Origin of the sequence: Deminuibacter soli, from assembly GCF_003412455.1 — a bacterium.
Lineage (GTDB): Bacteria > Bacteroidota > Bacteroidia > Chitinophagales > Chitinophagaceae > Deminuibacter > Deminuibacter soli.
In genome coordinates, this window is sequence record NZ_QTJU01000006.1 from 1 (window position 1) to 57,671 (window position 57,671).

Consider the following 57,671-nt stretch of genomic DNA (forward strand, 5'->3'; position numbering starts at 1 on the left):
AGCAGTTACAACGGCTTGTGCCTAAAGCAATCAGGCACTATAATGAAAAAAGAATCCATCAAAGCCTGGGCTGGCGTTCTCCGGCAGACTATGAACGCTGGCTGAAAGGGCTGAAGAAAGCACAAAGGCCCAAATGGAAAATCTATAAAAAAGAAGCCTCGTTGCAAAGCAATGTCTTTTGCAAATGAACCGCTTTAATCAGCTGTATCAGAAAAAACATTACTTTACAACGAGGTCTATTATCTACAAAAAAAGTCAACCTTATTCAGGCAAGTACATTTATTCACTATTGACTATTCACTATTCACCGGCTTTCACTCACCACTCACCTTATCCTTACCTCCAGCGTTACCCCATACGTTGCCGGATCGCCCAGTTTAGCGGCACCGAAATCGTAGGCATAGCTGATGTATTTTTTGTTCAGTACATTTCTTGTCCAGCCCCATAGGGCATATTTGCCGGCCTGTATGCCGGCGCGCAGGTTGAACAGGCTGTAAGCGGGCTGCTGAATGGTATTGGCAATGTCGAAATACGTATTACCGAGGTAACGCCACTCACCTCTTGCCATGACCTGCAAAGGTTGTTTGCCTTTAAACGTATGTGTGTATTGCAGGGCCAGCATCGAAGTAACAGCAGGGGTAAACACCTGTGCCCTGCCGCTTAAATCGACCGGCTCGCCGTTCTGCGTGGTTTTATACGCCTGGTAGCGTGCATGTGTGTAGCCTGCACTCCATTGCAGCTGCAGGCAAGGTAAGGGCAAGCCTGCTATTTCTGCTTCTGCGCCGCGTGTGTGCAGTGTGCCGGTGTTGCGGATAATGGTCACAGCTTCAGGCATCAGCAAAGTGGGCACCTGTGCATGACTGAGCGTGGTATAAAAAGCAGCCAGCCGTACCTGCCAGCTGCGGTTAAACAATTGCTGCCGCACACCGGCTTCATAGTTGTGGCTATGCTCCGGCTGATAGGCATACAACGGCGGTTGAGACGGATCGCCCGATAAGTCGGTGAGCCCGCCAGTACGGAAGCCCTGGCTGTAATTAAGATACCCAAACAATTGTTCACTGAATGTATAACCCAGCGATAGCCTGGGAGAAAAAGCGTGATAGGTAACCATTGCGGCTGTATCTGCAAAGCTGGTCATCCAGTCTGTTGGAGGATCGTGCCGGTATTCGCCCAGTACGCGTTTGTGCTGCCGGGCTGCATCATAACGCAGACCGCCGGTAACAGACAGGGCCGGTGTTAGCCGGTAAGTAACATCACCATACAGTGCTGCGCCTGCATTGTAGGTATTGGTGGTATTGCGCGTGGTAAACAAAGAATCACCCACACCCAGCAAAGCAGCGGCTGCGCCATAACGTGTAGCCTGTTTTACCGGTGCATCCTGGTAAAAACCATACGCCCCTGCACTCCATTGCAGTGCCGATGTATTGCCCGCAGGTGAACTGAAACGGAACTCCTGCGTGTACACGTTTACCTTATTCCAGTGTTTACCATAGTTGTTGATGACAGATACGGCATCGAGCGGGGAAAAGTCACCATCAACCGGGTTGGCATAATAGCGGTAATTCTTTTGCCAGGCAGTTTGCGAGGTAAACTGTATACCGCTGCTGCTGTGTTGTACCACCAATGAGGTGTTTATGGTATTGTCAACCATGGTGCCATTGGCATCCTGGCTTATCACAAACGGATGCGCTAAAGCCGATGTTGCATCAGGCGCCAGCGGAAACGCGCCCTTGTTGCGGCCGTTGCTGTGTTTTACATTTAACTGCACACGCCAGTTATTGCCTGGCTGGTAACGCAGGTAATAATTGCCGGTAATACGATGCTGCCGGTCGTATTTACTGTTGGTATAGGTATTGGTATAAAAGCCGCCGGATGCGCTGTATTGTGCGGCGGCTCCCAGGTACAGCTTGTGTTTAACCAATGGTATCCGGGCACCGATGGTATACCGTTGCAAACCGGCATTGCCTGCATCCAGGTCTGCAAAAGCCTCCGGCTGGTCTGTTGGTTGTTTGGTAATAATGTTCACCACACCGCCCATGGCATTGCGCCCGTACAAAGTGCCTTGCGCACCGCGCAGTATTTCTATACGCTCCACATCAACCAGTGAAGCGATATAGGTATCCAGTCCAAACTGGTTTACCCCATCGATATAAGTAGCAACCGCCTGATCATACGAAGTAGTAACGATACCGCGGATACCGGTAACATTGCGGTTATCCCCTGCATCGGCTGCATACGTGTTGGGGGCAATGGCCGTAACATCTTTTACATCCCACAAACGCCAGGCTTTTACCTGTTGCGCAGTAATACCGGTTACGGTAAAAGGCAGTTGCTGCAAAGCGGCTTCCTGTTTACCTGCAGTAACCACTACTGCATCCAGCTGCCGTGTAACAGTGCTGAGCTGAACCTGCACGGGTACATTTGCCACAACCGGGTATTGTGCAGCAGCATAACCCGTGGCCTGTACCTGTAACTGGTAAACGCCTGCAGCCGGCACATGCAGCGTAAAATTGCCTGTACTGCCGGTAACAGCAGAACGATCTGTATTCAGCAAATGAACTGATGCGCCTGCAATGGCCGCACCTGCAACAGTAGTAACCTTACCTGAAATAACCTGGGCAACGGCTGCGACCGAGCATAACATACAGCCGGCGAATAATAGCAGTGTTCTCATAACAATCGTCTTAAACCGGTTGGTAGCCGGCGCGGATGGCAAGGTACGGTTTTCGTTGTTTGAAGGTTTCACGTTTGAAGGTTTAACGTTTCACCCTGGGGTTTAGTAGTTTCATTGTTCAATAGTTTCATTGTTCAATGGCTCTTTCTTCTGTTAACCTTTTTATTTGTTTCCCGGTTACTTACCGGGTGAAAATGACTGTCTTCCATTTGGCTGAAATAGCGATCATTTGGTACAGCCGCAAATCTGCAGGTGTTTTGCTAAAATAGCTGGCTTATATAATCATTACCGATAATATAAATACCGCTAAAATATTAGCAAAACATAATAGTTTAATATATACAAATTGGTTTTCAATTACATTAATATATGCAGTATTTAAAATGCTGCAATAGGCGCAGTTTATTAACACAATATTTGCTTTTGAAGAAATATAGCTATATGTTTGTCATAATAACGATTTAGCCAAAACTTGCCATGGGAATAGAACTGATTATCCAATCGTTGGTTTTTAGTTTTCCTTCGCGCTACTCAGCAAAAACCAATGCTAATGCACTTCACCGGAATACTCCGGCGATAACTGTATGTACCGGAACGGGTATTATTGGCCGGTATAAATTATTTACTTTTTTACATAAGCGCAGCAGCACGATCATGCATACAGCTGTCATAACAGCGTATAGACAAACCATTGCACTGTTGCGATTAACGATGCCGGTTCATCAACCGGTACTGTGTATCCTATCACCGCACATCCGTATTAACCGTTATACTTATGCCAAACACACCCTATCACGTTGCCTTCACTACAGTGAAAGCAAGCGTTACCCGTAACAGTGCGATGAACGGTTAACCAATACTTCAGCTGAATTATCACTCCCTGCCCTTCATAACCTGTGTGCACCCTCTGCAACCGCACCTGACAGCCTTGTGCCATAAGCGCAAACGCAGTACCGGAGCAGGATTCAACATTGATTTGAACATACATACCCTACATTAAAGATTACTGCTGTTTACAGGCAACTGCAAACAGGCGGCTGTGCAGTTGTATGCATAACCGTACCGGTGAACAATCTGAATTCTCAAGTGCACGTAAAAAAACTTTATGCCACAACCCAACTTTATCACCACGCACAACCGCCCGCCCTAGTTGGCTTTATACCTGACAATACAAGGAATGCAATGCTATGGGATCACAACAATTCAATCTAACAAAATAACTTGCTATGAATAAAAAGCTTTACTACGTATTGCTGTGCCTGTTCCTCGCGGGGAATGCAGTGGCACAGGTACGCATAACAGGTACGGTGAAGAATGCCAAGGATGGAACGCCGGTATCACAGGCATCTGTTCAGATAAAAGGTACTTCAACCGGTACTGTAACAGACGACAGGGGTAGCTTCAGCATACAGGCCCCTAATGCAAACAGCGTACTCGTTATCTCTTTCACTGGCTTTACCAGCCAGGAAGTACGCGTAGGCAATCAAAATACCTTAAACCTGTTTCTGCAGGAACAGGTAAGCGCGCTCAACGATATTGTGGTGATTGGTTATGGTACAGCGCGCAGGTCAGACTTAACAGGCGCTGTTGCCACAATTAAAGGCGAACAGCTGATGGATAAACCGGTGCCTAACATCTCCCAGGCATTGGAAGGTAAAATTGCCGGTGTAGACGTAAACGTAAACAGTGCAGCCCCTGGCTTTGGCGCTAAAGTACGTATCCGTGGTATCGGTTCCATCAACTCTAACATCGATCCTATTTATGTAGTGGATGGTGTAATTGGTGTAGATGGCAACAGTATCAACCCCAACGATATCGCTTCTGTGGAAGTGCTGAAAGATGCGTCTTCTACAGCGATCTACGGTGCACGCGGCGCCAACGGCGTAATCATCGTAACCACCAAACGCGGCCGCCGTGGTGAAACACGTGTTACCTACGATGGTAACGTAAACGTGAGCGAACTGTACCGTCACCTGCCCACTTTAAACTCCGACGAGTTTATCAAGGTATACAACGAATCGTTTGCCAACGGTCAGAAATTCGACCCGCAGGGTGCAGTATGGACGCCACCTGCAGCACTTAACCACATCAATTTCCCCAAGCTGTTTGATGCAAATGACAAACCATTGTACAATACCAACTGGGAAAAAGAAACCTACAAACCCGCTGTATCCAACAGCCACCAGCTCAACTTCCAGGGTGGCAGCGAAAAAACGCTGTACAGCATTTCACTGGGTTTCCTCGATCAGAATGGTATTATGGCCACTTCTAACTTCAAACGTTACAGCGCAAGGATCACCCTCGACAACGATGTGAAAAGCTGGCTGCGTATTGGTGGTAACATCAATATCATCAACAGCAAACAACGCGTGGTATCTGATGGTAACGGCAGCTTGAACGTACCAAGGATGGTGTCGGAAGAAGTACCCATCCTGCCTGTTAAATATCCTGATGGCACATGGGCCGGCAACTTTGATATTGCAGGTCTCGAAGGTGGTCCAAACCCCGTGCATATTGCCAACAACCGTTATACACTCAACAATGTGTTCCAGGGCCTGGGTAATATCTATGCCTTGTTCCACATCACCAAAGAACTCGATTTCAAATCAGACTTCGGTTATAACCTCAACTGGCAAAAGAACAATTTCTACTCTGCACTTAACCTGCCCCACCTGTCACAAGACCAGGGTGGTGATGCACATATTTATAGCTTCACCAATGTTTACTGGCAGTCTGAGAACTACCTTACCTGGAACCACAAGTTCAAAAATGGCCACAGCATGACGGCCCTGTTGGGTATTTCTTTCCAGGAAACCAACAACCAGTCGTTCGATGCTGAAGCACAGAAATTCATCGACGACTTCTTCCAGTATCATAACCTGGGTGCAGGTTCTGTGCGCCAGGGTATCAGCTCAGGCGACAGCAAGTCTACACAGCAGTCTGAATATGCACGCATTACTTACAATATCAAAGACCGCTACCTGTTTACTGCTACAGGCAGGGTGGATGGTTCATCTAAATTTGGTGAAAACAACAAATACGGTTTCTTTCCCTCAGCAGGTGCAGCCTGGCGTATCTCTGAAGAAGATTTCATGAAACACCAGACCTTCTTCAGCAACCTGAAATTACGCGCCAGCTATGGTATTACCGGTAACCAGGAAATTGGTACCTACCGCTCCATACCACAGCAGAGTGCCAACCAGGTGGTATTGAACAATTCCAACCAAAGCGCCGTTAGCCCTGAGTACATTGGTAACCCCAACCTGAAATGGGAACGTACCGAACAGGCTGATGCGGGTTTGGAAGCGAGCATCCTGAAAGATCGCATCAACCTGTCGGTTGATTATTACCGCCGTACTACAAAAGACCTGTTGCTGCAGGCCCCTATTCCCTGGAGCGCTGGCATGTATACATCCAACGTATACCAGAACGTAGGTTCAGTACGTAACTCAGGTGTGGAAATTAACCTGAACACTGTTAACATCAAAACAAGAAACCTTACCTGGAGCACCAACTTCATTGTTGCTGCCAACAAAAACAAAGTGCTGAAACTGAACGCAGGCAATGCAGATATCTTCCCTGGCCCTAACTTCCTGGGTCAAACAAACGTAATCCGCGTAGGCGCTCCCATCGGTTCGTTCTATGGCATGACACGCCTGGGCACATACAGCGACAAGGAAGGCGATCTGGCTGCACAGCACAGCCTGCACACCGGCGACCGCAAATACATTTACAATGCAGACGGAAGCCCTTATTACAGCATCATTGGCCGTGCTTATCCTAAATGGACCGGTACATTCAGCAGCAGCCTTACTTACAAAGGATGGGACTTCTCTTTCGACATCCGTGTAGTAGAGGGTGTGAATACAGCCGCTACATTCAAACACTCTTCAGAAGACAGGCAAACCATTGCCAACAGCCTGAAAACAGTGCTGGATGCATGGACACCAGATCACCAGAATACCATGATCTCACAGGTGCGTAACTACAAGTTTGCACAGGATTCACACTTTGATACATGGTGGGTAGAAAACGGCTCATTTGTTCGTGGTCAGAACTTTACACTGGGTTACTCCCTGCCCGACGCAGCACTGCGCAGCATGAAGATTAACCGCCTGCGCATTTATGCCAGCGTGCAGAACCTGTTCCTCATTACCAAATACACCGGTTACGATCCTGAAGTGGATACGTATAACACCAGCTATGGCAACAACAGTAACTTCTCACAGAACCTGGACTTCTTCTCTTATCCACGTCCGCGCGTATGGAACCTCGGTGTAACCATGGGCTTTTAACTGAACCGTTCAATCACTTAAAAATTGCAAAATGAAAAATTCAAGAAATATACTGCTGGTTGCAACGGTGCTCATATTCACCTGCTCCTGCAAAAAATTCCTCGAAGAAAAGCCAACCGGGTTTATATCGCCTAGTTCTAACCTCACCAGCAGCCAGGTTGCACGTGCATACGCCAATGCAGGCTACCGCCAGATGCAGGGCTTGCTGAGCGGCCAGAACTCTTCTTACGGCGGTAACACTTACAACCTGCTGGAGTTTATGACCGGCAAAAGCAACAGCGACCTCGGTCAAACAGGCTTTATCAATTTCCAGAATCTCAGCTACAACAACACGTCGTTTTATGTTGATACCTGGTGGCAGCACCTGTACCTGGGCGTAGGCGATTGTAACAACGCCATTGAACAGATCCCGAAAGTGGCAGGCGTTAGCGATGCAGATAAAACCAACATGCTCGCCGAAGTATACACGCTGCGCGCGATGTATTACTTTTACCTGGTACGTATGTATGGTGCAGTGCCCAAGGTTACTTCAGTTCCCAAAGACCTGAACCTGCTGGCATCACGCACACCCGCCAAAAACATCTACGACAGCATTATCATTCCTGACCTGCTCACTGCCGAAAAATCAACCCTGGCATGGAAAAACCCCGCAGGCAATGTAACGATGGGTGCAATAGAATCGCTGCTGGCTGATGTGTACCTCACCTATGCCGGTTTGCCGATTAATGGTGGTGCACAGTACTATGCAGAAAGCGCCAAACGCTCTAAAGCGGTGATCGACAACGGCGGCTTTACGCTGTTTACCAACTACACCGACATGCTGAACCCCGGCAATAAAAATAACGGCGAGTTTATCTTCCAGGTGCAGTACTCAGCAGCAGTAAACTCCAACAACCCGCTGACTGCTTTAACCATTCCCAACTATTCAGGTATTTCACAGTATTCGGATGAATATGGTTCGGTGTTCCCGACCAAGCAGTTCCTGGCTTCTTTCCCTGCAGGCGACAAACGTGTGCAGGAAAGACAATTCTTCTATACCAAGTATGCGAAGAAGGGTTCTAACACAGATACTATTGTGTTCCCGAATACGTACATCTACAAATGGTTTGATTCTGTAGCTGTACGCAGCACTGCCAAATCTGATCTCAACTTTACCCTGTACCGCCTGGCCGATGTATACCTGATGTATGCGGAAGCCTCTAACCGCGCAGAAGGTGGTCCCAATGCAGCTGCCGTGGGTTATGTAAACGCTATCCGCGGAAGGGCCAACCTGGCACCGATCGGCGCTTTGTCACAGGATGATTTTGAACATGAAGTATGGCTGCAACGCTACTTTGAACTGTGTTTCGAAAACAAAATGTTCTTTGATATGCTGCGTACGCAGAAAGTACACAACGATGTTACAGGCGCGTGGGACAACTTCGTAGGCCACACCACCACATGGGGTGCAACCTTCGCTGCTAAAAATCTGCTTTTCCCTGTGCCTAAACAGGAAACAGACGTTAATCCAAACCTGCTGCCTAATAACCCGGGCTTTTAACCAAAGAATCTCTGGTTCATAGACAAGTATCCTAAAGAGGCCACGTTTCTACGTGGTCTTTCTTTTTTGGTGAATCGTCAGTGGGGAGTGATCTTAGCGAGTTTGACTTCGAGAATCGACACGTCGACACATCGGGACTATCTTAGCGAGCCCACTCATCGAAGCGAAGGATGCCGGTGGGGACACCGGCAACGGCATTAGCAAAAAAAGGAGCACGTCACGCTCCTTTTTTTATTCACTATTCACCATTCACCTTCACCATTCCCCGGCCTTTTGTAGCTTGCAGCTGTTCTTCAGTCGTGAGTGATCTTAGCGAGTTTGACTTCGAGAATCGACACGTCGACACATCGGGACTATCTTAGCGAGACCACTCATCGAAGCGAAGGATGCCGGTGAGGACACCGGCAACGGCATTAGCAAAAAAAGGAGCGCGTCGCGCTCCTTTTTTTATTCACTATTCACCATTCACCTTCACCATTTCACGGCCTTTTGTAGCTTGCAGCTGTTCTTCAGTCGTGAGTGATCTTAGCGAGTTTGACTTCGAGAATCGACAGTCGACACATCGAGACTATCTTAGCGAGACCACTCATCGAAGCGAAGGATGCCGGTGAGGACACCGGCAACGGCATTAGCAAAAAAAGGAGCGCGTCGCGCTCCTTTTTTTATTCACTATTCACCATTCACCTTCACCATTCCCCGGCCTTTTGTAGCTTGCAGCTGTTCTTCAGTGGGGAGTGATCTTAGCGAGTTTGACTTCGAGAATCGACACGTCGACACATCGAGACTATCTTAGCGAGCCCACTCATCGAAGCGAAGGATGCCGGTGGGGACACCGGCAACGGCATTAGCAAAAAAAGGAGCGCGTCACGCTCCTTTTTTTATTCACTATTGACTATTCACCATTCACCTTCACCATTCCCCGGCCTTTTGTAGCTTGCAGCTGTTCTTCAGTCGTGAGTGATCTTAGCGAGTTTGACTTCGAGAATCGACATGTCGACACATCGGGACTATCTTAGCGAGACCACTCATCGAAGCGAAGGATGCCGGTGAGGACACCGGCAAAGGCATTAGCAAAAAAAGGAGCGCGTCGCACTCCTTTTTTTATTCACTATTGACTATTCACTATTCACCTTCCAGCTGTTTCCTATCTTTACTGTTATCAAAACAAGCGCAGGCATATTGCTTTACCGGCAGCTGGGCCATGAGCCGGAAGTACTGCTGGTACATCCGGGCGGGCCATTTTTTGCCCGTAAGGATGCCGGCTGGTGGACTATCCCGAAGGGAGAATATACAGACGAAGAAACAGCACAGGATGCTGCGATACGCGAGTTTGAAGAAGAAACCGGCTACCGGCCCGCAGGCCCGTTCAGGGAACTGGGCAGTATACGCCAGAAAGGCGGCAAAACTGTTTATTGCTGGGCTGCAGCAGGAGACTTTGATACAAACCAGCTGCACAGCAACACCTTCACCATAGAATGGCCGCCACGCTCAGGCAAACAGGCCAGCTTCCCCGAAGTTGACCGGGCTGAATGGATGAGCGTGGATACCGCACGCGGCAAAATAAATGAACAACAGGCCGCTTTTCTCGACAGGCTTATGGCACTGCTTGCATCACAGTAACCGGCCTCCAACAATCGTTAGTCGGCCCAGGGCGAAGACAGGATAAGATCGCAGAAAACCAATGAAGTACCGCTGGAAAACAAAAAAGCATTCGCAGGCATTGGTCTTGGCGCTGTGCAGTAACAGCGGTTATTCATAATCAAAATCATCTCCCTGCAACGCGGGCCTGTCCCAGTTATCTTCTTCATCATATACATCTTCGTCCAGTTCGGGTTTGCGCTCGGGCAATGGCAATGGAGGGGTATTGTCTGGTGATTTGCCGGGGATAGCGGAAGTGAGGTGGCCAGACTGGCTATTGGCGTTTCCTCCTTCTTTACCGGCACCTCCGGGATGAATTGGTTCAACGGTAGCCATAATAGTATGTTTAAGAATTCTACCGGAAAAATAATGCCAGAATAGCACCCCATGAATGCACCCGCTTTTTATGCTCAAAATACAACCGTTTGAGCGCCACTCCAGCATCGTCCGGAGATCGTCCGACCTTCGTCCGGGCATCGTTCAGGGAAAACCGGGAAATTGCGTGGTTAACAGCCCTGTTTCCGGCCATCCCTCCCCTTCAGGTGGTATGGCTCCCTATTCATTATTTTCAGGCTTCTGCGGGCTTATTTTGCAGCGCCTTGCGCACTGCAGGGGCCACCACCGTACCAAACAGCCTGATGGAATGCAACAGGCGATCATGCGCCAGGTCTTTCCCGGTAATCAATTGTCCTAAAAAGCGGGTATTGTTAAACTGGCTGTGCAGGTGTAATAATTTGGCCGTTACCTCTTCCGGGTTGCCCACCAGCAAAGAGCCGCGTGGTGAACGCATGTACTCATACTGTTCTCTTGAAAGCGGCGACCAGCCTCTTTCGCGGCCAATGCGGTTCATCAATGCCTGGTATACGGGCCAGTATTCATCAGCTGCCTGCTGCGAATCGTCTGCAATATGCATGTGCATATTTAAAGCCAGCTGCAGTTGTTGAACATTGTGCCCTGCACGTTCGGCAGATTTGCGGTACAAATCCACCATCGGCAAAAACTGTTCGGGATTGCTGCCCAGTATAGCAATGGTTACGGGCAGGTTTAAACTGCCGGCCCTTACCATTGAAGCAGGGGTGCCGCCTACGGCTATCCAGATGGGCAACTGTTGCTGTAAAGGACGCGGGTAAATGCCTTTGTCCTGTATCGGTGCGCGTAAATGTCCGGTCCATGTAATGCGTTCGCGCTGGTTAATCTGTAGCAGCAGGTCGAGTTTTTCTGCAAACAGCTCGTCATAGTCTTCCAGCTTGTTACCAAACAGGGGAAACGATTCAATAAACGAGCCCCTGCCTGCCATAATCTCGGCACGGCCGCCGGAAAGCAGATCGAGTGTGGCAAAATGCTGAAAGGTTCTTACCGGGTCGGCAGAACTCAATACAGTGACAGCGCTTGACAGGCGCAGCTTTTTAGTAATGGTGGCAATACCTGCCAGCGCCACTTCAGGTGCAGCTATCACAAAATCGGGCCGGTGATGTTCACCTAAAGCAAACACATCCAGTCCCAGCTCATCCGCCAGTTTGGCTTCTTCCAGCAATTGGGCCATACGTTGTGCTGCCAGCACTGCCCCGCCTGCTACTCCCTCCGGTTGCATATCACCAAAAGTGCTTAATCCCAGTTCCATAGCTTGTCCTTTTTTTAGTACCTGTAAATTTACGCCGAATCAGCAGAGCAGGGCAGTATCCTGTGGGATACCGGTTGGATGGTTTGACTGTTTGATGGCTGAATGGTTCAGTATTTCCTGTTGCTTGTTCAATATTCGCCATTCCTTTATTTTTGCGGCACAAAATCAACTATTTCCATCTTGCACCAGCACCTGGTCAATGCTGACTGACACCATGAATTTGTAAATATGAAACGACGCAATCAGGCAACATGCTTCTTCCTCCTGTTCTTTTTTTCAGTTTGTGCAGTACGCGCACAATATGTGCAACCAGAACGTGACGATACCATCCGCATTTATGCTAAAACACCGTTCGACACCCTGGCAGCAAGGGCTGCACTTGCAGAAGGCAACGGCACCATTAAAGGCGTGGCGTTTACCCGCGCCAAAAACAATAAAATGGCCATCACCGGGCAAAAGCTGTATGCCAATAAAATGACCGTGATCCTGTTCCCGGTTACCCCTTACCTCGAAGAATACCTCGATCTCAAAAAGAAAGAGAATCCCAAAAAACTGAAATACGTATACATCGATCCCAATGCCTGGCGCTTCAGGCTTACTGCCGTTACCAACAGCACGGGCGAGTTTACCTTTCCTAAAATGAAACCCGGTAAATATTACCTCGAAGGCATTTTAAACTGGAACACATCCGGCTATTACAACCAGTATACCGGCAGCGGTTACGGTTACGGCGGCACAACCGATTACTACGAGCGCAAGTACTACACTGTTGAACATGCAGATAAACTGTACAAGTACGTTGAAGTAACAAAAGACGGCGAAGTGGTAGAGGTAAAACTGAAATAACCGGCAGCAGCCTTTACTGCACATACCGCTTTCTGAATGCAGAAGGGTGCTCTCCCGTTAATTGTTTCATGGTTCAATTGTTTCATGGTTACATGGTTGGATGGTTTTATTGCTGTTGGATATTTATCGCAATTTGTTGCGTTCGCCCCTGGTTACCATAAAAAAGGGGGCTTAAAGGGGGAAAACGGAAAAGTCCACGTGTCATCTGTGCAAAACATTGTATTATTGTACATCCTGCGAGCAGCTTGCAGGCACAATAACTCAGGACGAACTACTACCATATGGCACAATCGTATAACGCTAATTTTGGCGAACTCATTTTGATGGAAACACCACAGGAGATTTCTATGTGGAGTGGCAACGTTCATATAGATGCCGCCGGCTTTTCGGGAGAAGTGCCGGTGTATATTCATACACATGGCAATGAAATAAGCGCGGCCTCCATTCTCTTTGTAGAAAAGATTGTAGCTGATATCGACAGCTGTTTAATTAACGGCCTGCTGTTTATTAAACAAACCCTGCAGAAAGATCCCGAAGGGCACAACATTACGGAAGACGAGGTAGACTGGCTTGATCTTCCGCCCGAGGAATTTCCTGTAGACCTGCCTGAGCTTATTTTTTATGAAGACAGCGAGGAATGGATGCTGCGTTTTGCAGAAGGCCAGTTTGCCATATGCGATCCCTTTGGTATTGCCGTACTGTTTCAGCAAACCGAACCGGTGGCGCTGGAAGACCTCTCAGACGGCAATGAAACATCAGACGACAACGAGATTGTGGAATAAACTTCGTGTATATGTCACCATTAATCGAAATTGATCAGCTTCCGGCAACCGGAACCCATACCATACTTATTGATGCACGCGGTGGTAAAGATGCCTGCCAGCGTTACCTGGAAGGCCATTTGCCCAATGCCGTTTTTGCCGATCTTGATACACACCTGGCCGCACATACCGATAACCCGGCACAGGGCGGCAGGCACCCGCTGCCAACGCTCGCTGCTTTTGCTGCACAGTTGGGCCGGTGGGGCGTTACGCCCGGCAGCCATGTAATTGTATACGACGATAAATCGGGCGCCAACAGCGCCGCACGCCTGTGGTGGATGCTGCGCGCAATTGGACACGACAATGTGCAGGTGATCAATGGCGGACTTGCTGCCGCAAAAAAAGCAGGTATTCCCCTGCAAAACGAAGCTTATACACCAACACCCGCAGCCCCCTATCCTGCTGAACATGATTACCTGCATACTGTTACCATTGAGGAAGTAATGCAGGCAGCCAAAGACGCTACGAGACTGGTGATTGATGTGCGCGAAACACCCCGTTATCTCGGCCACACAGAGCCGCTTGATTTAATAGCCGGCCATATTCCCGGCGCCATTAACCTGCCGTATATAGACAACCTTGATGCAGACGGCAAATTCAAACCGGCCGAAGAACTGCTTGCTGCCTATGATGAAGCGATTGGCGATGTAAGGGATGGCAACATTATTGTGCATTGCGGTTCAGGTGTTACTGCCTGCCACACCCTGCTGGGTATGGAATATGCCGGCATCAGCGGTCCGCAACTGTATATCGGTTCGTGGAGCGAATGGTCGCGCAGGGATTTACCGATCGGGAAAGAAGAACGGTAAACAAGCGGCGCCATTTTCTGTTGATTACTTCCAGCCATACCAATGCATATGAACAAGCTTGCCCCTTTAGCCATACTGCTGTTTGCAGCACCTGCCACATTTGCGCAAACCGGTTTTACCAAACATATACTTAGCAGTGACTTTATTTCGGAAGGCGTTGCTGTTGCAGATGTAAACAACGATGGCCATACAGACATCATTGCCGGTGCTTACTGGTTTGAAGCACCCGACTGGACGCGCCATGAACTGGCACCCGGTAAAACCTACCGCCCCGACACACAGTTCAGCAACTCGTTTTTAAACTTTACAATGGATGTGGACCAGGATGGCTGGACAGACCTGGTGCGCTTTAGTTTGCCCGGTGAAGAAGTGGCCTGGTACCATAACCCCGGCAAACAAGGCGGCTACTGGCCCATGCATTTGCTGCTGCAACATGCAGGCAACGAATCACCCACACTCACAGACATTGACGGAGATGGCAGACCGGATATACTTTGCAATGATTGGGTAGCCAAAGAAATGATCTGGCTACAATCACCCACCATAAAAGGTGATACCACCTGGCAGCGGCATGTGATCAGCAATACAGGCATCAGCACTAACCGGTATACGCATGGCCTTGGCACAGCCGACATGAATGGGGATGGCAGAAAAGACATACTCATTACCAAGGGCTGGTGGGAAACACCTGCAGACCGCACACAAACCAACTGGACCTTTCATGCCGCTGATCTTGGCGAAGACTGTTCACAAATTTACGCGCTCGATGCGCACAACCTCGTGAGTGCTTCTGCACACAAATACGGCATCTGGTGGCATCAGCAAAAAAATGACACTGCATGGGAACACCATGTGATCTATAACCAATTCTCCCAATCACATGGCCTTGCCATGGCAGACATCAACAACGACGGGCATCCTGACCTCGTTACCGGCAAACGTTATTTTGCCCATAACCATGAAGATCCCGGTGCATTTGATCCCGCTGTATTGTACTGGTTCGAGTACAGGCCCGGCGCCACACCATCGTGGATACCACACCTGGTAGATGATAATTCCGGAGTTGGCTTACAGGTAGTGGTGCAGGACATCAACAAAGATGGTCTGCCCGATATTATCGTATCCAATAAAAAAGGTGTATTCTTTTTTGAGCAGAAATGATCGCATTTACTATGTCCATCAATCTGGCTATCACACCATTTATTCAATTCATCTCCCTGCTTCTGCAAACAAACGTTTGCGTAAAAGCTGACTGAAATTACACAAACGTTTGCCTTGTCAACTACCGCCAATCTGTACTAAATTATGATGGTGCGATCGATGCTATCCGGCTACGTGCCCGTATGCGGCTGCAAATCTCCCCCGTTCACCATCTATTACATAATATGAAATCAACTGTACTCACCTGCCTGCTGGCATTAACGGGTATGGTGCTTAAAGCGCAGAGCAATGCAGCGCCATCTGAGCACCTGGTATTTTCTTTCGCTTCCGATGCGGTAGCCAAGATTCACAAAGTAAAGATTGTACAATCTGCCTACACCTCTTATTTCGCAGTGCACAATTACAATGGCGGTTACAATGGCTTGCAGCAAACGCCCGACAGTTCAAAAGGCAGCTCGCACACACTCATTGCATCGCTGTGGGACCCCAATACCAGCGGCGGCATTTACTCCAGCGTGTTTTATGCAGCGCCCAATACCTACACCGGTCGCTTTGGCGGCGAAGGCGACGGCTGGCAATCTATTAACCCTTATAACTGGACACTCAACACCTGGTACAACATTGCCATCCGCTCGTGGAAATCAAAAGGCAATATGTATGTGGCCACCTTTATTCAAAACCTCAGCACCAACCAATGGTTTCTCACCTCTATCCTGGCAGAACCTTCACCCGCCGGTTACCTTGGTTCGGGCAACGATGCATTTCTTGAAAACTGGGACGGCAGTAATGCAGCATGGGATGGCCGCTTTAAACGCAAGGCCTTTTTTAAAGACTGCTGGAACCTGGATGCAGCCGGCAACTGGAGCAAACATACCAGCCGTTACTTCAGCGCCAACGCCAACGATGCAGGCCGCAACGGCATTTATGACCGCGCCTTCAATGCCGGTTATGATGCAACGGAAGATGCCTATTTTATGGAACACGGTGCCGATGTAACACCCGGTGCAGGCTTTGGAACAGGCCGCACTTTAACACTGCCCGTACAAACCAACCAGGGCACGGCACCTGTGTTAACCACGGCTTCGGTAACAGGCGTCAGCGCTTCGTATGCACCAGGAAAGATTATTGTTAACTGGACAACGGATAATACCAAAAGTCCGCAGCTGGCAGCCAAAGTAGAAATACTCAGCGGTTCAACCGTTGTACAAACTTATATTGACACCGTACCGCAACGCCGCGCCGATACCCTCACCACCTCATTGGCAGCAGGCACTTACACCGCACGCGTTACCGTAGAAGATATATTCAACGGCATGGCCACACCGGTAACCGGCACCTTCAGCATTACCAGCGGTACCACCTGGTATAAACTTAAAAACGTGTTCAGCGGCAAATACCTGGATGTAAAAAACAACAGCACCGCCAATTCTGCTACCCTGGTACAAAATGCAGCCAGCAGCAACTACAGCCAGCAATGGTCGTTAAGCACCGGCGGCGTAACCACCATTGTTAACCGCGGCAGCGGCAAGGCCATTGACCTGCCGGGCAGTGCGCAGGACCTGGGCACGCATCCCATTCAATACACACTGAACGGTGGCGGCACCAACCAGCAATGGCATTTAGTGGGTGCAGGCAGCGGCGCCTATCTTATACAAAGCAATATGAGCAATCATTATATACTTGATGATTCTGCCAGCAGCACCACCAACGGCACAGGCATTATATTGTATTCGTATACCGGCACCGGCACAGCCAACCAGCAATGGACCCTGGAAACCGTGAGTACACTTGCGGCCCCGCTGGCTATTGCTGCCAGTGATATGCAGGCAGCGCCCGCTTCACAGGCAGGCAATATGGATATACAGGTATACCCCAACCCGGTTACTTCCACGCTGCACGTACAACTGGGTGAAACCAAAACAGCGAAATACACGCAGCTGGTTATTACAGACCTCTCGGGTCACCGCATGAAAGTGGTCAACATCAACAACACCGGCAACATAGATGTAAGCCGTTTACAGGCAGGTCTCTATTTTATTACGGGCAATGGCGTAACCAAACAGTTTGTAAAACAATAATAAACAGCAATACTCCCCCATAATCCCTCCGGAAGCGGGGGGATTTTTTTATCCCTGCCGGGATACCGTTCATCACAAAAGCAGGAAAAAAAGCACCCTAGTTGCGAAACGTACGTTTTTTATCGTACCTTCATTGTATGAAAGCAAAGAAACCATTGAATGCATCAGAAACAGTTCCTACAAAAACGGAGATGGACGTGCTGCAGGTATTGTGGAAACACGGTCCTTCAACGGTTCGCTTTGTACATGATACCCTGAACGAGAAGAAAGACGATGCGGTGCAGTACACCTCTACCCTGAAGCTGATGCAGGTAATGGCAGAAAAAGGCATGCTGCTGCGTGACGACAGCAACATGAAACACATTTACAGCGCCGCGCTGGAAGAAAAAAAAACAAAAGGCAGTATGCTCAGCCGTTTTGTAGACACCATGTATGAAGGCTCGGTAAGCGGCTTAATGACGGCATTGCTGGGTAATGACAAAACATCACCCAAAGAACTGAAAGCAATTGAAGAAATGCTGAAAAAGCTTGACAACGGTAAATAGTTAAAACCAGTATATGGCCAACTTATTCACATCACCGGTTTTGCAGGAATGGCTGCGCGCCTTCTCGTGCATGCTGCTGCATTCACTGTGGCAGGGCCTGGTGCTTGGCATTGTTACCGCCATTGTAATATTACTTACCAAACAAACACGCGCAGCAGTTCGCTATAATATTGTGAGTAGCCTGCTGCTCCTGTTCCCGGTGGTATGCGCTTATACTTTCTGGTTATCATTAAACAATGCAACCGCAGCAACGCTGGCCGGCACCGCCACGCCACAGGCGCCCGGCTTTATGCATCACACGGGCCTTGCACAGCTGGCAGAAAACATACCCGCCTTTTGCACCCGTTATGCCAACAGCATTGTGTTGTTGTGGTTTGCTTTCTTCCTGCTTAAATGCCTGCAGATAAGCATCGGCTTTACCTATATCAACCGGGTTAAAAGAAACAACCTGTACCAGCCTGCCACACATTGGCAGCAAACCGTAACAGCATTGGCCAAACAGTTACACGTTAAAAAAACAGTGCTGCTGCTTGAATCAGGCCTAACCAAAATACCGGTAGTGATCGGTCATCTGAAGCCGGTGATTTATATGCCCATCGGCTTGCTGAACCACCTCCCTGCCAGCCAGGTAGAGGCAGTGTTGCTGCACGAGCTGGCACACATACGCCGCAACGATTACCTGGTGAATATTTTTCAGCAGGCAGCGCAAACCATCTTCTTTTTCAACCCCGGTTTTTTATGGGTATCTGCTATTGTAAAACAGGAAAGGGAACATTGCTGTGATGATGTGGCCCTGCACCATACACAAGCCCGCAAACAACTGGTAGAAGCGCTGGTAAACTTTACCAGGCATTCATTGTACGGCTCGGCCTATACCACTGCATTTCCCGGCACCAAAAACCAGTTAGCCCAACGGGTAATGCGTATTGCCTGCAACCGCAATCATACTTTAAATGGTGCAGAGAAAATATTCCTGCTGCTGAGCATTGGCGTGTGTATCGCACTAACCGGTGTATTTAAAACCAGGCAACCCGCAGATACGGCCGCCCGGCATTTTTCAAAACCCGTGATTGAATCAATGATCGCCGGCAAAACACAACAGATCAGTTATGTGGCCACGCCGCCCGTATTGCAGGCGAACGAAACACACTACAAGGCAGCTGCTGTAAACCTTAAAGCAGCCGTTAAACATATTGCACGTACGCACATGACCATAGATGACACGCGTACACCACAACGCAGCAATAGTGAATTGCAGCCGCTGGCTTACATGCCGCCTGTGAAAGAAGGCATACCACTATCACCGCAGGCGCAAATGGAAAAAGACCGGGCACAGGCAGAAAAAGACAGGCAGCAGGCAGAAAAAGATCGTGCGCAGGCGGATAAAGACCGGCAGCAGGCTGAACTGGACAGGCTACAGGCAACGAGAGACAGGGAGCAGGCAGACAGGGACCGTGTGCAGGCAGATAAAGACCGTGTGCAGGCTGAGCTGGACCGCAAACATGCAGCAGCAGAACGCAATCACAACACACCATAAACCACGGGCAACAACGGTGGTAACAGCTTTGTAAAAAGGCGCACTTTATAAGCTGCCCAACACCGTGCCCATCGTCATTCATTTATCAAAACAGGCTTAAACAACGCACTGGAAAGTGTACTGGCATCGTATTGCCTATTCATCAATTACCGTTAAAAAAGAAACGCATGAAAACAAATATCCTGGCTGCGCAGGCAGCAGCCATTGTACTCGCCATGTCTGTACTCACCGTTCAGGCGCAAACAACACAGAAAAAAACACCCGGTACCACGCATATTACACAGGATCATAATTTCCTGAACGTGGAATCTGATTCGATCGGAGATCCTGTGCAACGCATCACCACCTACCGTAATGGCACCTTATACAAGATAAAAGTGGAAAATGAAAAGATAACCGAACTCGCTGTTGATGGCAAAGACATACCTGCGGCCGATTTCCCGAAATACCAATCCCTGGTAACGCAGATACTCGAGCAGGTAAAACGCGACCAGGAGCAAGCTGCGAAAGACCGCGCACAGGCAGAGCTGGACAGGCAGCAGGCGGAAAAAGACCGTGCACAGGCAGACAAAGACCGGCAGCAGGCAGACAAAGATCGCGTGCGCGCTGAAATGGACAGGGAGCAGGCCGTGAAAGATCGCGAACAGGCAGCACGTGACAGGCAGCAGGCAGAAAAAGACCGTGCACAGGCCGAAGTAGACCGCAAACACGCTGAGGAAGAACGTAAAATGATTGATTCCCTGATCACCGGCCTGGTACAGGAAAACATCATCAAAAGCAAAGACGACCTGGTTTCCCTGGAGCTATCAGACAAGGTGCTGATGGTAAATGACAAAGCACAACCTGATGCCTTGTTACAAAAATTCAAAACCAGCTACCTGAAAACCCCGACGGCGCATATCAGTTATTACAACGGCGGCAACACCAAACGCATCAGCATCGACAACAAATAAACCACACCCTCCTTGCATGCAAAAGCCCTGTCATCCACAGATGCAGGGCTTTTAGCTATAACACGGCAATCTTTTATGCAAGCTTTTTCCGCAGCCATTTGCGAACCGGCTCATCGTACCATTTCAACGCGGCATAGGCCAAAACAATTGCACCTATCAGAATAAGCAACGCATAAGGCCATACCTGCGCAATGGTTACGCCTTTGTGATTGCTGATCCAGGCAACGTAAAAATAAACCAGCGGGTAATGCACCAGGTATAACGGATAGGATATATCACCCAGGAATTTGCATACCCTGTTCTCTCTTTGTGTTTGCATTATGCCACTTGCACCAAGGTATACAATAAGCGGGAAAATGATGATGATACAAACAGATTCATAGAGCCCGTTCATCCAGAGATGGCCGGCACCGCCTATGCGTGGCATATAAAGTATAACAGCCACTAAAACACTGCACCATAAAAAGGCGTTTTTAATGCGCGCCGGCTTCATTATGCGTGAAAGCAGCAAACCGGCAAAGAAAGGGTACATGGTACGGGTTAGCCCGATACGCACCTGTGGCACATTCAGCGTCCAGCCGCCACTAACGTCGCCGTTGGTGATAGCCAGGTGTGCAAGTGCAATAGCGGCGATGGCCACCAGGATACTCAATGCTGTTTTGGAAAATTTCCTGATGCCGATAGCATACAGGATGTTGGCAATGTATTCAAAGAACAGGGACCATCCTACGCTGTTGAGGGGATGCATCTCTTCCCAGCCACGTATATCAAGCGATAAGGGCACAGGCAATATTGTATAACCAACAAGCATTACCAGCAGCATCTTCCACAGCGGCACAGTATGAATGAGTGGCCACAGCGTAGAATCGGTAAAGTAGAAACCGATAGCACCCATGGTCATACCCAATACCACCATTGGCTGAAGCCTTTCGATACGGCGTTTGAAAAAGCTGCCAACAGTCATTTTATTCCAGCGATCGTCATAAGCATAGCCAATCACGAAACCGGATAACAGAAAGAAAAAGTCTACGGCCAGGTAACCATGATTGACGGGCTTGTCTAAATTACTGGTCGATAGCGGCTCACCCAGGTGGAATGTTACAACGATGATAGCTGCGACGCCGCGAAGGCCGTCTAATATGGGGTAGTGTGGCTTGGTGGCCAGCTCGTTATTGTTCATCAATAAAATTGGATATACAGACTATGAATTAAAACTGGCGCAAAATATAAAAAAAATGCATTGGTGCTTTTTTATTGTGCCGCTGCGCAATAAAAAGCCCTCTCAACTTCATTAAAGGATACCGAAGTCACTAAACTAATTCCACCCTTCGACACAACGAGTAAACAAGTGTACGAACTAAAGCAAATAGTCAATAATTTTGCCATTGGGTTGTTGCGAAATCATTTTTTAGGTCTTTGGAAATGGGTCTTCATATATGAATTAACGTCGTTAGATGACATTACAACCAAATCGTCTGTATTGAAAAAATGCTTTGAAATTCTATAGTTACACTGACTATTTCGCCAGCTTTGGACGACAAGATTTTCTTTACTTCCTAACGTAGATGTATTGAACGAAACTATCCTGGCCGTTTGATGCATACGTAGACTTATACTGTCTGGCAAATCCGCCGGGCTTCCCTGTACTCTGTACACAAACGCTGATAGCCGACCTGTTGAATCAGTGGAAAAATAGAGCCTCGCAACAGGGAAATGACTGCAAATTACCAAAGGGTTCCTTAACAATATTTCTCCGGCAATATCATATGGATACATGGATGATCTCTCCTCGTAAGTCAACGTTCTTGTATAATACAATCTCTTTAGTGTCGCTACTGATTCATTGAAGATCGTATCGATGGCAGACAAAACAATCTGAGGTCTTTGCTGGCCAAAAACAGGGCTGGCCAGAAACAACAAAAAAAATAGTGAAATATTTTTAATCATAGAAATACGATGAAAACAGCGCGTTAAAAATAAGAAAAGGCTTATACGTAATATCGGAATAGAAATTATCATTCAGCTTACCGTAATCTTCAAAGGCAATATTTTCAATTTCTTTCAAAGCGATCATTTGTTCTATGGGTTCATAACTTGGGAAGAAAATTTCAATCGCACGGCCAGTTTCCATAATAACAGGATCGTTTAAATCGTTAATTGAAACGTTACGTAAGTCACCATATTTGTACCCAGACAATCGTAAGTTCTTATAAATGCAATAGAGAGGCGCAAGCCTGCTAATCGTAATTACAACGTTTTGGGCGCCAGTTTTAAAAGCCCCTATGCGCCAGCATCGTCCATGCAAAAGAGCTGGCGGACCAACAGGATAAGTTTTCCAACCATTAACTTCCAGCCGGTCTTGCAACAGTTCCCAGTTTATTTGCAATTTGTTGGATTCGGCTAATGTTGCTATGAGATGGCGATATTGCTGGGTAGCAAAGTAATTTTGTTCATTGTTAACGAAAGCTATCCCCACTGGGAAAAATTCGTTTGCCATAGCTGTAATTTTGGATGCTAGCATAAAACAAGATACCGAATAAATTACTTCAAAAGTATTTATCCGGTATCTATATAATCCTATGTTTAGTATCCATTGCAAGAATCGTCACCTGACCAGTCAGCCTTCATTACCACTGTTTTATTGGAAGAGTTATACAAACTCACGGTACAGGAACATTGTAAAGCATCGCTAAGAAAGCCTTGCATTAGATTTCTAAATTCAATAGCCAATGTTTCTTTCGGTATTGCTTCAAACATTTCAGCACTTATTCCTGCGTACTTCGCCGCCTGGAACTGCCCGGCTGCGTTGGCTGCATTTGCTGCCTCATAAGCAGCTTCACGATTTGTAATATAGATTTTTGGTTGACCTGGTAAATCGCTGGCAATTCTAAAGGTTGGAGTGCCCACATAAATAGTCCCGTATGGCTTAACGCTGGAAATACCCATACCTAACCAGTCTGCAACGAACTGAATGCCTGATACCCCCGCTTCCTGCCAATTTGTTGTTGAGTTAATTTTAATGAAAACAAAGGATCGACAGCTTATCTTACCATTATTTGCACCCGTATTACTGTTATAAACGGGTGGAATTGTCGCCGGAGGAAATGGGTCAGGTACTATTATACCACCTCCGCCATTACCGCCACCTCCGGGGGTAGGGCCAGATCCACCTGGGTCGGTAGTACCACCACCGCCACCGCCACCCGATCCACCACCGGGACACACCGTTTGGTAGGTGGTGTAGGGGGTATAAATGCAGATAGTTGTCCCATCAGGCGTAGCAGGGCAGCTAACTTCATAGGTAGTTGTTGGCACCTCTACGCATGGATCCCCACCCATAAGTGAACTTTTATAAGTGCCGCCCCGCTGTGTATAAACCTGTCCTTTATAGTATTTAACTTGTGTAATAAACTTACCGTGTGTATCAAAATAGAGTTGCAGCCCGATGGCAGTAGAAGGTTTGGCGGATACAGATATGTCAGCGATTCTCTCATCGCTTTGGCGATGCTGGCGAGCGACGATCATTTGCACGAGTTGTATTAGGGTTTGCTTTGCGGCATTTTGTTTTACAACAAGTGAATAAAAAGAAGGGGCCTGAAAGTTCTCTTGTGTAATAAGCATTCGAGTACTTGCAGAATACTTATTTTCAAATTTGAATGGCACTTCAATGTACTTGGCTGTATCATCTTCGTATGCGTTGACCGCTTCCCAGTTAAGCCTGCCAATTGAAACTTGCTGACCTGCCGTGTCGGCAAAACGCATGACGCCTTGCGAGAAGTTGCCGCCGTCCTTTTCAACAATAGCTTTTGCTGATGCGATACTGAACAAGTCGGAATCTGGGCCCTCTGGGGTTAGTAGCGTTGTATCTTTTTTCTTACAGGCATTGAAAACAAGGATTAAGGCAAGGAGTACCCTTGCCAGCGCAAAGGGTTTGTTGTTTCTCATAGATTAGTTTTTTCCAAAATAGAACTGGATTTTCATTTTGGCAATCCGTGTTTTCACGGTAGTATTAAAATGTTTAAGATATGCATACTCATATGAAAAACCGAACAATACCGGGGGGAATCAATAAATGTTTTTCGGTAGAAATTGAAATGTATTGGTGAGCTGTCAAATTGATTGATGCATAGTTGACAGTAATACAGGTGTACAGGTGCGTGACAGAACCGCGTGTCATAATTTTTTTTGAGCAGTGCTGTAGCGGGCTTCAGCATTCCTGTTACTTTCCTGTGCACGAATGTAATTTTTACGTGTCATTGCGCGTGTCTTTTGCGTGTCGGAATAAGCGCAAAAAACAGACAAATCCCGGCAAAGGATTTAAAAAAAGGCTGTAAGTCAATAACTTACAACCTTTACAAGTACTACTTACGTGCCCAGAACTGGATTACTTCCAGCTTGGTTATCAATTATCTTTAATAATTCCGTGTCGAATCCGTGCCGAAAAGCCCGTTCCAGCAAGGGACGGCGCTTTTTTCTTACTAATTGCCGCTTTGCACAATTACTGTACTAATGTAATTATTTTATCCCGTCCGCATCGATATTTGGGCATTCTCCAAAAAAAAGTCAAGTGGATTACACTTGACTTTTAAGATTCTTGTAAAGCTTGCACTTAATCAAATTTCTTCCCTGCCCATCATATTGTCAAGCTGCTCCCGGCTATAATAGCCTGACGCATTTTTAACGATACCAGCCTCTGCGCATTTCTTTGCAAACTGCGTACGTTCAAGGTTTGTATAAATTAGAGCTTCTTCCGTTTTTAAAAATCGTTTAAAGCACAAAGCGATCGCCCGCATAACGACTTTTTGTTCTGATTGGATCATAATTGCAAAAATTATAAAACATTGTGATAACCAGCCGGGGAGGCTTTCAGCGCTTGGCAAATATATGGATGGCAATCATAGAACCGCAACTTTGGAAACCGTTTGTAATACTTTGTAATGGATTGTATTCGTTTTTGCTTTAAAGAGAATGATTTGAAACCGGTAATACCCTGTTATACGCGTAAAAGAAAACTGGCCTCCGCTTCATTCTCTCGACAGAGTTGAAGCATCAGCCAGTTTGGATATAGAAACATGACTAAGCCTTATTTGGAAGGCGGTTCTTAATGCGCCCGCCCACATGGTTAATTTCCCTTACATCAATCAGGTGTGCGGCCTCAATCAATTTCAAAAGGTATCTATAGATTTGTAGGCTATCGGCGGATTCCATGCATTCAAAAACAGGATCGGGACTAAGAACATATTCTTGCAACGGTTTTAGTGCCTTCTTCCAATCTCCCAATTCCCGGTATTTAAAGAACCGTTTGAAAACCAGATAGGGGTTGGTATATTCTTTAAAGCTAAGCGAGCGCGGAAAGTAGTCCCAGTCGGACAATCTACCAATCCAGCCCCTGAAAAGGTTGGGGTTGAATGCCTCACTCCTTTGTATTTTCAGCTGCCCATTTTTGTTTTCCTTATCGATAAGATAAGCTGCATTAATTAGCCCTTCCAGTTGTTCAAAACTGAATAGGACATTTGCAGGACAGCGTTTTTGCCAAATACCTTTGGTGTACGCTTTTTTTATCATCTGTAACACCTGGTGCCTGTAGTCGGCTACAGTGGCAAAATCAAAATAATTTGCAATGATCTGGTAGGGGTCGGTAATCTCTTCCCTGTACCAAATGGAGGTTTTAATATAGTCTTTCATGGGTTATTCATTATTAGGTTTACGTTCGGGGCGGCTGTAGCCTGGGTAGGCTGTGATAATCTGGCCGCCGCCATCGGTTATAACTGTTATAAAGGAGGTGGGTGTCCGGTCAATATCAAATCCTATAATAGCGCCTGTATTAATCACCCGCCGATAGTTCAACGTGCCGAGAACGGGGGAAACTGGCTGGGATGACGCATCCCTTAAATGGGATAAAATATCTACCACCGGAACAGTGAATTTACTTGCAAGGGGGTAGCGAGGGATTTTGTAATAGTGTCGTTCTAAAAGGTGGACCAGCCTTGTAATCGTTATATAATAGGTTTTCCGGAATAGCTTTTTCTTGTCAAAAACCGGAATACCCATAAAGGCATTGGTTGTTAACCCGGTCAACCAATCCTGAATATCATTTAGCGTAAAAATGAGCTTTAGCCACTCGCTTTCGCTAAAGGTAGGTGTGGGTGGTGATTCAATTTGGTCTAGCATATTCAGCGTTTTAAGACACTAAATAACATTGTAATAATCTGCTAATCAATTCGATATTCTACTTCTTTATTCGATTCCATGACTGGCGTAGAACTATTTTATTCCGAAAAATGACTATATTACCTATTCAGAAAAAGATAAATTTGCACTATGACAAATACTGATATGCCCAATAAAGTACACGAAGGCCGGAACATCAAGCGGTTCCGCGAAATGTTAGGTATCAAGCAAGAGGGATTGGCCTTTGAGCTTGGAGAGGATTGGAACCAGAAAAAAGTGTCTTTGTTAGAACAAAAAGAGACTATTGAAGTGGATATTTTAGAACAAGTTGCAAAAATTTTAAAGGTGACACCTGAAGCCATACAGAAGTTTAATGAAGATTATGCCGTGCAGATAATTTCAAATACATTCAATGACCAATCGGTTTTAAATGGATATAATTTTCAGCCGACATTTAATCCTATAGATAAGATAGTTCAATTGTACAATGAAAAGGTTGAACTTTATGAACGAATGCTTAAAGAGAAGAATGAAATGATCGATAGACTTTCTGATTTGAAGAAAGGTTAATTGTCATTTGATGATAGCTAAAAATGATCTTAGAACTCTGGTGAAAAATCGTCTTAAGGACACAAAAGTCCTGCTTGAAAACAGACGTTACAGTACGGCTAAATATATGGCTGGCTATTCAATAGAGATAGCATTAAAGTTGAAAATTTGCTATATTTTTAAATTCAAGCATGGATATCCAGAGAATGATATTGAGTTTGCGGCATATAAGACATCTCCGATAAGTTCTGCATTGTTTAAAACAACAGTGAATAAAATCCAACAATTAAAAAATCATGATTTGTCTCGATTATTGAAGTATTCTGGGGAGGAATATACAATTACAACAAGCTTCGTGCGGGAATGGAATGACGTTCTTTCTTGGGATCCGATAAACAGATATTCCACTAGAATAGTTAGGAAAAGAGAAGCAGTAAGATTTATAACCAACTGCAATACTATCTTGGCTAATTTAAATTATTAGTGATTATGAGTAAAAAAAATCAACATGTTGTTCCATTAGGAAATGGTTGGGCGGTTAGAGTAGAAGGTCGAAAGACTGCAACTGTAATAACTTCGCGTCAATCCGATGCAATATCTTACGCAACAAATATTGCTAAGCAGCAAAAATCTGAAGTGGTAATTCATGGGCGTGATGGTAAAATAAGGGGAAAAAATAGCTACGGCAATGATCCTTATCCCCCAAAAGGATAAGGATCATTGCCCCCACGCGTCATATTAGCTATTATCTATTTCACATTTGACGCTGATATCTTCCTGCTAGCGTCGATAAGAATTATGTTTTTGTCTCCTTCTAACTTTAACTCCTTAAGAATATCGATAACTTTTTTTCGCTCAGTAGCATCGAAATGTAGAATTACTTTAATGGAGTTTTTGGTATTATTTGCTTTCTCGTAAATCTCTACTTGTTTGGCGAGGTTTTGCTTGAGTTTGGAATTGGAAGCTAATTTGAACTCAATAAGCGTTTTGTCTTTTCCTCCTCTTGAAACAGCATAATCCACAGGCCCCCTTCCGTTATTGACTTCTCGATTGACATCATACTCTGTTGCAAACCAAGTAAGTCTATAAATAATCTGTAGGTCCTCCTCTCTTTTTATCGGATTTCCGTCTAAATAAAACAACCTGTACCCATCATTGTTTTCTATAACGTCTTTCAAAAAAGCGATTCTTTGCAATGCTTCGTCATAAGACCCCTTAGGTTTAATATCATAGAAATTTGTTAGCGATACTAAGAGAGCGACAAATTCTTGAATGTTTTTAACAAATGCAGCAACTTCCTCGACCTTTTCTTCGGACACATTTTTGGCACCGACTTTATTTTCTTCTTTCTTCTTGATGAACCACTCTATTACCTCAGGGTATTTTTTTATTGTTTCTTGAACAGCTTCGGTTATTTCTTTTTGTGTATTATTCTTGTTCTTCTCTGGTGCAGGTAATTGCCGCTGAAAGTAATTTGAGATTTCATGTCTTAGTTGCTCATTGGGAATGCCGTCACAGATTGAAGTGAAGTCACCTCTTAAATCATTTGCATTTATCCAGTTCTCGTCCTTCGTTAGAATATTTTTGGGGGTTAAAATAATATAATCGCTAAAAATATATGGTAAAGTAAATGTTTTAGGCATCCATCTTTCTAACTCGTAATCAAAATAGACTTTTGAGACAGTAACCTTTCTTAGCTTTTTAGGATCAATAAATTCTAGGGCAAACTTCTCGGTGTAGGTAAGTAAATAATCTTTAATTAGATTCGTTGTGAAATCGCTAATATTATCTTTACCTACTCCGATCTCAAATAATGCAGCCTTTTCCAGATGAGATGTTTGAGTTACCACTTCTTTCCCTAAATCACTAAAAACCCATGTAATTGATTGCGAGAATGCTTCTCCAAATTTTCTTCCCAGTCCACTACCTCCGTTGCCAATACGACTGTATCCAAACCAATTTTGTTTTATTTCGGGAAATAGGTACCAAGATCGAACTTGCGCAAACTTGGTTATGCCGGCATCTGCTTTTTGCTTTAGAAACGTCAAGTATTTTAATATAGACTTATGAAGGTCTTGATATTCAGATGAAGCATTGCCAAACAATAAAAAGGGGTCGATGAACAGAGGTAGGTCATTTATTAATGAAATGTTAAATGCACCATAGTCATCAATTGCTTCGGGAGTGACTTCAAAGAAGTCCGAAAAATAAATGTTCATATGAATAGGGGTTGAATTAAATTTAACTAATATACTTTATTTTTAATTAACACGTTAATTGTAAATTGATTAGATAAAATGGAAAGTAGATCAAAGTTATGAATCGGCTTGCTCGAAAAGTTGAGCTACCTACAATCCTAGTTCTCCCCAAAGACCCTTCTTTTTCTTACGTCTTATAAACTGGTAGGGAATTTCGCCGTTAGGCTGTTCATACCTTAGAAGAATCTCTATAAGGCTCCCCAAGGTATCTATTTCCTGTCGTCCTGACCAGGCTTTAAGCGCATTCATGTGGTTAATTTGAAGCGCTGTTCTATCCCGCAGAGTGAGGTGTGAAGCTGCCACCAATTGGTTGTCCAACGTTTTGCGATATTCTATTTCCTCATTTCTTTTATTGGCAAGCTGTCTCTTTACTTCAAAAATCTTATTGATTTTAGACAACGGAAAGCCAATGTCACTACCTTTTACTTTTACTTTTCTATCATCTATAAAGGTTATGCCGCGCCCCTTTATAATGGAGTAATTACGCTCGCCTAACAGGCGCTCAAAATCTGCAAAAGAACCGGCCAGGGATAAACATTTGCCGACCTCGGCGGCTAATGTCTGCTTCCGCTTGTCGTGCCGTTGCAGGCCCTTTTCTGAGTCTGTGAGGAACTTGCGGGGACTTAGCACCTCTCGCAAATTAAACTCCTTTTCAAGTTTCCTGCACAGTGCTGCCATACGTTTATAGCTGTTGCTGTCACTTGCTACCCGGCCATCAAAACCCACCCGGTTGGCGACAATATGTATGTGCTGTTCTGCGGTGTCCTTGTGTAGAATGCACAGGTATTGATTATCGGCTACACCGAACTCTGCCGCACACTTTCGGCCAATTTGTTCCAGCTGGCTTTTGGTGATAGCATCACCGGGTGCTAATCTTAGCGACATATGCAGAACCGGGTTTTCGATCTTGCGGCTCAATTTCGATACGTCTATAAAATCGCGCACCAGTTCTTTTTTATCCCCGAAGCATCGGTTATAAAACAGAACCTCGGCCCGGTTGAGGTGCTGCAGGTTGTCTTTAAAAGAAAGGTGGCGTTTCTCTTCCTTGGTTAAATTTTTCTTATCCTCCAGGCAGTAACCAATACAGCCAGCAAAGGATTTCCCAGTTCCAATGTACCCGATCATCTAAACGAATCTTTAATTAAGGTCGTTAGCGCCTTCAGTTCCTGGACTTGAAGTTTTAATTTAGAGCGCTCGGCGGGGTCAAAATCACCAGCCATGTTGAGCCGCTTTGCAATTTGATTGAGGTTGGCGGCTACATGGTTTAGCGTGCCAGTTAAGGCCAATATTTCCTTGGGAAGGGCTTTGTTTTTAGCTTTGATTTTTCCAGTTAGGGAGATTTCCCGGAGGTATTCTGATACCGTTATTTGCAGCGCCTTGGCCTTTTGTTCAATTGCTCCTTTTTCGGAACCGGTGCACTTTACAGCCAGTAGCTTGTCCCTTTTGATAGGCTTTAAGGGGCGGCCGCCCCGGTTGGGTTTATTGGAATTTTCCTGCTCCATTGCATTATGATTTTTGAATGCGATAGCATGAAAAAATCCCGCTGAATGCGTTAGCATGAGGCGGCCAGCGGTTTTGGTTTTACCAAAACATAGCTGGCTCCCCCAACTTTCAAAACGCGGCTTCTTATCTCGGGCGTTTGGTGATATGATCCTTAAATCTGTCGCAGTGGCCGATCATGGCTACCGCCGGGACTTTTTTTTTCTTTTCACCAGCTTAATTTTCGCTTCGATCAGTGTTATTGCTCCCAGCTGGTGAAGAAAAAGAAAGGCTTCCGGTATGATTTGCCGAAAGCCTTCCTATGCATTTTGGCCAACCTAGTTTGTGGCTGGCATTCCTGTTTGATCTATTAACAAAAAGTAGGGTGATACTTCCGGGCTAGGTAACTTTCCTATGTTTTCCATCTGGTCTTTTGGCCTGTGCCGCTTGTACGTTTTATTTACGTAGTGGGTTGTTGTATGCCCAAGTAATAACGCAACAGTCGCATTATCTACCCGGGCATCCTGTAACAAAATCGAGAAGCTGAGCCTTGCACAAGACCATGTAATAGACTTTTGCAAGCCTGCTCTTTCCATCCATGTTTTCAAAATCTTGTTACAACCGTTTGCAGAAGGCAGCGCGAAAATTGTGCTTGCCAGCTTCTTTTGCCTGAACTCTTCCGGGCCGTCCATGATTGTTTTTAGCCTTTTTACAATGATACCTTTTGCAATAGGATGCAGGGCAAGCACAAGTGGGAAGCCCGTTTTCTTTTGAATTATCCGGGTGGTTAGGGTGTCGTTTGCTATGTCTGTCCACAACACGCGCCCAATGTCTACAAAGCGAAGCCCGGTGTAAATGCAGAAAATAAAAGCCTCCTGAACTTCGTAATTTGTAATAGGGGCCTGTAGTAATTGAACATAGTCTTCCGCTTCCAGGAAGTTTTTCAGTCGTTTGCTAGTGGTTGATTGTGCGGCTACTTCCTCTGCGGGGCTGTCCTTAAAATACCCTGCCTTTGCCGCGGCTTTCAGTACTTGTTTAAAGCGGCTGAAATAGTTGCTGGGTGTGTCGCCTGTGAATTTTTTCTTTAGATAAGCGCGGAAGCGTTTGCAGAAATCTTCATTAATCGCTATCGGCGCTAATTGATTTTTACCATCTAAAAATAATTGAAGTTGTGTAAGGCTGTTGCTTAAATGCCTGTTACCGGGCGTGGCATTGTCTTTTGCATATTCAGCGTAGAAGTCTAAGAAATTAGCTTTAAGCCTGTGAGGTGGTACGTAGCCGGTGCCTATGGCTTGTTGGTCTACCACGTAGTTGGATTCTTTTACCTTTAGTAATTCCAGGGTAACTTTATTGTGCTGCCGCTCCGCTGGGGTCTTCGGCTTCACCCAAGTATAATCACCTGTTTGGGGCCGTTGTCCCTTATCACGGCCAAGGTCATAGTAATAAATGTAGCGATCGCCCTTATCGCTCTTTCTCTTGCCTATCTTCATAGTTTAGCAAATTGAAAAGTGATAGAATGGGCCATCAATACATAGGCCATTACAAACAAAATTGCATGGCGTCTAGCCAGCTGTTGGCATTGGAAAGTCAATGTGGTAGTATGCGAGTAAAAGCGGTACTGGAAGCGTAAAACTTTAACAAATAAAAGTTTTGCGCGGCTTCGATAAACTGCCGTTTTGTACCTGTCAAATTGTGGTGATGTGAACCATGTTAAACGTTGGTCGCAGTCGCCAACTGTAGCCGGATGATAGCAGGGGATGTGTTCAAAACATACCTGCAATACGAGGTTTAAAATCCGTGTCATTACCCGTGTCGTTTTCGTGTCAAGAAAAACGTGCATAAGCGGAAAAAAGGGGTAGAAAACGACTTGCGGAAAATAAAAAAGCCTTGATTATCAAAGATAACCAAGGCTGTATGGTGCCCAGAACTGGATTCGAACCAGCACACCCGTGAAGGCGCTGCGACCTGAACACAGTGCGTCTACCAATTTCGCCATCTGGGCAGTCGTATTCGGTTTTGCAAGACCAGCTTGCTTTAACCGGGCTGCAAAGAAAGGGAATTGGTTAATCATTTCCATCATGCCTTGAAAAAAAGCTTCCGGCCAAACCATCAGCTTATTGCACAGCAGCGAAAATCCAGCTTCACCGCTGTACAGCCGGTTGCTGATCTGCATGCGATTGATGATAACTGTATTTCGACAATGCACGCGTTAAGCCGCGAAATAAAGTGTGCCGCAGGGAGACGATTGGTATTTCATAGTATAGGCGGCTTACACTTTAGTATAAACATGCATTGATTTACCATTTACACCAAGTTTTGTACATTCACCTTACTGTTTGCCCAAACTATCAGGCGTGTACACAGAATTGGCACAGCAACCCTCACCTCACTAAACATGCTCCCTGAGCCATACAGACAAGTAAATTGAGCCACGGGCGACAGCAGCCGTATACCACAAACAACGACCTTTGAATCATTATCAATAAAACAGCAGCTATGACAACAGTTAAAAAAATAGCCTTAGGCAACAATGGCCCGCTGGTTTCCAAACTCGGATTGGGCTGCATGCGCATGTCATCCGTTTGGGGCGGTGCTACCAACGACGAAAACGAAAGTATTGCCACTATCCAGATGGCACTCGATAATGGCATCAACTTCTTAAACACCGGTGACTTCTACGGTGCAGGTCACAACGAACTGCTGGTTGGCAAAGCCATCAAAGGCAGGCGCGATGATGCGTTTATCAGCGTTAAATTCGGCGCCATCTTTTATGGCGGTCAGTGGCTGGGCCTCGACCTTCGTCCCATTGCCATTAAAAACTTCATTAACTATTCCCTGGTACGCCTGGGTGTAGATGTTATTGACCTGTATCAACCCTGCCGGCTCGACAACAGCGTGCCCGTAGAAGATGTAATCGGCACTGTTGCCGACCTGATCAAAGAAGGAAAAGTGCGTCACCTCGGTGTGTCTGAAATAACTGCAGCGCAGCTGCGCAAGGCACACAGTGTACATCCTGTAACAGCTTTGGAGATAGGTTATTCACTAGCCGACCGGCAGATAGAAAGCGACCTGTTGCCCACAGCGAAAGAACTCGGGATAGGCGTTGTTGCTTTTGCCAATACAGCAGAAGGCTTGTTAACCGGCGATATGAAAGCCCCGCTTCCTGCCAATGATTACCACACGCACTTCTCCCGCTTCCAGGGCGATAACCTCGTTAAAAACCTGGAGAAAGTGGATGTATTAAAACAAATGGCAAAAGACAAGGGATACACGCCCGCACAACTGGCCATTGCATGGGTAAATGCACAAGGCGAACATATTATGCCGCTGGTAAGCATGAGCAGAAGATCAAGACTGCCTGAAAATATACAGACAATGGATATTGTGTTTACACCTGAAGAAATGAGTAAACTTAATGAGCAATTTGCGCCAGGCGCAATAGTAGGCAGCACTTACCTGCAACGATAAAATACGGGGGGCATTTAGCCCCCTTATTGATAACTTTATAGCATGACGAATCCCAGTGAAATTTTACCCGGCGTAATTTTCTATGCCTACCTCTCCACCATGCGGAAGGAGAATGTGGCATTCCTGTCGCATAACACGCTCATCATGCAGGTTTCAGGGCAGTTCACGCTGGAAACAGCCGGGCAGACTATTTCGATGAGAAGGGGCCAGCTGCTGCTGGTGGGCAAAAACCAGCTGGGGCAAATCACCAAAACGCCCCTGCCTGATGAGGATTATGAAACCATCGTCATTTCCCTGCGGGAAGACCTGCTCAGAACCATTGCGCTGGAAGAACAGGTAAGCATCCGGCATAAATACAATGGCCCATCCAACATACTGATTCCGCCGAACGATTTCCTGCACGGCTATTTTCAATCCATCATGCCCTATGTACGCAACCCTGCAGAAAGAATAACGAATGATATGGGTATGCTGAAAGTAAAAGAAGGTGTAAAACTGTTGCTGCACGCCATGCCTGCGCTCAGCGATTTACTGTTCGACTTTTCCGAACCGCACAAGATTGACCTGGAGAAATTCATGCGCATCAATTTTCATTTCAACATCCCGGTCGAAAAATTTGCGCAGCTAACCGGCAGAAGCCTGGCAGGTTTCAAGCGCGATTTCAACAAAATATTCGGCACCTCACCGCGCCAGTGGCTGCAGGAAAGAAGGCTGCAGGAAGCAAAACACCTGATAGAAAAAAAGCACCGAAAACCCTCGTCCATTTATCTCGACCTGGGCTTTGAAAGCCTCTCCCACTTCTCACATGCCTTTAAGAAAATGTTCGGAAAGGCACCTTCGGATTGGGTATAGTTTGGAGCATTAAGGTTGGCTACAGGATGGCTAACCTATCGGTCAGGCCCCGGTTTGCATTTCCTTCGCCACACGCACGCGTGCATACCTTGCGATATAAGCTGTGCAAATAAGCAAGCCTATCAGCGTCATGCCTACTCCAACCAGTGAAGGGTAATTGTATGGCAGTCCGTGCAGCAGCGGTATGGCGCCCAGGTAAGCACCCAGCGCATTGGCTACGTTAAAGGCTGCCTGCATAAACGCCGCCGCCATCATTTCTGCATTGGGAGCAGCACGCATCATCATAATATTAATCGGTGCAGAAACAGACATCGATAAGCCGCCGCACATAAAAGTAAGCGTTAATGCAATGGCCCTGGTGCCCGAGAAAAAGAACACGCCTGTGAGTGCCAGCATCATTAACAGCAGCAAAAAGGCACAGGTTTTAGGCGCACCCATTTTGTCAGACACATAACCGCCCACCAGGTTACCCACTACCATGCCGCCGCCGGCAAGCGTCATCACATACGCCATATTACTTTTGGCAATGCCGGCCACTTCTGTCATCAGCGGGTTAATATAGCTGAACCAGGCAAATAATCCGCCAAAACCAATGGCAGTGATCAGCAGCACATACCAGCTTTGCTGGTTCTTTAAAAAATGCAGTTCATCCCTGAAATGGGCATCTTCACCCTTACCCTTCATGGCAGGCAGCCACACAAACAGGCTCAGCAAGGCAATCAAACCAATAAAGGCAACAATGGCAAAATACCAGCGCCAGTGAAATGTATGGCCAACATACGTTACCAGCGGCACCATGGCCAGGTTGGCCACTGTAAGCCCGGTAAACATCAGTGATATATATCTTGCTTCTTTACCCGGCCCGCCTATTCTTGAAGCCACTACCGTACCCACACCAAAAAACGCACCGTGCGGCAGGCCCGATAAAAACCTGGCCACCAGCATCAGCGTATAATTGGGTGCAATGGCAGATAAGCCGTTAAAAACGGCAAACAGTACCATCAGGGCAATCAATACTTTTTTAGGTGGAAACTTAACAGAATAACCAATCAGCAATGGCGCACCTATTACTACGCCCAGTGCATAGGCCGATATCAAACGACCCGCTTCGGGAATACTCACCTGTAATGACTGTGCTACATCGGGCAACAAACCCATAATGGTAAACTCGGTAGTGCCAATGCCTAAACCACCAATGGCCAGTGGTAATACTCTTTTATCAATCATGCTGCTCAACGTTGGGTAAACAAAACAACTACCGGCCTCAGTTGGGCAAAACCGGTGCTATTGCTATAACAATGGCGCAATTTAGCTATTCATTGTTAAATGCAGGCAAGCAACCTTGCCGCACAGCGCAACAAAAGCCGCGGCGATACAGTAACCTGCAAAACAAAAGCGGGTGCACCGTTAACTGATACACCCGCTTTTCCTAACATGTTATTCAACTTACTTAGTGTGCAGCATCTGCCAGTGAGCCTTTGGCTTTCGCTTTAGACTTCTTAATAAATATTAATACAAAAGGAATGCAAACCAGGAACATGCAGCCTACATACAGGAAAATATCCATGTATGATAAGATGGTTGCCTGGATGGTCACAGAGCCGTCCATCAGCTGCTGTGCGCTTTTCACTGCCACATTCGAAGGCATGCCTTTCGCGTGCATACCAGCTGCAATACCATTTATCCTTGCCTGCACGGCAGGGTTAAATACATCCAGCTTGCTTACAAGATTGTAACGGTGACCGATGATATCGCGCGACAAATAAGTAGAGATCAACGCCACACCAAACGACCCGCCCAGCTGGCGCATCATGCCCGAAAACGCAGCACCCTGCGCTATTTCAGGCCCCTTCAGGGTAGACAGCGACATCACCGAAATAGGCACCGATAACAGGCCCAGCCCAACGCCGCGTATCATGAGCACCCAGAAAAAGTTTTCTGCACCGGTTTGCGGTGTAATAATCTGGTAGGTGAATAAACTGTAGATGAAAAAGATGGCCATGCCTATTGCAATCAGGTATTTCTGCGATACACCGCGCTGGATCATTTGTCCCACAATAGGCATCATAAACGCCACCATCAGTGTACTGGGCACCATCAGCATGCCCGATTGCTGGGCATTCCACCCCAATATCGTTTGCGTATACAGCGGAATAATAAACGTAGACCCAAACAAACCAAAGCCCTGCACAAACGAGAGAATAACACCAATGCGCAGGTTACCGTTTTTCAGCACGCGCAATTCTACAATCGGGTATTTGTACACCAGCTGCCGCCATATAAAACAATACGCACCAAGAAAGGCCACTACAGCCAGCACTACCATCAGTTTGCTGCTGAACCAGTCTTCTTCCTGCCCTTTCTCCAATATGTATTGCAGCGAGCCAACAGCCACCGTAAGCAGGAAAATGCCCAGCCAGTCTACCTGGCTTGCAGGCCGTTTTTCTGCGTATTTGGGACTGCGTACATATTGCATGGTGAGCAGCGCGGCAATAATACCAACGGGTATGTTGATGTAAAAAATATACGGCCATGAATAATGGTCAATAATATAACCACCCAATGGCGGCCCCAATGTTGGGCCAACAATAACACCCAGCACATAAATGGCCTGTGCCATTGCACGCTTTTCGGGCGGGTAACTTTCGGTGATAATGGTTTGCGAAGTTACCAGCAGGGCGCCCCCGCCCAGCCCCTGTATAAAACGGAACAGGATCAGTTCGCCGATACCTGTTGAGTTGCCGCAGAGAAAAGAGGACACCGTAAAGATGATCACCGAGGCTGCAAAATAATTGCGCCTGCCAAACTGTTGCGACAGCCAGCTGGTCATTGGCACCACAATTACATTGGCAATGGAGTAAGCAGTAATAACCCAGCTTACCTCATTCAATGTTGCACCCAGGCTGCCACGCATGTTATTGAGGGCAACGTTTACAATGGTGGTATCAATAATTTCCAGCAGCGCGCAAAAAACAGCCGTAATGGTAATAATCACACGCCGCGAACCATATTCAACAAGCGAATTCTGTTGTTGCATAATTTAAATGAGTTGTATTCCGCGCACTAATCCAGGTGAACATTAACAAAGGCATTCATACCGGCTTTCAGTTGTTTTACCAGTGAATCCTGTTTGTTTACAAACTCTATTTTCACAGGTAAACGCTGTACTACTTTTACAAAGTTACCGCTGCTGTTATCAGGCGGCAGCAAGGCAAAGCGTGAGCCGGTAGCCGGTGAAAACGAAGCCAGTTTTGCCTCGAATTCATGACCCGGAAATGCATCAATCTCTATTACTACTTTCTGGCCCTCATGCAGGTCGTCGAACTGTGTTTCCTTGAAATTGGCAATTACCCAAATCTCATCACTCTGTACAATGCTGAAAGTAGCCTGGCCTGCCTGCAAATACTGGCCTGCCTGTACATTCACTTTTGAAATAACGCCATCTGCCGGTGCAGTCACCACCGTATAGGAAAGGTTCAGTTTGGCATCATCCACATCTACCTGGCGCTGTTTAATGGTGGCATTTACCACGCCCACCTGTGTAGACGTAGCATGGCTCTGTGAAGTTACCTGCCCTGTTTGGCGTGTAGCCTGCAGGCGTTGTTCCTGCAGCATCTGCACCCTGCGCTCGGCCGTTTCTTTGGTAGCCTGCGCCATTTCGAACTGCTGCTGCGTAATGGAGTGATCTTTGATCAGGTTGGCATAACGTTCATAGTCCTGTGTTGCGCGGCGCAGGTTCACCTTTGCTTCTTCAATCTGTGCATCTGCCGCTTTTACCGATGCTTCATAAGTGGCAATACCTGCACGTGCAGCTGTTGTTGAGGCTTCTGCAGAAGCAAGGTTACTTTGTGCAGTAGCCAGCGCAGCTTCAGCCTGCTCCACTTTTATGGTCAGGTCGCGGCTATCAAGCACGAGCAGGGTATCCCCCTTCTTCACATGCTGGTTATCTTTTACACGCACCTCGGTTACATAACCTGAAATTTTGGGAATAACCGGGTTAATATTGGCTTCCACCTGTGCGTCATCGGTTTCTTCATGATGTTGTGCATATACATATTTGCTGATGCCGAACCAGGCACCTGCAACAACCAGTAAAATGAGTATGATTAAAAATGTCTTGCTTCTTTTTTTAGGGGTAGTATCACCGCCTGCGGCTGGATTATTTGACATAAAGTATGTTTTTTCAGTACGTGCGATTGAATAATTATAAGTTCAGCATACCTGCTTTCTGCAACAGCGTGTGGTAAGCCAGTACCAGGTCGGCCTGCGCAAACCGCAGGTTCAGCCGGGCCTGCAGCTGTGCCACATCTGCATCCAGCAAATCTGTAAGGGTAAGCAGGTTATTGTTGTATTTGTTTTTGTTGATGCGGTAGTTTTCTGTTGCCTGCTCCACCGCCTTGTTGTACACCTCTATTTTTTTAACACCGCTGAGGTAATCGAGGTAGGCCTTATTAATGGCCAGGTGAATATTATCCTGCAACACGCCTGCATTGGCAGTAAGCTGTACCTGTTGTGCTTTTGCCTGCTGCACTTTGGCATCCGTTTTCCACAGAGATGACAGGCTGTATTTAACACCAACGCCAATGTTAAACGCATTGGTAATGGTTAAAAAGTTGGGAATATCTGCTGCCACATAACCACCCGTTAAACCAATGCTGGGATAGTAATCGCCCTTTGCCACTTTTACATTGGCAACAGCAGCCTGTTTGCGCAGATCGAGTGCCCTTAAATCATTTCTGCCGGTATCTGCCATCTGCTCGTAATCCATCAGCGGCTTTAATTCACCGGGCTGTTGTATACTGGCCGAATCCAGCACCAGCAAGGTATTTTCGGGTAAACCCAGTAACAGGTTCATGTTCACCATGGCATACTGACTGTTGTTCTGCGCGTCGAGTAACGCCAGTTCCTGGTTAGAGGTTTCAAGCTGTGCTTTCAGCATATCATTCCTGGCCAGCAAACCATTTTTTTCCAGGTTGCTGAAATCCGTATCCCTTTTTCTTGACTGTTCCAGGTTATCCTGCACCAGCTGTACGGCTGCATTGGCTTTGTACAGGTTAATATAGGCAGCTACTGCATTCAGCATAACCGCCTGCTTATCGCCCGCTGCGTCCAGCCTGCTGGCTTCTTCCAGCAAACGGGCAGATTCAATGCCGTATTTGATCTTTGAGCCCGAATACACCGGCATCGATACGGTAGCCATGCCATACAGCAACTGCGAAACCGACGGGGAGCCGCCGCCACTGCTATCGCTGCCACCCAGCGCCTTGGTCTTCATGTTAATATCGGGCTTGGTTACCCGCAGGTACGAGCCCGATACACTGAAATCGGGCAGCCTGCGTTCCGTGGCCTCTTTCGTTGCAGCTACCGCTTCCTGAATACGGGCGGTACTTACTTTCAGCTGCTTGCTGTTTTGAATACTCAGTTCAACGGCATCGTGCAGCGTAAGCCGCTTTTGTTCCTGTGCCTTACCGGGCAATGCCAGTAACAGCAACGGCAACCATGCCATTGTAAACACCCGTGGTTTACTGTATTTCATAAATCTTCTGTTGCTTTATACAAAGGTTTCTAATGGTTCCTGTTTGAACAATTATTTATTAGATGAATATATATTCACTTAAAGAATAAAAATTTTATGCTTTCATTCCATCCCAGCACATCATAAAATTCATTTCCAGCATCTCGTCACTGATCTTTTTATTAAAATACACAGCGCGTTTCACGACTTCATTAATACTGCCCATCATAAAAGAGAGCAACCAGAAACTGTCCATATCTTTCAGCTCCTGTTCCTGTTTACCACGCTCAATCAGCTCACGCAGGGGATCGAACATTTTCTTTACCCGCACCTTGGTAGGTTCATCAATAAAGGGGGAATGGAAACATTGCTCCAGGAACACACTTTCGTCAAAATGCTCCATACGGTGGCGCATGATGTTGTACCATATCAGGTGCAGGGCCTCTTTATAAGGGGCAGACGGATTATAATTCCGGAAAAATACCTGTGCAGAATTTTGTACGCAAACGTGAAACAAATTGAAGATAATCGCATCCTTGTTCTTAAAATAAATATACAGGGTGCCGGTGGCCATTTCGGCCTCCTTTGCTACAGACTGCATGGTAATGCCTGCCAGGCCACGTGCCTTAACCAGCTTCAGGGTAGCCTTGTATACCTGCGCTATCTTGTTTTCGTCCCGGGGTTTCACCCTGCAAATATAAGTGAATATTTATTCACTTAAACAAATTGAATTTATCCTGCTGCCCACCTGAACATCGTTGCCGGTAACCAATAACAAACTGCAACACCTCCTGAAAACCAAAGAGCCGCCCGTAATGGGGCGGCTCCTGTTTTATTTTCAAGGTTCTTCAACGGCCGTCTGTTGCGCGTTTGTTTACAACAGTTCAATGGTAAACAGCACGGGCATATGATCGGAGTATTTATAAGGCAACACCTCTACACCGGTTACTTTCCATTGCGCATTTTTCGACAGGAATGCGTAATCAATACGCACATGCGGCTTATCAAAAGAAAAAGTATTCTGCGCATCACCTTTTACAACAGCCGCATCCAGCCAATGCTGCAACATCAGCTCATAAGCATTGCCTTCAGGCGCAATATTGAAATCGCCACACAATATAGCCGGACCAGCTGCATTGCCCAGGGTGCTGGTAATGGTTTGCACCTGTGCTTCGCGGTTGGGTGCAAACTGGTGACAAAGATGCGTACCGCCGAAATACAGCGTGCGCCCGTCTGCCAGCTGGTGCTGCACATAAATCAACGCCCTTGGTTCACCACCCGAAGGGTTGGGCAATTGTACCACGGTTGGTTTATCCGAAGCATATTTAGTGAGCACTCCTTCGCCATAACCACCGCCGCCATAGTTCATGGCTTTGCCAAAGTAACCTTTCATACCCGTTTGTTTGGCCAGCTCCTGCATAATGTCTACGGGCTTGCCGTATATTTTTGCAGACCGCTCCGTAGCGCTGTCTACTTCCTGGCAGGCAACAAAATCAGGTTTCAGTGCTTGAATCAGCGCAGCAATATCGTTCAGGCTGGGTTTGCCATGTTCATAGTTTTGCTCGGCATGATAAATATTGTAGGATAAGATTCTGAGCTTTATCTGCGCTGTTGCTGCAGCAGACAACAACAGGCACAACAACAATGATGAAACAGTCCGCATATTATTTTCTTTTAAAATACCGGTAATATTATTTCCAGTTGGGGTTTTGTTTGAGAGTAGGATTCAGCAGTATTTCCTGTGATGGAACAGGATACAGGTAATCCCTGTCTTCATTAAATGTTTTGCCCAGCGTTCTGTTTACAATGATGTAACCGCCGGATGTGGTATTGGTTAAATCAATATCACTGCCGAGTTTTAAAATTACACCGCTGCCTGCAGGTTTATTGCCGGTGTATATCTGCAGGTCAATTTTACCATCCTTGTCCAAATCGTACTGGCCGGGGCCCGGGAAATACGCACCGTTGAAAGGCGCAGTAAGCACATGGCCTTCTTTCCAGCGCATAAGATCGTTCCAGCGCAGTCCTTCCATTACCAGCTCAATACGGCGCTCACGGCGTATTTCAAGGATAACGCCGGTATTGGCACCGGTTACATGCGTGTACTGACCAGCAAGATAAGCATCGGGATTGTTATTGGCTGCTGTCAAATCCATTGCAGGCATACCAACCCTGTCGCGCAGCAATTTCACCGATTTATCGAGATCAGCCTGTGTAAGTGTACCCAGTTCAGCCTTTGCTTCTGCATAGTTCAGCAATACTTCTGCGTAGCGGAATACGGGTAAAGGATTATCTGAACGCTGGTTTACATCATGTGAAGGGTCACTTACAAATTTAATCAACTGGTACCCCGTTACCGTAGCAGCATAGTCAGGCGCGATAGTAATGGCACTGCCAATACGTGTATAACCCGGTGTGCGCACCGTTTGTGACAAACGCGGATCCCTGTTCTGCACCTCGCTGTAAAACTGCATGGTATCGTAGCCGGCCTTGTCAGTAAAACGAGAGCCGTCTTTCATCAGGTAACTGTTCACCAGTTTCTTCTCCAGTCCGGGTTTGCCGTACGATGGCGTTAAGGTGTAATAGTTGAGGTTATGAAACACTTGCAGTGCAGTACTGTACTGGCGTGCCAGGATCACTTCATCTGTAACCACCGATTCAGAAGCAAACAAGTCCTGGTAAGGTTTTGCGGTGCTTTTATAAATGGTGTACGGACTGGCGCTGATAAAGGTGCCTGCTGCATCGGCAGCGAGTTGCAAAAAGCGGTCAGCATCGGGCAGACTAAATTCTGTATGGTATTTACGGAACGTGCCTTCAAACAAACACAGGCGCGATTTAAGTGCCAGGGCCGTCCATTTGGTAGCTTCGGATGCTCTTTTATCAGCAGGCAGGTGCGCAATGGCAAAATCAATATCTGCCAGCACAGAATCCATTACCAGCGTGCGCAGGTCTCTTGGCTTCAGCAGTTTGGCCGAATCATTGGATGCAATTACTTCTGAGTACCAGGGCACATCACCAAAATGCGCTACCATATTGAAGTAAAAATACGCACGGAAGAAACGTGCCACGCCTACATACTGGTTGGTCACCGTACTATCCAGTCCGCCGCGGCGGTAGTTCTGTAAAAAATAATTGATGTTGCGCAATGCACCAAAGCTCCAGCCACCGCCGGATACCGGCACCACGCGGGCGCCGCTTTGCTGTTCACTCAAACCGGTTTTAATGATGTTATCAATGTCTTCGTTATACAAACTGGTAAAAGCATTGTTATTATCATCCGCATTGGGTATCATACCCTGGTAAAACGAGCGCACATACAATTTCAGTTCGCTTTCAGAATTAAAGCCATTATCTGGCGAAATCTGCGAAAGCGGTTCACGTTCGAGGAAATCTTTTTTACATCCTGCCAGCACCAGGCCAGACAGTAATATAACAGAGAGAATTTGTTTCATGTAACAGTTTTTTCAGATCAACAATGTTAGAACGTCATGTTCAGGCCTACTGAATAGGTTTTAAAGAACGGGTACACACGACCATTCACATCACCATCGGGCATTGCCTGTTCGGGATCAATGTATTTGGTTTTAAGCTTTGTTGCAGTAAACAGGTTTTGTCCGCTGAAATAGAAACGCAGTTTGCTTACCCCTATCCTGCGCAACAGTGAAGCAGGAAGGCTGTAACCAAATGTGAGGTTCTTGAGACGGATATAAGCGAGGTTTTGCAGGTACTTATCGTTTGCTGTGTACAATTCGCCACCGGCGTTCAATGCCTCATAGCTTCTCAGCCTTGGGAAATACGCATTGGGATTTTCAGGGCTCCATATCTTGCCCGGGAAATCCGTTGGTATAAACGAGTAGTACGCCCTTGAATACGGGCCCCAGAATTTATCCGCGTTATTACCGGGATACCATTGCTGTTTGCCGATGCCCTGGAAAAACACCGCCATATCAAAACCACCCCATGAAGCGCTGGCATTGATACCAAAAGAATAACGCGGGTTCTGGTTACCGATCCTGCGCATATCACCGGGGTCAATTGCAGAGTTTTTACCATTATTGATAATGCCATCGCCATTCAGGTCTTTGAAACGGATATCACCTGCAGACAATTTGCTGTATACACCCGGTGCGCTTAAACGTTGCTTGTTTACAAAAGTCTGGTCAATTTTATTCGCTTGTGCTGCTGCATCGCTGGCAAAATAACCATCCAGCTTATAGCCCCATATTTCACCCAGCTGCTGGCCAACATAGTTATTACTAAGCAGCTTGTTCGGGTTATCGAAACGGGTTACTTCTGCCGTATAATCAGACAGCACTACGCCTACGTTGTAAGAAAACGGTTTGCCTGCCACAGTACCGTTGTCACGCCAGCTTACGTTTACATCAAACCCTTTTGTTTCCAGGTCGGCCGCATTTTGTTTGGGTGAGCCTGCACCAAATACCGCGGGTAAAACCTTGCCGGGGGTAATCATATCTGTGGTAATGCGTTTATACCAGTCGAACGATACCTGGAAATGATTTTTCAGCAGGGCCAGGTCAACACCGGCATCCAGCGTTGCAATTTTCTCCCAGGTAAAATTGGGATCAATAGGTGCAGGCACGCTGAGCGTTTGTGTTTTGGTGCCGTCAATAATCCAGTTGTTCACAGTTGCAGGCATTACCGGCACATAAGGATACAAGCTGGCATAGTCTGTTCCCGAGCCCAGTGCCTGGTTACCCAGTGAACCATAAGAACCGCGGAATTTCAAATCGGAGATCACCCTTTTCAGCGGGGCAAAAAAGGCTTCCTCGCTGATGCGCCATCCTGCAGAAGCAGAAGGGAAAAAACCATAACGCCTGCTCGCCGGGAAACGGGAACTGCCATCATAACGACCATCCACTTCTACCAGGTAGCGGCCTTTGTAATCATAGTTTAAACGGCCGAAATAACCACGCAGCGCGAGCTCGTTGGCATTGCCTACTACGGTTATATCACCGGTGCCCAGGTCAATCTGGTTAAGATCGTTTGACAGCAGGTTGCTGCGCTGAACCGTATTGGTTTTGTACTTCAGCAACTCCTGGTTTAAACCGGCCACGGCTTTGAAGTTGTGCGGGCCAAAGCTTTTTTCGTATGTGCCGTATAAGTTAATGGTATGATGCTGATCGAGGTAACTGCCCTCTTTCAGGTAATCGTTACCTACATACTGAATTACACCTGGACTGACAGACCAGGGATCTGCTGTTCTGCGGTTGAAATCAGCATGCGGCATCAGCTCATAGGTATAGTTGCCGGTTAATGTTAAACCCTTTACCAGGTTAAGGTTAAAGCCCACAGTATTGGTAATGTCGTAATGTTTTTCACCGCCTTTTGATTTACCATTCAGCAGCGATGCAAACACACCGTCGCCAATGGTATAGTTGTTCAGGTTGGTGCGGTAAGTAGCCGTACCGTCCGGGTTAACGGGCACATAAGAAGGCAGGGCATGCACAGTGATAGATACAAAGTTGGAATTGTATCCCCAGCCCGGGTAAGTATAATCCGTTCCTGAAAACTGCGTATTGCTAAACAGGTTTAACCAGGGTGTAACACGTGCATTTATTTTGGCGCGGAAATTATAGGCATTGTACGCATCCTGGTTAATCTGGAAAATACCTTTCTGGTTATAGTAACGGCCGGAAAGCATAAAGTCAACCTTCTCGTTGCCACCGGATACATTCAGCGTATGCTCCATGGAAGGCTGCCAGTTGCGGAACATGGTATGCCACCAATCGGTATGGCCATAATACACATACTGGTTAACACCATTGCGGTTTTGAATAACCACCTGTGGCAGGGAAGGATCTGACTGGCGTTTCAGCAATTCAGCATAGTCATTATCATTGTAGCCGGTATAACTGTTGCCGGTAGCGCGGATAAAAGCAGAATCAACCAGTTTGGCAGCGGTATAGCCATCGGTAATAAAATCTGTTTTGGTGGTAGGTGTTTGCCAGCTGAAATTATTGCTGTAGCTCACCGTAAGCTTGCCCTGTTTGGCACGTTTGGTAGTAACCAGTATTACACCATACGCACCGCGTGCGCCGTAAATGGCAGCAGAAGCCGCATCTTTCAATACGGAAATAGATTCTACATCTGCAGGGCTCATCAGGTTAATATCACCGGGAACACCATCAATCAATATCAATGGAGAACCGCTCAGGTTGGTTAAAGAGGCAGTACCGCGCACATTGAATTTAGCGCCACTGCCGGGATGCCCGTCACCAAAAGTAATGTTGAGGTTAGGTACCACGCCCTGCAGCGCCTGCCCTACATTCGCCACCGGTTTATCTGCAATGGCTTTTGAATCAACATAACCCACAGCACCGGTAAGGTTCACTTTTTTCTGCACACCATAACCTACCACCACCAGCTCCTGGTTATTCTGTACAGAAGCCTGCAGGCGTATGGTAATCACTTTCTCATCTTTTACCAGCACCTCCTGTTTCTCGAAACCGGCGGAGTTCACCACCAATACATCGCCTTCTGCAATCCGCTCCAATATAAAATTACCGTCATCACCTGCTACAGTGCCGCGGTTAGTGCCTTTTACAGAAATACTGGCTGCAGGCACCGGCGTGTTTTTTTCATTGTCCAGCACCCTGCCTTTTAAGGTAAATGGCGCAGCTGCTGTTTGCTGGAATACGATCAGCAAATCGTTCGTGGTTTTATACCCGAGCGAAGTACCTGCCAGCAGCGAATCGAGTATCGCATTCAACGGCTGCTTCGAAAAACGCCTGCCGCTATAATTGACCTTCTTTACCTGTGCAGCATCATACACCAGTTTAAAATGACCTGCCTCTGCCACATGCTGCAGGGCTGAAGCGAGGCTCATGTTCTCCAGATTAAGGCTCGCGGTTTTCTTTAAATCCTGCGCAGCCGTTTTTTCCCATGCCCATGCACCTGTTACCAGCAGCGTGCACAAGCATACGATGCCCAACCGCAACAGCGTGCGGCTGACCAAACAACGTAATCGATTTTTCATACTTTTGACATGTTTTGATTGCTATGATTAAAACAGAACTGCACGCATCCGCAGAAATGGCCGTTTCTTACGGACGTAACAGTGTAGCTTTTTTGTATTGGCCGGTTATGTGTTTGCATAACCGGTTTTTTATTGACCTTCCTGTACTGCAATAACAACCTCATCACCATTGATCGTGTATTGCAGGTTATGCACCAGCGTTAAGGCATCCAGAATTTCTTTCAGTGAATTGTTGCGTGTAAATGTGGCCGTACAGGCAAGTGAGCGCAGGCCGGGGTTTTGCACACTGATGTGTACATGGTACTTGTTCTGCAGCGCCAGTATAATATCACCCAGCGGTGCCTGGTCAAACGACAAAGCACCGGTTCTCCAGGAAGAAATATGTTCAACCGGCTGCTCAAAAGCAATGCCCTTTAAAGTAACAGGGTTAACGGCAATGCCCTGCGAAGGCAGCAATTCAAACGATGCCGTTTGTTTTTTACCATGTGCCGTAACACGCACCTTTCCTGTTTTTACGGCTACGGATATTCTTGGCAAAGAATGATAGGCGCTTACATTAAACGATGTACCCAGCACGCGTGTATCAACGTTGGCCGTATGCACTATAAAGGGTTGTGCAGCGTTTTGCCTTACATTAAAATAAGCCTCGCCTTCTTCAAGATAAACCTCTCTTGTTGTACCTGTAAACGCAGCGGCATAACGCAGCCTGGACGAATAATTCAGCCATACCTCCGAACTGTCGGGCAGCAATACCTTTTTCAACTGCCTGCCTGCCGTTACGGTAACAGTCTTTGCAATAACTGCCGGCGTTGCCACTGCTTTTGGCTGAACAGCGACCGCATTGTTTTTTGCAGCAGGCAGCAACAGGTAAATACCGGCAGCCACTGCTGCCACTATTGCTGCGGCGCTTATTAACCATGGCCTGAAGCGTTTAACGGGTGCCGCTTTTGCCGTATCCGGCAAGCCGATGCGCTCCCTGATAACGCTGAGCATTTCCTGCGACAGCTGTTCTTTACTGTCAGCCGGCAGCACTGCGGGCAGCTCACCTGTTTGTGCAAACCATTGTTCTATCAGCAACTCCTCTTCCGGTGTTGCCTGGCCTTCCAGGTAACGCTGCAACAATTCCTTGATGTGGGATAATTCCATGAACCGGTTTTGTTTTTCCTATTGTGGTGAAAAACAACAACTGGTACCAGGCGCCATTGTTACCAAATTGTAAACAAGAATGAGGCGGCTTCTTTTAACCCATCTTTTAAACGTGCGAGTGCACTGGTTAACTGGTTCTTGATGGTTTGTTCGGAGAGATTAAGGCGTGAGGCAATTTCACTCACAGGCAATTTTTCTTCGCGGCTCAGCAGGTACACTTCACGCATACGCGCAGGCAGCAGGTCTATTTTTTGCCCGATTAAGGCAATCAGTTCCTTTTCGCGGATAACAGTATCCGCATCATTGAATGAACCGGTCACCATGGCTGCAAGCTGGCTGCTGCGCTGGCGATCTTTCAGCAGTACGCTTAATTTTTCAATTACCTTATACCGAACGGCAGCATGCAGGTAAGCGGTAAGCGAACCATGCAGCACCAATTCACTGCGGCGCTCCCATATGTTAATGAAGATATCCTGCACGATGTCTTTGGCAGCGGCAGTAGATTGAAGGCGACGATAAGCAAACAGGTACAATGATTCCCAGTATTGCGCATACAGTTGCTCAAATGCCTGCGGCTCATTGGCCGCGATGCGCTCAAGCAGGCGGGAATCAGCAGTTAATTGTTGCGGCATTATGCTGACTATTGGGCCGGCAAGTTATAGCAGCAATACAGCTTTACACGTTAACAAATCGTAAACAATCGTGAGTGGTGAGTTGTGAGTGATTGTAGCGGGTATCGGTTTCGGGGTCGGGACATCGACACATCGAAATGATTTAAGCGAGAACTATGCTTGTCGCAGAGGCGATTTTTCAAGCGAGATGCTCTTTGTGTTCTTTGTGTACTGACTTTGTGCTCTTCGTGGTTAAAAGCATTCCCAAACATGCCGGAGGTGTATGCACCAAACAGGCTTGCAGCTTGCAGCTTCAAGTTATTTCAGCAATGAATATACTTTTTCCCTACTTTCGTGCCCCGTTAAAATAAAACATCAAGCCGGGCAGGTTCCAGAGCGGCCAAATGGGGCGGACTGTAAATCCGCTGTCTTTCGACTTCAGAGGTTCGAATCCTCTCCTGCCCACATAAAAGTCCTGTAGTGTACACTGCAGGACTTTTTTATTCTCCCCCGTGGCAGCTTGCAGTAACACCGGGAAATTTTTCAGGTTCATGCGGGAAACAGGCGCTTTTGCGGTATCATGTACCCATGGCGTTCGTATAGCGCCGCAGAAAATCAACGCACTTGTGAGCGGCCTTCAAAAAAAAATCTCCAAAATTTCATTTATTTTTTTGCAGGAATAAAAATCCTCCTATATTTGCAACCCAATCGCAGCCAAATGGTTGAAAAACAAGGGCTACGAGCGGGAAAGTTCTTAACTTTACAACAGAAGCCGGCAGCGTGAAACCTGATAACGCTCAACAAAAACGGCTTCAAAACAAATGCCCAGATGGCGAAATTGGTAGACGCACTGTGTTCAGGTCGCAGCGCCTTCACGGGTGTGCTGGTTCGAATCCAGTTCTGGGCACCATACAGCCTTGGTTATCTTTGATAATCAAGGCTTTTTTATTTTCCGTAAGTCGTTTTCTACCCCCTTTTTCCGCTTATGCACGTTTTTCCTGACACGAAAACGACACGGGTAATGACACGGATTTTAAACCTCGGCGACAACAACCAACGTTTGACACGGCTCACATCGCCACGATTTGACAGGTACAAAACGGCAGTTTATCTGCGCCTGCTTTTACATACTTCCAGGTTTTGACAACCTGGTGCAAAAACATATCCCCGTAACACTGTCAGAACTGTTTTGAAGCAAACTGATTAACAAAGCCACTCATTGGCAGCTAGGCATACAGAATGCTGCGTTTTGGTTCAATTTTGCACCGTTTCCTCCATACTGCAACGAATCGTGTCATTTTGTGAGCTGGTTCTGATAAGCCAGCTTACTCTACCACGAAAAATTCAATATTATATTCCGTTTCGCCGAGGAAACCATTTTTACCAAAGATCACCGTCTTAACTGGTTCGTTGTTATCATCCAGGTGACGGTTATTCAGCAATAGCATTTTACCGTTGTATTGTGCTTTGACCGAGTATTTCCCGATCGGTATATCTTTTACCATAAAAGTACCTGCTACGTCTTCCACCGGCTTTTCAAATGCCGTGGCAACAGTTCCATCGATCAAAGTTGATTCGCCGGGATAAGGCGTAAACAGCAGTTTTATTTTCGTCATGTTCACATCAGTACCCAGCATGTACAGGTCAACATGCGCACCATAATAACTGGTACTGCCGGGCCGCTGGCCACTGAGCTTCCATTTGAAGTTTCGCACAGCTCCGGTAGCTTTGCTGAAAGCACCGGTATTATCTGGCTCCAGGTCAAATGTATAGGTTTGTCCATAAGCATTTTTTGTAAGCTGGGCTTTGGCGGTCCAGTCGCCTGCAGGTTCATTGGGTAACGACACCTCGTATTTACCTTCGTTATTGCTGGCAGCAAGAAGATAGCTGTTATACCATACTGTATGTTCAACAATGATGTTCGCCGCCTTCACAGGCAGATTTTTAGCGTCCGTTACAATACCCGTTACAGCGCCATTCTTCGTTCCTGTAACAGGCGTGTCAGGCAAGCCGGCATTTTTGCTGCAGGCAATTATAACAGTACTGCCTATAAATGGGAGTATCCAAAGGTGTGTCTTGTATTTCATATCCAATATTTTATCTGGTTTATGGCGGGGATTTTTATGCAACCTTTGAGATCTGCGGTTGGCTTTTGGCCATCATGTCCTGGCTGTTGTCAAATCGAATCTGCCTGCCCAGGATATACCTGAAATAAAAAGCAACAACAAATGCCGCGGGAATACTGATGGATGTCCAGGTGGCAAGATCTTTAGAGATGCCCTGGAAGTCTTTGTAATACTGGAGATAAGCGCCGAGACCGATCAAAATGCCTGCAACAGCCGCCAGCAAATAACCGAGTATGCATTGCCCTATCCATTTTGCGGGAGATTTTACAAAGGGCCTTAGTTGTACAGCGTTGATAATGCCGATGGAGAGGAACATAAAAAGAATATCGAATGGCACGAACAAGGTATAGTAGCCCAGCCAGAACACCCATGGCGCAAAGAACAGTAACGGCCAAGCGTCTGACAGGGTTTTCTTTTTCCCAATTACTTCAAAAGTTTTGTTTCTCGAAACGGCAAGGAAGAAAACAAAAATGAATATCGAAATGGTATGCATGATAAACTGCGGTGTCGTTAACAATTTATCATGATCGCCGGTAAGCCCGTGTGCAATCAGCGGGTGCAAAAGGCCCAATAATCCTGGGTAAACGACCAGGTTTCCGACCACCCATTTTCTCAAAAACATGCTTTTAGTATTGTTCATAATTTGTAATTTAGAATACAAAGGACCCTCCTTTCCCGCGCCTGAAAAGGCATCTTTTATTCCTCAAATGATATATTTTGCGCCATGGGTTTACAGGGAACTGTTATACGTACCATCTTCCAGACAGCCACCTCATTCGGGGCGGCATTTGATGCACTTTGCGAGGTGTCGCATATCAGCGCTGATGAAATGGGCGATTCAGAAAAAATGGTTGAGTGGGAAAAAGCGGCTTTGATCTGGGTGCCCCTTTTAAAACTCACCGGCGATCCCTTAATCGGTTTGCATATAGGTATGGGCACGCCCAAAATGCTGCATGGCATGGTTGGATTTTTGATCCAAAGTTGTAAAGATCTTGACCAGGCGTTGCAAATGCTAAGCAAGTATGGCCACATGATATCGCCGATGGTCTCCTATAAATACATCATTAATGATGTGGCCATTCTTGAAATAGAACAGAATAAAATGTGGCTGCTGAAGCATCCGGAACCGGCAAGGCAGGCAAACGATTTTTTATTGGCATCAACGCTCAACACCTCCGCAGCACTTACAGGCCAGCGCATTGTTCCGTTACGAATAGAACTGGCCTACCCAAAGCGGGAAGTTTCCGAATATCAAAAGTTTTTTGGCTGTGACGTACTTTTTAACCAGGAGGTCAACCGTATTATTTTAGATAAAAAAGATATAACTGCGACTATACTCACCAGCGATCAATCTATGTTTGAGCGCTTCAACTCGATGGTGGCCGAAAAGCAGGCGCTGCTAGCCACCAATACAACCAGCGGAAATTTGAAACAGGTATTGTTCATGCAGTTCAAGGGAAGGATACCTTCGATTGACGAAGCTGCCTCATCATTGGATATGACACCCCGCAGCCTGCAACGAAAACTGATGCAGGAACGCACCACCTTCCGCGATGTTGCCGGGGAAATTAGAAAAGATATTGCGTTTCAATTAATGCAAAATCCAGCGATAAAAATTTCGGAGGTTTCAGATATCCTCGGATACTCTGATCCGACCGCGTTCAGAAAGGCCTTTAAGTCGTGGACGAACGTGGCGCCGCGTGCGGTTAAAAAGGTAGGTGTGGATAATTACGAACGGCGTTAAGATTACACCAGATTGCAGCTCGTAAATTTTAACTTCGTTCTGGAAATTAATGAACTGAAGTAAAGAAGTTGCCGACAGTTTGGAAGACAACCTGGTAGCTAGTCCTATGTATGATCGTGCATAGTTTCTTCTTAGGTTTAGGTGGTCACACAATTGGGAAAATACAGTTTCCACCATCTGTCGCTTCGATCTATTTTTCTTAGGATATTAAAGAGCTGAATCAGAAACCCTAAAAAAGCATCTACATATTCGACAAACATGGGAAGCCGACCTATAAGATGTTTGTTCCTTCTGCATCCTCGCGCCTAGGGTAGACGCCAAGCGGCACCGGCTGTATGTATTGGAAAAAACAATTTACTCGTCGCGCATGCTTGCATACAACGTATCTGAACTATAGAAATCCATCAGCAATATCGGTCGGGTTTGTGCTTTATAGCACTCGGCCGGTGTTATCTTCTCAGGGATTCTTCAACAATACTAGCATCGATGCTATTGGCAGCATACACAATTTTTCCATCTTTTAGAATAAAGTATGCTGGTATCGCCTTTACGTTGTACTGCTCTCGCATCTTTTCGTCGGCTATCAGCCCCAGGAAGGTAATGCCTTTCGTTGCGTAGATTTGTCTGGCCAGCACCGCGTTTTTGGAATTGGTGAGTACACCGATCACCTCCAGGTTTTTGCCTTTAAATTGTTCATGTATTCCCTGCACCTTAGACATCGCACCAAGGCAGGGTCCGCACCAGGTATCCCAAAAGTCCAGTAAAACGATCTTTTTAGCAGATCCGTCATACGCATAAAACTCCCCGTTGAAGTCCGGCAACTTGAAAGATGGCGCGTTTTCAGAAAGTAAAGATCCCGGCTTCTTGTTCTCTTTTGGAGTGGGCCTGTATTTGGATAGCTGGGTGCTATTTAAAATTGCCAATTCTCCATTTACATTCACCCCCATATTTTTTAGCTCTTTAATCGTGACCTGCCTTGCTCCAAATGCATGGAGTGTATCCAGAATCTTTACCGGCAGGTAATCACTCTTGCTCAGGTACAATATCTTATTGTGGTGCTCAATACCGTAGGCTGTATCATCTGGAAAAGCTATTGATATTAGGTAGTTGGTTCGAGTTTCACTAACGGAGATTCGAACACCTGTCGTATCAAAACTCATTAATTCCGGTACCAGTAGCTGTCCGGGAGGACTGCCATAGAGCATTTTTCGGTTTAGCTCCAGCGAATCCAGCAAACCTGCATGCTCATTGATAACATAGGCACGTACTCCGTCATATTGAAGTCGCATATGTAAATCTGGTCGGTAACACGAAAAACGATACCCTGTGAATGTATCGGCTGCGCTCTTTGCCATATAACACTGACCTGAATGCTTCCAGATAGCACCGGTGACAAATGTATCGATCCGAATTACTTCATATGATATTTTGGAGCACTGTTCAATCGCTGCACGATATTTTTCGATGACATTAGTTCCCTGGCCATAACCTGTCCTATCCTGCAAAATAGAAAGCAATAGTAAGCCAATGCAAAGATTGAAAAAACGTGATGTTCTCATGCCTGCTAGATGTTTTGGATATACAGCGTCTAATCTATAAAAAAAATTTATACTTGACCTTAAATTCTTAAGCACTATTTATTGCAGCCTGGCATTTACCGTTATTTAATATAGCTTGACAATCCGTGAAATGACTGGCATTACAAACATTTAAACTTGGGAATGGCGAAAGTAGCTAATAGGTGGAGCTAAATCCAACAGTAGCTTTAACAGAACTATCATTTTGGTTAATTCTTTGCAAAGTGAGCAAAAACCATGGAATATATCTCCCGGCGCTGAAGCAGGTATGAATTGGAAGAATCTAGTTGATATGCGCTTATCTTACGTGGTTTCTGCGTATAGTAGTCACTATAGAGGACAAGTCGATATTTTCATCGATTTGTCCTTTTTTATTTCCCCAAAACCCTTTCCCACATTGCATATCAGCGAAACGATTTCGTTTAGACTTGTGGTTCGAAAAGTCGATTCTTGAAAAAGCAGTTTTTCGGGGAACATCCCCTTCTCGATACAGATTTGCTATATTCTGCAGGGTTTCTATACACGTTTTAAGGAGCTCCAGATTTACTGATATTTTGGCCATATCCATCAATCTCGCTTCCAACTCTATGACTTTCTTCGCACTATCCGATTTTTATTTGCTTGTATTCATCAGCATCTATAGCTTCAATTAAAAAAAGTTCCCTGGCTTTAGCAATTACTTTATTAGCATCCTCAATTGGGTTTCTTAAGTCTGAACCTTATTTCGATCAGATTTTGTAAAGTTGCAGCAGACTTTAATAATTACTTCAGTATATGCCGCCACCCTGCTAAGCTTATGCTGCTGGTACGCATGTACGCGTAAAAAAATAGAGTAGCTAAACGCTTCTTTAAAAATTAAAAAGGGAGCGATTCTTATTTTCCTTTTGACTAAAATTCCTGATGTTGTAAATAAATGTCAGCATAAAGTAGCGATGAAGCAATTTGATTTGTGAATCAAGAATGTAGTTCTGACTAATAACCCTGCTTATCCCGGTGTTTTGATTTAACAGGTCAAAATAAGATAATTTTAAAATGCCTGCATTGTTCTTAAGAAAGGTATAGTTAAACGCACCATGCCATAGCAAGTTGTCTTTTTTTATTCCAGCTGGCTGTAGTGGGTTTATCTGGTAGTCAAGCATATTTTCAAAATAGAAATGCTTTTGCAAGTGAAGGGTCATATTGAGCTTCGCACCGTGGGTTGTGACATCCAGGCTGGGAAATTCGGGATCACTATATCGGCTTTTGTATACAGAGAGTACATATGATAGTCGCACATCAACCAGATCTTTCCAGTTCACCCCTGCTTCTGCACTTGGAGATATATTCCATAGCCGCTGCTCACTCCGTAAAGTATTTACCAGTATGATATTCCGGTTAAAACTGCTATTGAATTTAGCCCCCCCGATCAATTCCCAATTGCCATTGCCTACTTTCAGGTGCTTGGTAATACCTGCCATTTCACTAATTGTCCAATTCCCGTTTGTATTGACAGGCATTGCGTACTGGACGCCGTCACCATCCACCGAGCGTTGTTGTATAATAGCATCCGTATACTTGGTCGCTGCAATGCGGAAGTTATAGGCAATCAGTTTGCTGGCCTTATAGATATTATGCGACAAACTTACAGTCTGGCTTTTTACTGGCTTCAGGTATGGATTGCCTTTGATCTGAAAAAGCGGGTTGGTGTTATTGACAACCGGTTGAATGCTGGTTACATCTGGTTCTTTGAGTGTAGAGCTATACCCGAGATAAAATCGGCGCCAGCGTATCGTGGCATATGGTCTATAGTACTGGAAGTCTTGGCGAACAGCCGAATCACCAAACCTGTTGTTGATATTGATTGTCTGCACCGTTATGCCTGGTGTAAAGACCACCTGGCCGATTTGCCAGGGAAGTGTAACAGTTGAAAAGGTTTTAAAGCCGGTGCGGTGTGAAACCAAAGAAAGGGAATCTATCCTTTCTACATAGGAATGCGCCTGCGTATCAAAGTTATAAGCACCGGTCTGTTGCTTTTCATTGAAATAAGCAACCGTACTGGTAAACTGCAAAGACAGGGTTTTGCTGATGGGTTCTTTATAGGTTAGATCCACTGAAGTTGAAAAAGACGGCAAATTGGTATGGCGTAGCTGGTTTAAATAATCGTAGAGTGAATCCCCTCCGCTATAAAAGTCACTATTCGCTGAATTGATTTGATCTTGCTTATTATGATCGAGTGACAGGCGGTTGAGGACGGTAAAGGACCGACCGGCTTTTTTCAACCTGAGATTACTATAACTTAATTCATGTGAATAATTTAAGCCATCTCCATTCAAAGTCTCCCGGTTCACACTGTGGTTTAACAACTGCTGATAGTTTGTTGCGGAACTAATGTCGGTAAAGGAATGGCTGGTCACATTGCTCACATACAGCGCAGGTTTGAAATTAAGTTGTTCAAAGTTGCTTATCTGTTGCCGAAGGCTTCCAGAAAGTAAGTGGGTTCTACTATCAATATCTTGGAGCGCGTGGGTACGCACATTTAATATCGAATCGCCAAGGAACTGCTGGCTCACCGAAAGCTTATCCAGCGCAGATGAATTGCCGTTATAAAAATACAGCAAGTTCAGGGTAGTATTGGCTCCCAGTTGATGGTTGATATTCAGGCCTCCGCCCGTTGACTTTTG

Annotated in this window: 45 protein-coding genes, 3 tRNA genes and 1 pseudogene (1 of these 49 running past the window's edge); 20 read left to right on the plus strand and 29 right to left on the minus strand. The window is 46.2% G+C overall.

Annotated elements, in window-relative coordinates; genetic code table 11:
• Positions 1-188 (plus strand): hypothetical protein (locus tag DXN05_RS24950; protein WP_211330076.1); only part of this gene is annotated, 188 nt, incomplete at its 5' end.
• 137 nt (positions 189-325) lie between these two features.
• Here DXN05_RS24950 and DXN05_RS15960 read toward each other — a convergent pair.
• A complete protein-coding gene (locus tag DXN05_RS15960; protein WP_147313942.1) occupies positions 326-2,674 on the minus strand; it encodes a TonB-dependent receptor in 2,349 nt (782 codons plus the stop codon).
• A 1,226-nt stretch (positions 2,675-3,900) separates the two neighbouring features.
• Between DXN05_RS15960 and DXN05_RS15965 the strand changes: the two genes are divergently transcribed.
• The 3 genes from DXN05_RS15965 (at position 3,901) to DXN05_RS15975 (ending at position 10,129) form a co-directional block, all read left to right on the plus strand.
• Positions 3,901-6,969 (plus strand): SusC/RagA family TonB-linked outer membrane protein, encoded by a 3,069-nt coding sequence (locus DXN05_RS15965; RefSeq protein ID WP_116848286.1) that lies wholly within the window; start codon positions 3,901-3,903, stop codon positions 6,967-6,969.
• Between the two features lie 31 nt (positions 6,970-7,000).
• Positions 7,001-8,509, plus strand: a complete 1,509-nt coding sequence (locus DXN05_RS15970; RefSeq protein ID WP_116848287.1) for a RagB/SusD family nutrient uptake outer membrane protein — start codon at positions 7,001-7,003, stop codon at positions 8,507-8,509.
• Positions 8,510-9,667: 1,158 nt separating this feature from the next.
• Positions 9,668-10,129, plus strand: coding sequence for an NUDIX domain-containing protein (locus tag DXN05_RS15975; protein WP_116848288.1), 462 nt, complete (start codon positions 9,668-9,670; stop codon positions 10,127-10,129).
• 129 nt (positions 10,130-10,258) lie between these two features.
• Here the strand turns inward: DXN05_RS15975 and DXN05_RS15980 are convergent, their stop codons facing one another.
• Positions 10,259-10,483, minus strand: coding sequence for a hypothetical protein (locus tag DXN05_RS15980; RefSeq protein ID WP_116848289.1), 225 nt, complete (start codon positions 10,481-10,483; stop codon positions 10,259-10,261).
• Positions 10,484-10,715: 232 nt separating this feature from the next.
• Positions 10,716-11,768: an LLM class flavin-dependent oxidoreductase gene (locus tag DXN05_RS15985; protein WP_116848290.1), complete on the minus strand. Its 1,053-nt coding sequence runs from the start codon at positions 11,766-11,768 to the stop codon at positions 10,716-10,718.
• A gap of 228 nt (positions 11,769-11,996) precedes the next feature.
• On the opposite strand from DXN05_RS15985, the gene DXN05_RS15990 reads away from it, so the two are divergent.
• From DXN05_RS15990 to DXN05_RS16025, 8 genes are all read left to right on the plus strand, one after another.
• Entirely contained in the window at positions 11,997-12,614 is a 618-nt protein-coding gene (locus DXN05_RS15990; RefSeq protein ID WP_116848291.1) for a carboxypeptidase-like regulatory domain-containing protein, read from the plus strand.
• Between the two features lie 281 nt (positions 12,615-12,895).
• The gene (locus tag DXN05_RS15995; protein ID WP_116848292.1) at positions 12,896-13,396 is read left to right on the plus strand and encodes a hypothetical protein; all 501 of its coding nucleotides are present in this window, start codon (positions 12,896-12,898) and stop codon (positions 13,394-13,396) included.
• A gap of 11 nt (positions 13,397-13,407) precedes the next feature.
• A complete protein-coding gene (locus tag DXN05_RS16000; protein WP_116848293.1) occupies positions 13,408-14,244 on the plus strand; it encodes a sulfurtransferase in 837 nt (278 codons plus the stop codon).
• Between the two features lie 48 nt (positions 14,245-14,292).
• Positions 14,293-15,405 carry an FG-GAP-like repeat-containing protein gene (locus DXN05_RS16005; RefSeq protein WP_211330077.1) on the plus strand — a complete coding sequence of 371 codons (1,113 nt, stop codon included), beginning with the start codon at positions 14,293-14,295 and terminating at the stop codon, positions 15,403-15,405.
• Positions 15,406-15,629: 224 nt separating this feature from the next.
• Positions 15,630-17,483, plus strand: a complete 1,854-nt coding sequence (locus DXN05_RS16010) for a DUF3472 domain-containing protein (RefSeq protein WP_158559276.1) — start codon at positions 15,630-15,632, stop codon at positions 17,481-17,483.
• A 137-nt stretch (positions 17,484-17,620) separates the two neighbouring features.
• Positions 17,621-18,028: a BlaI/MecI/CopY family transcriptional regulator gene (locus DXN05_RS16015; protein WP_116848296.1), complete on the plus strand. Its 408-nt coding sequence runs from the start codon at positions 17,621-17,623 to the stop codon at positions 18,026-18,028.
• Between the two features lie 13 nt (positions 18,029-18,041).
• Positions 18,042-19,565, plus strand: a complete 1,524-nt coding sequence (locus DXN05_RS16020; RefSeq protein WP_116848297.1) for a M56 family metallopeptidase — start codon at positions 18,042-18,044, stop codon at positions 19,563-19,565.
• A gap of 167 nt (positions 19,566-19,732) precedes the next feature.
• Positions 19,733-20,518: a cell envelope integrity protein TolA gene (locus tag DXN05_RS16025; RefSeq protein ID WP_116848298.1), complete on the plus strand. Its 786-nt coding sequence runs from the start codon at positions 19,733-19,735 to the stop codon at positions 20,516-20,518.
• Positions 20,519-20,591: 73 nt separating this feature from the next.
• Here DXN05_RS16025 and DXN05_RS16030 read toward each other — a convergent pair whose 3' ends face one another.
• The 6 genes from DXN05_RS16030 to DXN05_RS16055 form a co-directional block, all read right to left on the minus strand.
• Positions 20,592-21,698, minus strand: a complete 1,107-nt coding sequence (locus DXN05_RS16030; protein WP_116848299.1) for an acyltransferase family protein — start codon at positions 21,696-21,698, stop codon at positions 20,592-20,594.
• Between the two features lie 759 nt (positions 21,699-22,457).
• Entirely contained in the window at positions 22,458-23,015 is a 558-nt protein-coding gene (locus tag DXN05_RS16035; protein WP_116848300.1) for a hypothetical protein, read from the minus strand.
• Between the two features lie 86 nt (positions 23,016-23,101).
• Positions 23,102-24,463, minus strand: coding sequence for a hypothetical protein (locus tag DXN05_RS16040; RefSeq protein ID WP_116848301.1), 1,362 nt, complete (start codon positions 24,461-24,463; stop codon positions 23,102-23,104).
• Positions 24,464-25,131: 668 nt separating this feature from the next.
• A complete protein-coding gene (locus DXN05_RS16045) occupies positions 25,132-25,338 on the minus strand; it encodes a hypothetical protein (RefSeq protein WP_116848302.1) in 207 nt (68 codons plus the stop codon).
• A gap of 256 nt (positions 25,339-25,594) precedes the next feature.
• Positions 25,595-26,203, minus strand: a complete 609-nt coding sequence (locus tag DXN05_RS16050) for a hypothetical protein (protein WP_116848303.1) — start codon at positions 26,201-26,203, stop codon at positions 25,595-25,597.
• Positions 26,204-26,206: 3 nt separating this feature from the next.
• A complete protein-coding gene (locus DXN05_RS16055) occupies positions 26,207-26,689 on the minus strand; it encodes a hypothetical protein (RefSeq protein ID WP_116848304.1) in 483 nt (160 codons plus the stop codon).
• Positions 26,690-26,839: 150 nt separating this feature from the next.
• Between DXN05_RS16055 and DXN05_RS16060 the strand changes: the two genes are divergently transcribed.
• Genes DXN05_RS16060 through DXN05_RS16070 form a run of 3 tightly spaced genes read left to right on the plus strand, consistent with a single transcriptional unit; the run spans position 26,840 to position 27,952 of the window.
• Positions 26,840-27,259, plus strand: a complete 420-nt coding sequence (locus tag DXN05_RS16060) for a helix-turn-helix domain-containing protein (protein ID WP_116848305.1) — start codon at positions 26,840-26,842, stop codon at positions 27,257-27,259.
• 10 nt (positions 27,260-27,269) lie between these two features.
• Positions 27,270-27,722, plus strand: coding sequence for a hypothetical protein (locus DXN05_RS16065; protein WP_116848306.1), 453 nt, complete (start codon positions 27,270-27,272; stop codon positions 27,720-27,722).
• 5 nt (positions 27,723-27,727) lie between these two features.
• Positions 27,728-27,952, plus strand: coding sequence for a DUF2188 domain-containing protein (locus DXN05_RS16070; RefSeq protein WP_116848307.1), 225 nt, complete (start codon positions 27,728-27,730; stop codon positions 27,950-27,952).
• A 35-nt stretch (positions 27,953-27,987) separates the two neighbouring features.
• On the opposite strand, the gene DXN05_RS16075 is transcribed toward DXN05_RS16070, so the two are convergent.
• The 5 genes from DXN05_RS16075 to DXN05_RS16095 form a co-directional block, all read right to left on the minus strand.
• On the minus strand, positions 27,988-29,457 hold the full coding sequence (locus DXN05_RS16075; protein ID WP_116848308.1) for a hypothetical protein: 1,470 nt from the start codon (positions 29,455-29,457) through the stop codon (positions 27,988-27,990).
• A 129-nt stretch (positions 29,458-29,586) separates the two neighbouring features.
• On the minus strand, positions 29,587-30,621 hold the full coding sequence (locus DXN05_RS16080) for a relaxase/mobilization nuclease domain-containing protein (RefSeq protein ID WP_116848309.1): 1,035 nt from the start codon (positions 30,619-30,621) through the stop codon (positions 29,587-29,589).
• Complete coding sequence (locus tag DXN05_RS16085; RefSeq protein ID WP_116848510.1) at positions 30,618-30,998, minus strand: plasmid mobilization protein; 381 nt, start codon at positions 30,996-30,998, stop codon at positions 30,618-30,620. Before DXN05_RS16085 ends, DXN05_RS16080 begins: the two co-directional genes overlap by 4 nt.
• A 315-nt stretch (positions 30,999-31,313) precedes the next feature.
• Entirely contained in the window at positions 31,314-32,465 is a 1,152-nt protein-coding gene (locus DXN05_RS16090; RefSeq protein ID WP_116848310.1) for a site-specific integrase, read from the minus strand.
• A gap of 425 nt (positions 32,466-32,890) precedes the next feature.
• Positions 32,891-32,977, minus strand: a tRNA-Leu gene (locus DXN05_RS16095).
• A gap of 494 nt (positions 32,978-33,471) precedes the next feature.
• Between DXN05_RS16095 and DXN05_RS16100 the strand changes: the two genes are divergently transcribed.
• Positions 33,472-34,443 carry an aldo/keto reductase gene (locus DXN05_RS16100; RefSeq protein WP_116848311.1) on the plus strand — a complete coding sequence of 324 codons (972 nt, stop codon included), beginning with the start codon at positions 33,472-33,474 and terminating at the stop codon, positions 34,441-34,443.
• A 42-nt stretch (positions 34,444-34,485) separates the two neighbouring features.
• Entirely contained in the window at positions 34,486-35,295 is an 810-nt protein-coding gene (locus DXN05_RS16105; protein WP_116848312.1) for a helix-turn-helix domain-containing protein, read from the plus strand.
• Between the two features lie 42 nt (positions 35,296-35,337).
• Here DXN05_RS16105 and DXN05_RS16110 read toward each other — a convergent pair whose 3' ends face one another.
• The 10 genes from DXN05_RS16110 to DXN05_RS16155 all read right to left on the minus strand — a co-directional run bounded on the left by DXN05_RS16110 (position 35,338) and on the right by DXN05_RS16155 (position 49,585).
• The gene (locus DXN05_RS16110) at positions 35,338-36,522 is read right to left on the minus strand and encodes an MFS transporter (RefSeq protein ID WP_245975228.1); all 1,185 of its coding nucleotides are present in this window, start codon (positions 36,520-36,522) and stop codon (positions 35,338-35,340) included.
• Positions 36,523-36,745: 223 nt separating this feature from the next.
• Positions 36,746-38,332 carry a DHA2 family efflux MFS transporter permease subunit gene (locus DXN05_RS16115; protein ID WP_116848313.1) on the minus strand — a complete coding sequence of 529 codons (1,587 nt, stop codon included), beginning with the start codon at positions 38,330-38,332 and terminating at the stop codon, positions 36,746-36,748.
• 26 nt (positions 38,333-38,358) lie between these two features.
• On the minus strand, positions 38,359-39,465 hold the full coding sequence (locus DXN05_RS16120; protein ID WP_116848314.1) for an HlyD family secretion protein: 1,107 nt from the start codon (positions 39,463-39,465) through the stop codon (positions 38,359-38,361).
• 34 nt (positions 39,466-39,499) lie between these two features.
• Entirely contained in the window at positions 39,500-40,831 is a 1,332-nt protein-coding gene (locus tag DXN05_RS16125; RefSeq protein ID WP_116848315.1) for a TolC family protein, read from the minus strand.
• 94 nt (positions 40,832-40,925) lie between these two features.
• On the minus strand, positions 40,926-41,498 hold the full coding sequence (locus DXN05_RS16130; protein WP_116848316.1) for a TetR/AcrR family transcriptional regulator: 573 nt from the start codon (positions 41,496-41,498) through the stop codon (positions 40,926-40,928).
• A 186-nt stretch (positions 41,499-41,684) separates the two neighbouring features.
• Positions 41,685-42,473 carry an endonuclease/exonuclease/phosphatase family protein gene (locus DXN05_RS16135; protein WP_116848317.1) on the minus strand — a complete coding sequence of 263 codons (789 nt, stop codon included), beginning with the start codon at positions 42,471-42,473 and terminating at the stop codon, positions 41,685-41,687.
• Positions 42,474-42,501: 28 nt separating this feature from the next.
• Positions 42,502-44,262 (minus strand): RagB/SusD family nutrient uptake outer membrane protein, encoded by a 1,761-nt coding sequence (locus tag DXN05_RS16140; protein WP_116848318.1) that lies wholly within the window; start codon positions 44,260-44,262, stop codon positions 42,502-42,504.
• 26 nt (positions 44,263-44,288) lie between these two features.
• Positions 44,289-47,807: a SusC/RagA family TonB-linked outer membrane protein gene (locus DXN05_RS16145; protein WP_116848319.1), complete on the minus strand. Its 3,519-nt coding sequence runs from the start codon at positions 47,805-47,807 to the stop codon at positions 44,289-44,291.
• Between the two features lie 129 nt (positions 47,808-47,936).
• Entirely contained in the window at positions 47,937-48,953 is a 1,017-nt protein-coding gene (locus DXN05_RS16150; RefSeq protein ID WP_116848320.1) for a FecR family protein, read from the minus strand.
• 59 nt (positions 48,954-49,012) lie between these two features.
• Positions 49,013-49,585 (minus strand): RNA polymerase sigma factor, encoded by a 573-nt coding sequence (locus DXN05_RS16155; RefSeq protein WP_116848321.1) that lies wholly within the window; start codon positions 49,583-49,585, stop codon positions 49,013-49,015.
• Between the two features lie 361 nt (positions 49,586-49,946).
• On the opposite strand from DXN05_RS16155, the gene DXN05_RS16160 reads away from it, so the two are divergent.
• A tRNA-Tyr gene (locus DXN05_RS16160) sits at positions 49,947-50,029 on the plus strand.
• Positions 50,030-50,387: 358 nt separating this feature from the next.
• Positions 50,388-50,474 (plus strand) — tRNA-Leu (locus tag DXN05_RS16165).
• Between the two features lie 415 nt (positions 50,475-50,889).
• Here DXN05_RS16165 and DXN05_RS16170 read toward each other — a convergent pair.
• Positions 50,890-51,651: a hypothetical protein gene (locus DXN05_RS16170; protein WP_116848322.1), complete on the minus strand. Its 762-nt coding sequence runs from the start codon at positions 51,649-51,651 to the stop codon at positions 50,890-50,892.
• 34 nt (positions 51,652-51,685) lie between these two features.
• Positions 51,686-52,330: a hypothetical protein gene (locus tag DXN05_RS16175; RefSeq protein WP_211330078.1), complete on the minus strand. Its 645-nt coding sequence runs from the start codon at positions 52,328-52,330 to the stop codon at positions 51,686-51,688.
• Positions 52,331-52,414: 84 nt separating this feature from the next.
• On the opposite strand from DXN05_RS16175, the gene DXN05_RS16180 reads away from it, so the two are divergent.
• Entirely contained in the window at positions 52,415-53,434 is a 1,020-nt protein-coding gene (locus DXN05_RS16180) for an AraC family transcriptional regulator (RefSeq protein WP_116848323.1), read from the plus strand.
• A 12-nt stretch (positions 53,435-53,446) separates the two neighbouring features.
• Here the strand turns inward: DXN05_RS16180 and DXN05_RS25305 are convergent.
• The 3 genes and pseudogenes from DXN05_RS25305 to DXN05_RS16195 all read right to left on the minus strand — a co-directional run.
• Positions 53,447-53,641 (minus strand): annotated as a pseudogene (locus DXN05_RS25305) (IS982 family transposase); the annotation flags it as partial.
• 242 nt (positions 53,642-53,883) lie between these two features.
• Positions 53,884-54,993, minus strand: coding sequence for a TlpA family protein disulfide reductase (locus tag DXN05_RS16185; RefSeq protein WP_116848324.1), 1,110 nt, complete (start codon positions 54,991-54,993; stop codon positions 53,884-53,886).
• 866 nt (positions 54,994-55,859) lie between these two features.
• Positions 55,860-57,671, minus strand: partial view of an outer membrane beta-barrel protein gene (locus DXN05_RS16195; protein ID WP_116848326.1) — the 3' portion only. It continues 987 nt past the right edge of the window; the window shows 1,812 of its 2,799 coding nt (coding positions 988-2,799); its start codon lies off the right edge, out of view; it ends in the stop codon at positions 55,860-55,862.

Coding starts and splice junctions, on each gene's coding strand:
- DXN05_RS16100 (WP_116848311.1), top strand. CDS start 33,472: ATGACAACAGTTAAAAAAATAGCCTTAGGCAACAATGGCCCGCTGGTT.
- DXN05_RS16040 (WP_116848301.1), bottom strand. CDS start 24,463: ATGAGAAACAACAAACCCTTTGCGCTGGCAAGGGTACTCCTTGCCTTA.
- DXN05_RS16150 (WP_116848320.1), bottom strand. CDS start 48,953: ATGGAATTATCCCACATCAAGGAATTGTTGCAGCGTTACCTGGAAGGC.
- DXN05_RS16135 (WP_116848317.1), bottom strand. CDS start 42,473: ATGCGGACTGTTTCATCATTGTTGTTGTGCCTGTTGTTGTCTGCTGCA.
- DXN05_RS16080 (WP_116848309.1), bottom strand. CDS start 30,621: ATGATCGGGTACATTGGAACTGGGAAATCCTTTGCTGGCTGTATTGGT.
- DXN05_RS16005 (WP_211330077.1), top strand. CDS start 14,293: ATGAACAAGCTTGCCCCTTTAGCCATACTGCTGTTTGCAGCACCTGCC.
- DXN05_RS16175 (WP_211330078.1), bottom strand. CDS start 52,330: ATGAACAATACTAAAAGCATGTTTTTGAGAAAATGGGTGGTCGGAAAC.
- DXN05_RS16025 (WP_116848298.1), top strand. CDS start 19,733: ATGAAAACAAATATCCTGGCTGCGCAGGCAGCAGCCATTGTACTCGCC.
- DXN05_RS16110 (WP_245975228.1), bottom strand. CDS start 36,522: ATGATTGATAAAAGAGTATTACCACTGGCCATTGGTGGTTTAGGCATT.
- DXN05_RS16010 (WP_158559276.1), top strand. CDS start 15,630: ATGAAATCAACTGTACTCACCTGCCTGCTGGCATTAACGGGTATGGTG.
- DXN05_RS16065 (WP_116848306.1), top strand. CDS start 27,270: ATGATAGCTAAAAATGATCTTAGAACTCTGGTGAAAAATCGTCTTAAG.
- DXN05_RS15990 (WP_116848291.1), top strand. CDS start 11,997: ATGAAACGACGCAATCAGGCAACATGCTTCTTCCTCCTGTTCTTTTTT.
- DXN05_RS16070 (WP_116848307.1), top strand. CDS start 27,728: ATGAGTAAAAAAAATCAACATGTTGTTCCATTAGGAAATGGTTGGGCG.
- DXN05_RS15960 (WP_147313942.1), bottom strand. CDS start 2,674: ATGAGAACACTGCTATTATTCGCCGGCTGTATGTTATGCTCGGTCGCA.
- DXN05_RS15985 (WP_116848290.1), bottom strand. CDS start 11,768: ATGGAACTGGGATTAAGCACTTTTGGTGATATGCAACCGGAGGGAGTA.
- DXN05_RS16020 (WP_116848297.1), top strand. CDS start 18,042: ATGGCCAACTTATTCACATCACCGGTTTTGCAGGAATGGCTGCGCGCC.
- DXN05_RS15965 (WP_116848286.1), top strand. CDS start 3,901: ATGAATAAAAAGCTTTACTACGTATTGCTGTGCCTGTTCCTCGCGGGG.
- DXN05_RS16015 (WP_116848296.1), top strand. CDS start 17,621: ATGAAAGCAAAGAAACCATTGAATGCATCAGAAACAGTTCCTACAAAA.
- DXN05_RS16115 (WP_116848313.1), bottom strand. CDS start 38,332: ATGCAACAACAGAATTCGCTTGTTGAATATGGTTCGCGGCGTGTGATT.
- DXN05_RS16105 (WP_116848312.1), top strand. CDS start 34,486: ATGACGAATCCCAGTGAAATTTTACCCGGCGTAATTTTCTATGCCTAC.
- DXN05_RS16090 (WP_116848310.1), bottom strand. CDS start 32,465: ATGAAGATAGGCAAGAGAAAGAGCGATAAGGGCGATCGCTACATTTAT.
- DXN05_RS16075 (WP_116848308.1), bottom strand. CDS start 29,457: ATGAACATTTATTTTTCGGACTTCTTTGAAGTCACTCCCGAAGCAATT.
- DXN05_RS16060 (WP_116848305.1), top strand. CDS start 26,840: ATGACAAATACTGATATGCCCAATAAAGTACACGAAGGCCGGAACATC.
- DXN05_RS16030 (WP_116848299.1), bottom strand. CDS start 21,698: ATGAACAATAACGAGCTGGCCACCAAGCCACACTACCCCATATTAGAC.
- DXN05_RS16155 (WP_116848321.1), bottom strand. CDS start 49,585: ATGCCGCAACAATTAACTGCTGATTCCCGCCTGCTTGAGCGCATCGCG.
- DXN05_RS16035 (WP_116848300.1), bottom strand. CDS start 23,015: ATGGCAAACGAATTTTTCCCAGTGGGGATAGCTTTCGTTAACAATGAA.
- DXN05_RS15970 (WP_116848287.1), top strand. CDS start 7,001: ATGAAAAATTCAAGAAATATACTGCTGGTTGCAACGGTGCTCATATTC.
- DXN05_RS16145 (WP_116848319.1), bottom strand. CDS start 47,807: ATGAAAAATCGATTACGTTGTTTGGTCAGCCGCACGCTGTTGCGGTTG.
- DXN05_RS16125 (WP_116848315.1), bottom strand. CDS start 40,831: ATGAAATACAGTAAACCACGGGTGTTTACAATGGCATGGTTGCCGTTG.
- DXN05_RS16140 (WP_116848318.1), bottom strand. CDS start 44,262: ATGAAACAAATTCTCTCTGTTATATTACTGTCTGGCCTGGTGCTGGCA.
- DXN05_RS16000 (WP_116848293.1), top strand. CDS start 13,408: ATGTCACCATTAATCGAAATTGATCAGCTTCCGGCAACCGGAACCCAT.
- DXN05_RS16050 (WP_116848303.1), bottom strand. CDS start 26,203: ATGAAAGACTATATTAAAACCTCCATTTGGTACAGGGAAGAGATTACC.
- DXN05_RS16085 (WP_116848510.1), bottom strand. CDS start 30,998: ATGGAGCAGGAAAATTCCAATAAACCCAACCGGGGCGGCCGCCCCTTA.
- DXN05_RS16045 (WP_116848302.1), bottom strand. CDS start 25,338: ATGATCCAATCAGAACAAAAAGTCGTTATGCGGGCGATCGCTTTGTGC.
- DXN05_RS16055 (WP_116848304.1), bottom strand. CDS start 26,689: ATGCTAGACCAAATTGAATCACCACCCACACCTACCTTTAGCGAAAGC.
- DXN05_RS15980 (WP_116848289.1), bottom strand. CDS start 10,483: ATGGCTACCGTTGAACCAATTCATCCCGGAGGTGCCGGTAAAGAAGGA.
- DXN05_RS16185 (WP_116848324.1), bottom strand. CDS start 54,993: ATGAGAACATCACGTTTTTTCAATCTTTGCATTGGCTTACTATTGCTT.
- DXN05_RS15995 (WP_116848292.1), top strand. CDS start 12,896: ATGGCACAATCGTATAACGCTAATTTTGGCGAACTCATTTTGATGGAA.
- DXN05_RS16120 (WP_116848314.1), bottom strand. CDS start 39,465: ATGTCAAATAATCCAGCCGCAGGCGGTGATACTACCCCTAAAAAAAGA.
- DXN05_RS16170 (WP_116848322.1), bottom strand. CDS start 51,651: ATGAAATACAAGACACACCTTTGGATACTCCCATTTATAGGCAGTACT.
- DXN05_RS16180 (WP_116848323.1), top strand. CDS start 52,415: ATGGGTTTACAGGGAACTGTTATACGTACCATCTTCCAGACAGCCACC.